Raw genomic sequence first — 57,671 nt, 5'->3', positions numbered from 1 at the left:
GGGAGTTTGTCGGTCCAGGAGGTCTGCGAGTTCGAGATGTTCGCCGAGGCCACGGTGCTTGCCGGCGTGGCAGGTCTGGGCCGTCGAGTGCAACGGCTGAACGTGATGACCGTGCCCGATATCGCCAGGTGGACCAAGGCGCATGAGTTGTTGTTGACCACCGGATACCCTCTGCCTGATTCGCCGGCCGAACTGATTGACCTGTTCACCGAGTTGAACTCGCGTGGGGTCGCGGCGGTCGGCGTGAAGTACGGTAACTACGGGCCAGGGCTCATGCCGGAGGTTCTTACCGCCGCGGATGATTTGGCCCTGCCCATTATCGATATTCCGGAGCATGTTGCCTTCGACGACGTGCTGAGCCTGGTGCTCTCCGACATCACGAACCGTCAAGCCGCCGCGCTCGCACATGCTCAGGAGATCCATGAAGCACTGCTGCGGATCGTGCTGGACGGTGGATGTCTGGACGACATCGTTCGGGAGCTGAGCGCGGTACTTGGCGGACCAGGCGTGCTCTGTGTCGATTTCGCCGGACAGGTACTCGCCAGCCAGCTGCGGGATGAGCACTGGGCGGTACTTGCCGAGCAGCGACTCGTCGACGCGGATGGCGCACTGGCGACCGGCCGGCTGAACGGACCAAGCGCCGAAAGCGTCGCGGGTCTGCAGGCGGTCGTCGCTGCGCCGGTGCTTGCCGGGACTCTGCGACACGGCTTCTTGTTGGCAGTGGCGGGAACCGAACCGCTGCCGCCTGAAGCCGAAGTGATGGTGCAGCAGTCCGCGATGGTCGCGGCACTGGACATTACGAAACGGCTGGCGGTCACCGCGGTAGAACGGCATTTCGAGTCGAGCGCGATTCACGACCTGCTCACGGGGGGCGAGCGGGATGTCGACGAGGTACTGGCACGCGCCGACGCTTTTGGTTGGGAGCTCGACGGACCGTTGTTCGTACTGGTCGCCCGACACGATCCGAACCATCCGGACGGTCGGGGGGAGCTGCGCCACGAACACGAGATCGACGCATGGGTCAGCGCGGTACGTGGGGTGGATCGATTGGCGGCCGCCGGTGGGCTGGGACGGGATCTGGTGGCGGTGTGTAGTGCGGCGGACGGTGTCGATGTGGTGGCACAGGCGGTCAGTAAGGCCGTGCAGTGGATGACGCGCAGCAGCTTCTCGGTCGGGGTCAGCGCGGAGGTGCCCGACCCACGCCGGCTACCGGTCGGTTACCAGCAAGCGCGTACGGCCTTGGACCTCGGACAGCAGATCAGTGGCCCTGGGGCGGTGGCGGCTTACCCGAAACTTGGCGTGTTCCGGTTGTTGCACGCCGTCGGCGACCCCGCGGAACTGCGCACCTTCGTGGACGAGGCACTTGGCGGGGTACTCGAGTGCGCGGAGCAGGAACGAACGAGTTTGCTTCGGACCCTCGAGGTGTTGCTCGAGCAGAACCTCAACGTTGCCGAATCGGCCCGCGTGCTGCACTTTCACTACAACTCGATGCGTTACCGGATACGGAAGCTGGAGCGGCTAGTCGGCTCGTTCAGCTCGGACAGCCAACTGCGGCTGCGGTTGGCGATCGCCTTGCAGATCCTACGGATGTGGGAGCAATCCGCGCCCAGCAACGCACGACAGTGATCGCTGAGCTGGCGTCCAGATGCGCTGTTGACGATGCCGGCGTGAATCTTTGGTCAACTAGTGCCACTGTCCCGGTCCGCAGAAGTTCCTAACGTGTTCGCTATCGCGCGTTCCGGGCGACGCCGCTCATCGGGAGCGTCCGTGCAATATCCGCTGGCCGTTAGCTGGTCGAATCGCACACGGTCGACGACTGCTCGGAGGAGAAATGGCCAAGAGCTCGAAAAAGGTAGCGCTGGGTAGCTTTGTCGGCACGACAATCGAATGGTACGACTTTTTCATCTACGGCATTGCCAGTGCGTTGATATTCAGCGAGCTGTTCTTCCCTTCGTATGACCCACTGGTTGGCACCCTGTTGTCCTTCGCGACCTTCGGTGTCGCATTCGTCGCGCGCCCCCTCGGCGGCATCGTCTTCGGACATTTCGGGGATCGGCTTGGCCGTAAGCCAATGTTGGTGATCACGCTGATCGTGATGGGCGTGTCGACGGGGGCGATCGGCCTGCTGCCGACGTACGCCACCATCGGCATCGCCGCGCCACTTCTGCTCGTGCTGTTGCGGTTGATTCAAGGACTGTCCGTCGGTGGCGAGTACGGCGGCGCGGTGCTGATGAGCGTCGAGCATGCGCCAAAGCACCGCAGGGGCTTGTACGGAAGTTGGGTACAGGCTGGTTCGCCGGCGGGCCAGGTTATCGCCAACACGGTGTTCATCATCATGTCCACGAGCGTGTCTCAGGAGGAGCTGTTCGCGTGGGCGTGGCGGGTTCCGTTCCTGTTCAGTTTCGTGCTGGTGATTGTCGGTATCACGATTCGACTCGCGCTGGACGAGAGCCCGGAGTTCAAGCGGGTGGAGCGGACCAAGGAGGTCACTTCGGCGCCGTTGCTGGTGATCTGGCGAAAGTATCGCAAGCAAGTGATGTTGATGATGGGCGCCTACATCTCGCATGGGGTTACGATCTACCTTGGCGCGGTCTACAGCTTGAACTACGGTACGGAGACGGTGGGCTTCAGCTATACCGAGATGCTCACGCTAGTGCTGATCTGCCAGGCCATCGTGCTCGTCCTGATTCCGATTTTCGCGCATATCTCGGACCGGGTTGGGCATAAGAAGGTGTTCATGATTGGGAACGTGGGGATGGGCGTGTGCGCCTTCCCCTGGTTCGCCCTGCTGAACACCGGGAACTTCGCCGCTGCCGCGCTGGGATTTGTCATCCTGTTCATTCCGTACAGCGCCACATACGGCACGATGGCAGCCTTCTTCTCCAGCGTGTATGAGACAAGGGTGGGCTACTCCGGCGTGTCCCTCGGGTACCAGTTCGGTGGGGTAGTCGGTAGCGCCCCAGCACCACTGATCGCCGCCGCGCTGTTGGCGAACACCGGTAGCAGTACGGCCATCGGCTGGTACATGGTGCTGATGAGCATCGTGTCCGTGCTCTCGACGATCTGGCTCAAGTCGGTCAGTTCCGCGGCGAGTGAACCAGTCGAGCGCAGTGCCGTCGCCAAGGATTAGCCCTGCCCGCCGTGGTGGGTTTCGGTGTCCCGTAGCCCGATAAGGACAAGCGCTACCAGCCCACCGGCTATCCCGGCCGCGGCGAACAACGCGGCTTGGAGCCCAGTGTTCAGTGAGGTACTGATCGACTCGAGGAACTCAGTCCTTACTGGACTCGGCAGGTCCCCCGCCAATTCGGCCGCAGCTCCGGGGCTCTCCTGTGCCGTAGCGGCCACCGCGGTATCGAGCTCGTCGGGTGTGGACAGACTATTGCGGTAAAGCACCGCGCTCAGCGTGCCGAGTACCGCGATGCCGCCAGCCGAGCCGAGCCCGCTACTGACATCCTGCAGCGCGCTCATCGTGCCGGTGCGGTGAATCGGTGCGCTGGTCAGCACCAGCTCGCTGACCAGCGACATCGCGGCTCCGGCGAGGGCGACCATGGACAGTCCGGTAATGAACACGACGAGCAGTGTCGTGGTATTGCTCAGGTTCAACGCGAACCCCGCGGCAAGGTAACCAGATCCGGCGATTCCGAGGGACAGTGCGGCGCCCCGTGCCAGACCGAAGAAGCGTTTGAGAACCGGGGCGAGCAGTTTGGTCGGAATAGTCAGCACGGCCGGAATAAGTAGCAGCAGGCCGGTCTCGAGCGAGGAGAGCCCAAGCCCGGCTTGAAGATACGGTGCGATGAGCACGTCTGGGCCGGTGAGTGCGATCATGACAAGGAAAAGGGCGACGAGTGCCACGCGCACCTGGCGTGGTGTGAACACCGCCAGGTCCAGAACGGGGCTCGCCAGTCGACGTTGACGTCGGAGGAACAACCAACCAGCCGCCAGCCCCGCGATCGCGACGAGCACATGCTGGACGTGCAGCTCGCCTTCCGCGCTCTGCTGGAGTCCGTAGACCACGCCCATGATCGCCAGCACCGAGAGCGCGATGCTCGCGGGATCAAGGCTGACTTTCTGGTCGTCACGGAACTCCGGCAGCGTCCAGCGCGCAATCGCCAGAAGATAGATGGCGAACGGAACATTGATGAGGAAGACGACCCCCCACCAGAAATGTTCGAGCAGGAAGCCGCCCATCGGCGGGCCGAATACCATCCCTGAGGAAAAGGCCATCATCACGATCGCGAAGGCGGTGGAGAACTGGCGCGAGTCCGGGAACATCGACCGAAGTAGCGCTAGGGCGGAAGGAGTAACGGTCGCGGTCGCGATACCAAGCATGGCACGGGCCACGATCAGGGTTGTCGTGGTCGGTGCGAACGCGGCCAACAGCGATGCCAAGCCATAGCCGGCAATACCGATGATGAGCAGGCGGCGGCGGCCAAGTAGATCGCCGAGTCGCCCCATGGTGATCACCAAACTCGCCGCGAGAAACTCGCCGACATGCACGATCCAGAGCGCCTGGGCGGCACTGGGCTCGAGATCCGCGGCGATCGCTGGCTGCGCGATGAACAACACGGTGACGTCGGTGGACATCATGAACAGCGCCAGCGCCATCGCGCTGAGCCCGAGCCATTCCTTCCATGTCGCTCTGGTCTCCGCGAGGGTCATCTGCTGGCGACGCCATAAGCGCGCCGGTACGTCGTAGCATCGTCCGCGACTCGCAGCAGCGCGGCGGCAAGATCCGGGCGTCGCGTGCTACCTGGCACATTGGCATCGGGTACCAGCTGGAAGCTGCCCACCTCGCCGGCGTCTTGTAGGTACCCAGGTCGGACGACCGTCCAATCGCACCAGTCACCGGCGGTGCTGAGGTAATGCTCCATGCGTTCCAAGTCCGGGTAGATATTCCGGCCCCAGAAGCGAACCAACCGCATGAGTACTTGTCTGGTGAACACCGACATCCCGTACCCCGAACGCAATACCGGCTGGGCGGAGATCGCCACGAGCCGATTCGGGCCACGTTCCCGCATGGCGGCCAGTAGGTGCACCACTCCCAGCATGCAGGTGGACACCGGATCCTTGGCGGAGGTCTTGCCAAGCGCGGAGATGATCACATCAGCATCATCCGGAAGGTCTACTGTGGCTTCATTGGCCACATCCGCGCGGACGACCGTCACGTCCTTCGGCGCTCGGTACTGGGTTGGGTCGCGAACCAGTGCGGTTACCCGATGACCGGCGGTTAGCGCCTGCTGGACGACAAGGTGTCCCGTTGCGCCAGATGCGCCGACCACGACTACGTGCATTGCACTCCCACACCTCACTCCCACTAGTACGGTTTGACTACCAGGACCGTAGAGCGGCTTGGCCAGGTAGTCAAGCTGTACTAGGATCGCCGACGAGCGTGACGCGGGCCCGTTGATCTCGTCCGAAAGGAGAAGAGTGGCTACGACGAAGCTGCTGGTGCTGGGCTCGGTACGGGACCTGGGGCAGGCGCATGGCTATCAGGTGCGGCGCGATCTGGAAGACAAGGGAGTCCACGTCTGGGCAAAGATCCAACAGGGCTCGATCTACCACGCGCTCCGCAAACTGGCCGGGGACGGGCTGTTGCAAGTTGCCGCTGAGGGTATACACAGTTCCGTTGGCCCCGCCCGTACCGAGTACGTCATCACGCCCGCCGGAGAGGCCGCGTACTTCGCCCTGATCGCCGACGCACTGAGCTCGCTCACCGGCGATATTGGCTACACCATCGCCGGAATCGGCTGTATGAGCGACCTGCCCCGGGCTCGCGTGCTCGAGCTGCTCAGGCGACGGGTCGAGGCCTATACTGCCTGGCGCGCGGAAGTGGTTGGGGTTTACGAAGCCAGCGACGGGGACTGGATGCATCACGTCGAGGCGATCCGGCTGTGGGCGCATACCGCGGACAGCGCGATCACATGGACGGAGGATTTGATCGGGCGGTTGGAAAACGGCGAGTACACCTTTGTGGACGACTGAAGCACCAGGCTGAGTCGGGATAGGCCGATGTCGGGTTTGCTACTATGGACAGAGCGTCGCGTGCTGGTGGCGGACCGCGTCAAGCATGGAGACGTCGAACCTGGGTACTTCATGACAGTTCACAATCAGCCCGACGACGTCGAGGCGTTTCGTCGTTTCCAACACGAAGTTATTGACGAGTTTCGCGGCAACGGTGGCGTTGTTGGGGGCGCATTCGACGGCTCCGATCTGCTCCTGCTTACCAGCCTCGGCGCGCGGACCGGCCGAGCTCATACCACCCCGCTTGGCTATCTCGATATTGATGAACGACGTGTCGTGATCGCTTCAGCCGGCGGTTCCAGCCGAAATCCGGACTGGTTCCACAACATCACCGCCAACCCGACCGTCACCATCGAGGCTGGTTCGGAAACCTATCGGGCGGTGGCTTCCGCGGTACCCGCGGATGACCGAGACGCGGTCTGGGCACAAGTCACGGCGCGAGAACCTGGCTATGCTGAGTACCAGCGGAACACCACGCGGCACATACCGATCGTTGTGCTGCAACGCATCCCAGCGGCCACTGAATTGGACAGGGCCCGCGGTTTGGGTGAGTTCATCGTCGAGGTACATCGCTGGCTCAGCGCCGAGCTGATCGGCCTGCTGGAGCAGCTGGATCACATCATCGCGAGCGAGGACACAAGCACGCCGATCATCCCGCCAGAACGGGACATCCACACGCAACTGCGCGCGCATTGTTTGACGTTCTGCGAAGCCCTGGAGCTGCATCATGACGGCGAGGACGCGGGAGCATTCCCCCTGCTTGCGGACAGCTACCCGGGACTGGCGCCGACGTTGAAGCGGCTGAGCGACGAGCATATCGTCGTGGCGCGAGCAGGTCGGGAGATCCGGGAACTCGTTGAGGCTTACCGGCCACGGCACGGCGATCCGGGTGAGCTCCGTCGCCGGATCGCTGAGCTGGCAGCGACACTGGAAGCTCATTTCGCTTACGAGGAGCGCACGATCGCCGAGGCACTTGATTCGATCGCGCCCGCGCCGACAGTCGAATAGCGGTTTAGCGGATGTCGCCGGGGAAGAGCGCCATCAAGCATGCTTGTCGAGTACGGCGCGAACTCGCGTCACTCTGTCCGGTAGCGCGGCGGCGGGAACCTCGATAAACCGATAACCGAATGCGCGGTAGGTCTGCTCGTGTAGGCGTTCGAACTCAACGCATTCGGCGTAGCTGATCCGGCGCGCTTCGGTCTGCTCGCAGTAGCCGAGGTTGCGGACGAAGAAGACATCCCGAGCGTAGAGCCGTTCCCTGGCCATCCGCGCGATGTCGGCGGAAAGGGCGGGTGGTACCGGATGACCAAGCCATGTCGCCAGGGCATGGGTACAGATCGGTGACCGGTCATGAACCTGAACCCCAGTGGCGCGAGCCGCCGCTCGTAACCGTTGCTGGGCGGTGACCACCTTTTCGATGAAGTCGTTGTGGGTCCACGGCTCGGCGTGTCCACGCGACTGCTCGGCCCTGATGACGGCAGTGGCCGCTTCGGTGACGGTGGTGTAGCCGACCGCGGTCAGCCGCCGCAGGATAGCCGTTTTACCGGCACCAGGAGTACCGGTCAGGATGAAGCGTTTGAGATGCGGCAAGGTTGGGTCCATTCATATGCATTCGGCGGACTTTGCTCGGAAGGATCACGTACGCGCGCTCACTGGCGCCCTCGAAACGGGCGCTGTCGATTGGCGAGGCGAGTGTCATGCTCATCGGCGGCCGGTTGGGATGCACCGGAACCAGAATGCCGCCGGTACACCAACGGTAGCACGCACGTAAGTTCGGCTGCGATGTGTCGTGACGCCGGGTTCGTTAGTCCGCCGGGTTTGTCAGTCCTCAGCCGCTTCACCGGAAGGGTCGGCCTTGGCCGCGGCAAGCCAGTCCAGTTCGGCGGTGCCGCGATCTGCCGAGGGGTCAGCGAACTTGCGGAGCTCAGCCTTCTGGATCTTGTTGATCGTCGAGCGCGGCAGTTCCCGGACAACGTACACTTCGCGGGGTACCTTGAAGTCAGCCAAGCGTGCGGAGCACGCCGTGTTGACCTGCTGGACCAGATCGGGTCGCGAGTCAGTGCTACGAATGAACGCAACGGGAACCTCGTCCAGCTTGTCGTCAGGTCGGCCAACCACGGCCACCTCCGCGACATCCGGGACGGCCAGTATCACGCGCTCGATCTCCGAGGTAGCAACGTTCTCCGCGCCAACCTTCAACATGTCCTTTGCCCGATCGGTGAACGATACATAGCCGTCCGCGTGCGGGGTAACGATATCGCCGGTACGGAACCAACCCCATTCATCGAAGCTCTTGGCGGTCTCCTCGGGCTTGTTCAGGTACTCGGCGAACAAGGACAGGCCCCTGGTGCCCTTGATCAGTAGATGGCCAGGTTCCTCGGGATCCACATTGGTCACACCGTCGTCGCGGACCACCGCGATTCCGTATTCCGGAGCGGGACGCCCCATGGACAACGGGCGGTTCGGCAAGTACGGATCGCCGACGATACCGTGGCTGATCGTTTCGGTCATACCCCACCAGCCGATTGTCTTGATCCCGTACCGCGCGTCCGACGGTGGATCACACCACATACCGCCAAACAGTCGATAGGTATGCCGGCTGGGTGGGTCACACGACCCCAGGAATCGCATGGACAGACCGATCAGCGACAGCCAGGTACAACCGTGCCGTTCGGACACGGCCCAGAATCGGCTACTTGACCACTTTGGCACCAGCACGATCCGCGCGCCGACCCACACCGAGGCCAGGGTCGAGTACGCGAGCGCGTTGGCATGAAAGAGCGGCATGTACACCAGATGACAGTCATCCGGATGCAGGTCGGTATGCGCCGCGTTCACCCGAGCGCCCCACAACGCATTGGCATGCGTCCAGACCACGCCTTTGGGGCGCGACGTGGTACCCGAGGTGTACTGCACGCTCATTGCGGCGTTCGGATCCGGCGGTACCGGGTCAAGGAGGTCTGGGTCGGCCATGAGTGACGTGAAGTCGGAGTCCTCGGCACCAAGCGAACCAGCATGCTGGTTGACGGTCACCTGCCACTGTAGTCCCGGCACGTTCGCGGACACCATGGCCGCGAACCGAGCCTCAGTGATCGCACCGACTGGCTGACTGTCTTCGGCGAAATAGGCCAGCTCATCCGCGGCCGAGCGGGTATTGGTAGTGACCGCGACCGCGCCGACCGCGGCACAGCCGAACCAGGAAAACAGAAACTCCGGACAGTTCTCCAAGTGAATCAACACTCGTTGTCCCGACCGAACTCCGCGACGCTGCAGCCCCGCCGCGACCGCCGCGGCAGCACGGGTGAACTCGGCATAGGTCCATGTTCGGTAAGCACCGTCGTATGGCTGCCAGATCAGGAAGGCTCTGTCGCCGTGTGTCGCCGCCCGCAGGGTCAACAGCTGCCACACGTTCGTACCGCTGAACGGATGCGTCGCGGGATTACGGAGGAAGTCATTGCGAACCACGGGATCGGGCACGGCTAGTTCCTCCTGACACGTGACTGTCTGGCATGAGCAGTATGCGGTCGTGTCGAAGGATCCGAAAGTGGGTCGCGCCCTGTCGATAACGACGCGCCGTACCGCTGGCTACCCGAGCGCTCGCTATCGTTTCTCTTGGGACAAGGGGCGGCCCGGCTTGTCGAAGTCCGGGACTGCTGACACGGTAGCCAAATATGACTATGTCGCTGTCCCGGATCATTTCCCGTCTGGCCGCGGACCAGGCTGAGCAGCCTGCGGTCATCTGCGGCGCAGCAGCCATCACGTACCGTGAGCTGGACAGACGTACTAATCAACTGGCGCGTTCATTCGCGCAACGCGGTGTGACGCACGGGGATATGGTCACGATCGCGTTGCCGAACTCGATCGAGTTCTACCTGGCACTCGTCGCGACGTGGAAGCTGGGTGCCACTCCGCAACCGGTCTCCTGGCAACTTCCCGAGCACGAGCGCGCGTCCATCGTTGAGCTTGCCGAACCCAAGCTGGTGGTGGGTGCTGACGTGGCGGGTTGGCCGTCCGCCGAAGTCGCGCTTGCCGGCGACGCATCGACGGGTCTCGATGATTCCGCGCTGCCAGACGCTATCTCGCCCGCGTGGAAGGCAATGACCTCCGGTGGTAGTACCGGTACGCCCAAGTTGATCGTCGCGGAGCAGCCGGGCGTGTTCCCACCGGAGCCTGGTGCCGCCTTTGGCATGAGACCCGGTGATCAGCAGCTCGTCGCTGGTCCGCTTTATCACAATGGCCCGCTGCTGTTCTCGACTCTTGGGCTGTGCATGGGGCATACGCTGATCGTGCTGGAGAAGTTCCGGGCCGATGCCGCGCTCGAGATGATCGCGCGGCATCGCGTGTCCTGGTTGATGCTGGTCCCCACGATGATGTCGCGGATACTGCGGGCGGTGCGACGAAACGGCGGCCGAGACGATCTGTCCGCGCTGCGGGCCGTCTGGCATATGGCCGCGCCCTGCCCGAACTGGCTGAAGCAAGCATGGATTGACCTTGTCGGGCCCGATGTGCTGTATGAGCTGTATGCCACGACCGAAGGCGTAGCCGCGACCGCCATTACCGGTCGGGAGTGGCTGGACCACAAGGGCTCAGTGGGCAAGCCGGTGCTGGGTGAGATCGTGATCCTTGACTCCGCCGGTGAGCCGGTGCCGCCCGGTACGGTCGGCGAGATCTTCATGCGATCAGCAGAGCCGAGTTACCGTTACATCGGCGCACGAACCCGTCGCGTCGACGGCTGGGAATCCGTTGGCGACCTCGGCTGGTTGGACACCGACGGGTTCTTGTACATTTCGGACCGCCGCACGGACATGATCGTCTCCGGTGGTGCAAACATCTACCCCGCCGAGGTCGAAGGCGCGATCGAGGCGCATCCGCTGGTCGGATCGTGCGTCGTCGTTGGGATTCCCGATGATGACCTCGGTCAGCGGGTGCATGCCGTGATCCAGACGTACGGTGAGCTTTCCGAATCCGAGCTGCTTGGACAGCTGGCCGGCAAGCTCGTCCGGTACAAGATCCCGCGATCGGTCGAGTTTGTCAGTAAGCCGCTACGGGATGACGCGGGCAAGGTTCGGCGAAGCGAGGTCAGGGCCACCGCGATCGCGCGAATGTACATCACGGAGCACGGTCCGACCGACGGTCGTGGGGGCTAGGTCGGGAACCTAACGGCAGGATCGCGCGAGTCAGATACCGACCTTCACCGCGAGACGTTCGCGATGGAACGAGGGATCACCGAACAGCAGTTGGCTCGATTTGGCTCGTTTGAAGTAGCGATGAGCAGGGTGCTCCCAGGTAACACCAATACCACCGTGCACCTGGATATTCACCTTGGCCGCGGCGAGATATGCATCCGAACAGCAGGTGTGCACCAGGTTGGCCATGGCGGGTAGGTCCGGAGTTCGTCCCGCGGCGCAGCGTGCCGCATGATAGGCAGCCGACCTCGCCAGCTCCACGCGTACCAGGGTATCGGCGCAGCTGTGCTTGATTGCCTGAAATGAGCCAATGGGCCGGCCGAACTGGATCCGACTCTTCGAGTACTCCACGGCCATGTCCAGACATCGCTGTGCGCCACCAACCTGCTCGGCGGCGAGCGCGATGGCGGCGAGTTCCAGCACTCGGGTGACTGTCCGCCATCCTTCGGTATCGCTACCGAGGGGCGTGGCCGGTGTGTCGATAAAGGACATATCCGCAAGTTTTCGGGTCTGGTCCAGTGCGCCCATGGCTCGTATGGTCATCCCGTCCGCCGGTGCGTTGATCGAGAAGAGTCCGATACCACGGGCGGTTCGCGCGACGACGATGACCAGGTCGGCGATGAGTCCGTCCAAGACGAAGGACTTGTTTCCGTTGATCCGCCAGTGATCGCTGGCAGGTACCGCCGTGCTGGTGATGACCGGCCGCTCCCATCGGGTTCCGGGTTCGAGCACCGCGAGACTCGCGCGTACGTTCCCGCCCGCGATACCGGGAAGCAGCTGTGCGGCGGCTTGCTGATCGCCTGATTCGAGGATGGCATTGACCGCTAGCACAACGGTGCCGAAATAGGGGGTACCGGCGAGGCACCGCCCCATCTCCTCGAGGACGATGCCCAGCTCTACGGAGGTATATCCAGAGCCGCCGTATTCCTCTGGGATCGTCAGACCCAGTAGGCCCAGTTGGCTCGCCATCGCACGCCACGTGGCTTCGTCGAAACCCCGCTCGTCGAGCATGAGTTCCCGCGTGCGTTCATCGGGGAACCGGGTAGTCATAAATTCTCGTGCCACAGCTTGGAACTGGAGATGCTCGGCGGAGCGGTGGTTGACCATGGGCTGCTTCTCCTGCGAAGGAAGGTTCACGGTTGGTTCCACACGGTTTGGTCTGAAGAAACGGATCACATATCGCGGGTCCGCTACCCATGGTGTCCGATGGGAAGCGGCGATCCAGCCGCACGCGTTAAGTAGCGGGTGTCTCCCACACCGTGTCGTATCGCCGAATGGCGCATCGGCCGAGTAATGTATAGGTTCGTTAACGTTTTGGTTGTCGTGTCGATGGAGCGATGCAGTGTCCGCAGACGATTGGGTTGGCCTGGCTAGCGTCGAAAATGGCACCTCGATTGATGCGTTGCTCGCCAACGGCCGCAAGCACGGAGTTCGCAGGCGTCTGATCCTGATTCAAGCTGGTCGGCTGTTCGTCGAGCAGGGTTACGCCGCCACGAGTATGGATGACATCGGCAAGGCCTCGGGTGTCAGCGGGCCGGCGGTGTACCGCCACTTTCCGAACAAGCAAGCCGTACTCGTCGAGCTCATCGGGCTCGCCTTCGTGCAGCGCCGGGAGGGTCTGCGGGACGTGCTTGGCGATGGCTCGGAGCCCCCGCGGGTGAGCCTGCGATTGGTGGTCGATTGGTACGTCGAGATCGCGCTCCGAAGTCGGGATCTGCTCTTCGTGATCGAGCGGGAGCTGCCCTCCTTGCCGACGGCCGACCGGCGGCGTTTCAACCGGGAGGAGCGGCTCTTTCGTGAGGAGTGGGTGCACCTTGTGCGAGAGGTATATCCCGAGCTTTCCGACCTGTCGGCGCGCATTCGCGTCGCCGCCGCGATGGGTGCGGTGCGGGCGGTGATCGGTGCCCATACGGGGGCCGACGAGGACGCGCTACGCGGCCAGTTGCCTGCCCTTGCCTTGGCGACGCTTCTCGCGCCGAGTGCCTGAGCGGGTTCCGGTGGCGGCTGGTCGCGGCGGATTGACCAAAAATGTTAATAGACCTATGCTTTTTGGATGAACACGAACGGTGTCGTGGGCAGACGTCAAGGGAGACGGTATGAGCCCAGCGGCAACTTTGCTCCGTACTGAACGGGCGATCGTCGATCAGGTATCCGAACCCCGCCGGCTCATCGGCAGGGACAAGGAGCTGACCGGCCTGGTAAACGCCATCGACGAGGGATGTACTCGCGCCGGCGGGATCATTCTGCTCAGCGGTGAAGCAGGGATTGGTAAGTCCGCGTTGCTCGCCACTGGCGTCCGCGAGATCCGGAATCGACGGTGGCAGGTGTACACGTTGGGGTGCGACGAGATTGCTCGCCGCACACCGGTTGGCGCGCTTTGTCTGGCGCTGCGCCGCGCGAAGTTTCCCTCGGCGAAGCTGGCTGCGTTGGCAGGAGACGTCGCCGCCGCTGGCGAGGCGCCGGGCGGCAGGCAGGACGGCGAACTGTTCGTGCCAGTACTGCGCTTCTTTGATGCGCTCCGCGAGCGTGTTCCCTGTGTTCTGGTCGCGGACGACCTCGAGTTACTTGACTTCGAAACGATCTCCCTGGTGGAGGCGATGACGAGGCGACGCGCGGCTCATCCGGTGGTACTGGTCGGCGGTCTGCGTGTACCGCGAGCCAACAACGCCGGAAGGCTAGGGCGGTTGCTCCGCCGGCTCGACGATGCTGGTTACCTGCGTTCGATCATGCTTGACGAGTTGGCCGACGACGCGATGGCCGAGTTGACCGAACTGACCTGCCAGGCGTCGTCACGGAGATCCGTTCAGGAGGCGGTGCGCCGGGATTGCGGCGGTAATCCGTACTATGCGTTGCAGGTGATCGAGGCGCTCGGGGAGCGGCCCGAATCGGATACCGCTGAGCCATCGACCCCGGAGTCCGTCGATGGAATTTCGCTGAGTGGCCGTCGCCGGGCCGCGATCCTCAGCCTCCTGCCTGAACTCGATGGGGTGGTTCGGTCAGTCGCGCAAGCACTGGCCCTACTCGGTCCGGCGCCGTTGGCTCGAGTGGACTTGGTGGTCCGGATGACCGGCGCGGACGCGGCCGACGTGGACACCGCGTTCGATACCCTGGTACGCGGTCGTCTCGTCGAGGTCACCGACGAGGCCTATACCTTCCGGCACCCAATCCTGCGACATGCGCTCGTCCAGGAGCTCGGCCCAGCACGCCGCCGGCGTTGGCACCAGATCGCGGCCGCATGGATCCAGACCCTGCCGGCCTCGGCTGCCCGGAATCTCGAGCTGGCCCGCCACATTCGGCACACCGCCGAGTTCGGGGACGACCAGGCTATCGAGCTGTTGGCCAGGGTTGCCGCGCGCGCGTGCCAACAACGGCTGCCTTCTTCGGCGTGCTGGCTTGACGCGGCTATCAGGCTCACTCCGCGAACCCATCAGCGTTATCCGGAACTCATGGCCGCCCTGGTACGCGCCTTGTATCTGTCCGGAAGGATGCGGGACGCGGTGGAGCGCGGCGCCCCGGCGCTCGAGGATCTGCCGCGTGGTCCGGACCGGGACCGGTTGGCGACAACCGTGATCGAGGCGCTGGCGGCCGGTTCGACGACATCTCGGGCCGCGTCGATCCTGGATGCCGAATGCGGTCCGGGGGCGAACCTGATCCACGATGCGCAGGCTGGCACCGTTTACGCGCTCTCCGGGCGAGCTCAGGATGCCAGGAAGGTCACGAAGAGTGTCGTCGATCGAGTGGCCGCGGCGAGCCCGGATGATCAGGTGAAGGTCCTCGGTCATCTTGCCCACCTCTACTGTGTCACCGCTGATATTCCCGCGCTACAGCGAGTGCTGACCGAACTCAAGTCAGCGGCGGAGCGGTCCGAAGGAAGCAGTCAGCTGGCCGCGGTCGCCGTGATCAGCTATGTCTCGGCTTCCCTCGGGGATACGAAAGCCTGTAGCGAGTCGTTACGGCAGGCCGATCAGTTGATCGTCAACGGTGGCGATCGGCACTACCGGAACAAGCTGACGGTTGCCAGGGTCGGTAATGCCGTGAATCTCGGGGAATGGTCGGCGGCCGTTGAGTTGATCGAAGCGTCCTCGGATGAGTTGGCGACGTCGGAGTCACTGGCCTTCCTCGCGACCTTGACCGATGTGGCCGTGGAGTTACACGCTCATCGCGGCAACTGGAGGCAGGTCAGGCAGGCTGCCGTTCGGCCACGGCCGGATGCGGTGGCCTTCGACGTGACGCTCGCCTCGGCGATGACCGTGGCGGACCAGCTCACGGGCGACTATGCGAAGGCGCGTGCCCGGCTGCGTCCCTATCTGTCCCGGACGTCGACTCCGGCGAGACTGCGCGTTGGCTTGCTGTGCCGACTGTGCGAGGTGGAAGTCGAATCGCGCCAGTTCGGTGCGGCTAGGGACACGCTGCGGGAGCTCGATTGCTATGCCTCGGCCGGGGTGGACAGGGGTACCTCGATTGTCGGCAAACTTTGCTGGGGGCAGCTGTCCGGCGACGGCGAGGTCCTGCGGCAAGCCTATGACGAGGCTGATCAGTACGGGTTCGTTTTCCTCAAGGGGCGCGCCCAGCTGTACCTCGGCATGATCGGCGTCGATACCGAGGCGAACCTGCGGCAGGCGTTGGAAGTCTTTCACGCCCTTGCCGCGGTCCCGTGGCGCCGACGAGTAGCGGCGGAAATGCGCGTACGCGGACTGAAGGTTCCACGGCATCGGAAGCGTGGCACGGAGCCGTTGAATCCGACTGAGGCCCAGATTGCCCGGCTGGTGCAGATCGGGCGGTCCAACCTCTCGATCGCCAAGGCGATGTCGCTCAGCGTCAAAACCGTCGAAGCGAATCTGAGCAGGGTCTACGCTCGTACTGGATTCGCGAACCGGATGGAACTCGTTCGCGCGCTTGATGCCGGCCTGCTCGACAACGGTTGAGTACTCGCGGGCCGCGTGGCCCGACGTGTCCCACGGCATCTCGGCTACTCGCGGCTTTGCCGGGTAATCGGCGGGCCGACTCCAGTATCGGCGGCTGGCCGACCGGCAGGAGACTTGTACCAAACAATCGTAAGGAGGACATCGTGGAGCGCACTGTCGACGCCAATGGTTTGCGTATCTGGTGTGAAACCTTCGGAAAGCCGGCTGACCCGGCGGTATTGCTGATCATGGGCCTTGGTGCGCAAGGAGTCGCGTGGCCCGAGCCGCTATGCCAGCGTATCGCCGACAATGGGCGCTACGTCATCCGCTATGACCAGCGGGATGTGGGACTGTCCTCGTCCGTCGACTTCGAGACGAATCCGTATACGTTCACCGACCTCGCCGCCGACGCGGTCGGGTTGCTCACCGGCCTCGAGATCGCGGCGGCACATGTTGTCGGTGCTTCGATGGGTGGCATGGTCGCGCAGGAGATCGCGCTCGAGTATTCGGCCCGGATGCTGTCCATGACCTGCATCATGTCCACCGCCGAACCCATAGACCCGAGCACCGGTACGTTCCGGGGCGCGGTACCTGATCCTCGGATCGTCGCGTGGCAGACCGAGTACGGAGCGAACCCGCCCCAGTCAGCACAGGCGAGGGTCGATTCGGTAGTAGAGCTGGCCAGGATCAACGCGGGCACCCTGGAACCGTTCGACGAGGCAGCCCAACGAATGATCATCGAGTTGGAAGACAAGCGCGGCGACCGTGCCGCGGCCGCCGCGAACCACACGAAGGCGGCACTGGCATCGCGTGACCGGGCAGGTCTGGTCAGCTCGATCGGAGTCCCCACGCTGGTGATCCACGGAACCGAGGACGTCATGGCGCCACCCGACCATGGCGCCGCGCTCGCCTCAGCCATCGCCGGCTCGACTTTCCTGACGATCGAAGGAATGGGTCACGAGTTGCCGGCTACGGCCTTCCACCGGATCGTTACGGCGATCATCGACCACACCGGCGGTTAGTACCGACAACAAGTGCCGTCGGCCGGGCGGCCGGTGGCTGGAGGATGGCATCCATGGACATCGCCGGAAACGTCGCACTGGTCACGGGAGCGGGCTCGGGACTGGGCGCGGCCACCGCGCAACGATTGGCCGATCGCGGTGCGCTCGTTGTTGGACTCGACCGGCACGCGGACTCGCTGGCGCGCTTCGTCGAGCAGTGCCCTGGAGCGATTCCGGTGCATGCGGACGTCACGGATTCCGCCGCAATCGCCCATGCGGTAGCCACGGCGATCGAGGCCGGCGCGCTACGAGTCGCCGTGAACTGTGCCGCGACCGGCTTGCCCGCGAGCCGTACGGTCCGGCGTGACGGCGCTATGCATCCATTGCAGCCCTGGCGCGATGTCATTGACACGAACCTGGTGGCCGCCTACGACGTGACCCGGCAGGTGGCTCGCGCGATGGCCCAACAAGACGCGACGGCTTCGAGCGGACGTGGCGTGATTGTGCACCTGTCGTCCATTGCTGGACTGGATGGCAGCCAGGGTGTCAGCGCATACGCTTCGGCGAAACTGGCGCTCACCGCGATGGTGCAGTCGACCGCTCGTGATCTTGGCATCTGGGGGATCCGAGTGATGGCGGTGGCTCCTGGTGCTTTCGACACCGCGATGGTCTCCGGGCTGCCCGAGGAGATAATGGCGCGTCGGCTGCGCGATATGGTGTATCCCAAGCGTTTGGGGCGTCCGGACGAGCTGGCATCCTTCGTGCAACACATTGTCGAAAACGACTATCTCAACGCCGAATGCGTCCGACTCGATGCCGGACTGCGGATCATCGAGTAGCCAGCCGGAATCACCGCGGCCGGTCAGTGGGATCGCGGGCAGCGCCGCTCGGCGTTGGGTTCACCGTGGGATGGCGCGCCATGGACGGTCGCGGTCGACGCGTATTTCGGCGGGGAGGCCGAGCACCCGCTCCGCGAGGATATTCCGCATGATCTCGGATGTACCGCCTTCGATGGTGTTCGCCAGTGAACGCAGGAACTTCCACCGCGGATCGGCGCGGTGTTCGGTCGATGTCGAGGCGTCCGCATCGTAGTCATCGAAGAGCATCGCGGTCGGTCCGAGCAGGTCCATGCAGAAGTCATAGATTCGCTGGTTCAGCTGAGTCACGGCCAACTTGCCCACCGATCGTTCCGGACCAGGCGCGGCAACGGATCCTTCGGCGCTGAAACGTTCATTAGCCAGTCGCACGCATTCGGTTTCGATCCACAACTGGGCGAGCCGATCGCGCAGTACTGGTGTCTGGTAGGGCGACGAGTTCCACATTGCCACGGCTTCCCGGAGGCAGGCTTCCGAGGACAATCCCTGACCGATCGCCGCCCGTTCGTTCATCAAGGTCGTGAGTACAACGTTCCAGCCGTCGCCGGCCGCACCCAAGCGTTCGTCGTCGGGTATCCGGACATCGGTCAGGAACACCTCGTTGAACTCGGCGTCGCCGGTGAGCTGGCGCAGCGGTCGGACCTCGACACCCGACGCCGCCATATCGAGTACGAAGTAGGTGAGACCCTTGTGCTTGACCGCCTCCGGGTCACTGCGCGTCACGAGCAAGCCGAAGCGGGCCAGATGCGCGACGCTCGTCCACACCTTCTGCCCGTTGATGATCCACGCCTCCGCGTCGGGCACGGCCATCGTCGAGAGCCCGGCGACGTCAGATCCAGCTCCTGGCTCGCTGAACAGTTGACACCAGATTTCCTCGCAGGTGAACAGTGGGCGCAGGTAACGGCGGAGCTGGGCCGCCGAGCCGTGTTCGGCAAGGACGGGGGCCGCCATGCCCAGTCCGATCAGTGCGGTAAGTGGGGCCTCCGGTGCTCCGGCCGCCGTCAGCTCCCTGTCGACAAGGTCCTGGTAGTGCTTCGCTATCCCAAGGCCACCGTGGCCTTCGGGATGATCGACCCATGCCAGGCCGTAATCGAACTGCGCGCCGCGGAAGGTTCGTGCGTCGACCTCCGCGGGCGGGTACTCCGCGATGAGTGACGCCATCCGGTCCCGCAATACCACGGGCAGCGCATTGGCATCATGCTGTGCACGATTCTTCTTGCCGTCACCGCGTGGTTCGGAATTCGTGTTGCTCGAGTGACTTTCAAGATCGGAACGTCCGTTCTCGATGCGCGACATTTCTGCACGATGCCGGGTATGCAGTGCACTCGACAAGGACGTCCGCTATCTCTAGGGCACGCTCTACTGTCTGCCTACCTGGGATGTCAACAAACTGGGCGTCATGTACGAAGTGCCGTTGGAACGTGGCAAGATCCGCGAATTCGCCCGAGCCACTATGGCACGGGACGAGACCTACGATGCGCGTGACGCGGCCGTGCCGCCTACGTTTCTCACCACCGCCATGAACCTGTGGGAACCACAAGGGGAACTGGACTATGGGTCCTTCACATTGGACCTGGCTCGCGTGTTGCATGGCGAAGAAGAGTTCGTGTTTCCGGACGGACCACCAACAGCGGGGCAGGACCTCACGGTCACCGCACGGCTGGGCGATGTGTACGAGAAACCGGGTAGACGCGGTGGAACGCTGACCTTCGTCAAGCTGATACACGAGTTTCGTGATCCCGAAGGGCGAACGGTGGCCGAGCAGCGGACCACTTTGATTCAAACGAGCCAACCGCCGGAGGGGAGTTGACATGGCGAAGGCATTATCGGCAGTGCACGAGATCAAAGTGGGGGACCAAGCTGAACCGCGTACCTTCGGCCCGATCACCCGTACCGATATCGTTCGCTACGCGGGAGCTTCCGGCGATTTCAACCCGATCCACCACGACGAAGGATTTGCGCGTTCCGCCGGCTTTCCCACGGTGTTCTCCATCGGCATGCTGCAAGCTGGCCTACTGGCGAGCTACGCGACTGACTGGCTGGGCGCGCGTAATGTACGCCGGTATCGGGTCCGCTTCCTGGAGCAGGTCTGGCCGGATGATGAGCTCACCTGCTCCGGCAAGGTGACCTCGATAGCGCACGACGCCGCTGGCGGTCATGTCGAGGTTGAGCTGAGTTGCGCGCGGCAAACCGGTGCGGTCGCCGTGGCGGCTACCGCGAGTTTTCTGCTGAGTTCGTGATTCGCATGCCGTCGCAGGAATCACCGCGATCCGATATGTGGAGCTGTAATGACTGACATCAAATTCGACGGTCAGATCGCGATCGTCACCGGTGCGGGCCGCGGTCTCGGCCGGACCTACGCGCTGGAACTGGCCCGCCGGGGCGCCCACGTCGTGGTCAACGACCTGGGTGGAAACCCGGATGGTAGTGGCGGAGCCGCCTCGGCGGCGGACGCGGTTGTCGAGGAGATCGAATCGGCTGGCGGCACGGCCGTGGCCAGTTACGATTCGGTCGCGGACGCGGCTGGCGGAGCCGCGATAGTCCAACGTGCGCTTGACGCGTTCGGCTCCGTCGACATCGTGATCAACAATGCCGGGATACTACGGGACCGGTCGTTCGCCAAGATGACGGCCGAGGACGTGGAAACAGTGCTCGGAGTTCACCTGCACGGCGCGTTTCACGTCACGGGCCCGGCATTCCGGGTCATGAAGGAAAAGGGGTACGGGCGGCTGATCTTCACCACGTCCTCCGCTGGACTGTTCGGCAATTTTGGCCAGGCGAACTACGGAGCGGCCAAGCTGGGTCTGGTTGGACTGTCCAATGTGTTGGCGATCGAGGGTAAGAAGTACGGTATTCACTCGAACGTCATTGCCCCGATGGCCGCATTGAGACTTACCGAAGGACTGATGGGTCCGCTCGGCGAGTTTGCCCAGGCCGAGCTGGTCACGCCGCTTGTCGTCTACCTGGTCAGCAAGGAATGTCCGGTCACCCATGAGGTGTACTCGGCGGGCGGTGGCCGCTACGCGCGTGCTTTCGTCGCGGTTGGCCCTGGTTGGTTTGTGGGCAAGGATGCGGTGCCGACGGCGGAGGAGATCGCGAAGAGCTTCGACCAGATTCGGGCCGAGGATGGCTACAGTACGCCGCTCAGCGCGACCGAGGAATCCGAGCTACTTGCCAAGTACCTCGACTGAAAAGGATAGCCCAGTGGCCGGAATCACCTGCTATGGAACCTATATTCCGCGGTGGCGGTTGGCGCGGTCAGCGATCGGGGAGGCCCTGGGGGTTCCGACTCGAGGTGGTACGCGGGCCGTAGCTTCCTATGATGAGGACACCACTTCGCTAGGCGTGGAGGCGGCTCGACACGCGTTGGTTGGCGTGGCCGCGCCGGATACCTTGGTGTTCGCTACGTCCGCACCGGCATATCAGGACAAGACGAACGCGACCGCGATCCACGCCGCGCTGAGCCTGCCTACCTCCGTTGCCGCCTACGATATGGTCGGATCATCTCGATCAGCGGTCGGTGCCCTCGCGGGGGCGCTCGATGGCTGCCGGGATGACAGATCGACCCTCGTGGTGCTTTCGGACGTTCGCACCGGTCTTGCCGGAGGTGCGGACGAGAGCGACGGTGGTGACGGTGCCGCCGCGCTCGGCTGCGGCGCCTCGGGCGTCCTCGCCGATTTTGTCGCCAAGGCATCTGCTACGTCCGAGTTGCTGGATCGTTGGCGGGAGCCAGGCGGACAAACATCCCGCGTCTGGGAGGAACGATTCGGGGAATCCGTGTACGTTCCACTCGCGGTTGAGGCCGCGAGCGAAGCGTGCAAACAGGCCGATGTGGACATCGGCGAGATAGCCCATATCGTTGTTGTCGGGCCACATGCGCGGTCGAATCGGGCCGCTGCCAAGGCACTGGGCGTGCACCCAAAGATCATTATCGACGACCTCGGGTCCAGCATTGGCAATACCGGATGCGCCCACCTTGGTGTGCTGCTTGCTGATGCGTTGGACAGAGCCGAGCCCCACGACCACATTCTGGTTGTCAGTATCGGGGATGGCGCCGACGCGATGCTGTTCACCGCGACCGATTTGCTCCCCGACTACCGGAAGGACCGCCCGGCGGTGCGGCTGGCGGCACGCCCATCGGGCAAGCTACCCGTCGACTACGCGAACTTCCTCACCTGGCGCGGCATGTTGCGCCGCGAACCGCCGCGTCGCCCGGATCCGCCGCGCCCAGCGGCACCACCCGCACACCGCAACGAGCGATGGAAGTTCGGTTTCCAGGGAAGCGGGTGCGTCGCATGCGGTACCCGACACCTGCCGCCGACTCGGGTATGCCAGTCGTGCGCGGCGGCTGACGAGATGGAGCCGGTACCGTTCGCCGACGTTCAGGCAACGATCACGACCTTCACCGTGGATCGGCTGGCGTACTCGATGAACCCGCCTGCGGTCGTGGTTGTCATCGACTTTGACGGCGGTGGCCGCTTCCAATGCGAGCTGACCGATGTGGACGTGACCGAGGTGCGGATTGGTGACCGGGTTGAGATGACCTTCCGCCGGCTGTTCACCGCGGACGGGGTGCACAACTACTTCTGGAAGGCCCGCCCGGTGGCGGCTAGGACCGAGGGAGCGGACTGATGGGGTCGAACGGGATCCGGGACAGGGTCGCCATCGTCGGGATGGGCTGCACGCCCTTCACCGAGCACTGGCGTAAGTCGACTGATGACCTGGTACTCGAGGCAAGCACAGCGGCGGCCACGTCGGCCGGTCTCGGCTATGCCGAGCTGGACGCGTTCTGGCTGGGCACGCTCGACTCCGGGGTTTCCGGTCTGACGTTGTCGAAGCCACTGAAACTGGACTACAAGCCGGTCTCACGGCTGGAGAACATGTGTGCGACCGGCTCGGATGCGTTTCGCAACGCGTGCTACGCGGTCGCCTCCGGCGCTTTCGACACGGCGATGGCGATCGGCGTCGAGAAGCTGAAGGACTCGGGAATATCCGGGCTTGCCACCGGGGGTGGCGGGGGAGACGGAACGGCCGCGGAGTTGTCCGCGCCGGCGATGTTCTCCTTGCTCTCGCCCGCGTATGCGCACAAGTACGGCGTTGCCGAACCCGAACTCAAGGAGGTGCTGACCAGGATCGCGTGGAAGAACCACAAGAACGGTGCGTTGAACCCGCTGGCACAGTTTCGTAAGGAGGTGCCGAAGGAAACCATCGCGAACTCGCCGAGGGTGGCTGGCGCATTAGGCGTATTCGACTGCTCTGGGGTAGCCGACGGTGCCGCGGCGGCGATCATCGTGCGTGCCGAGGACGCGTACGAATACACCGACCAACCGCTTTTCGTGAAGGCACTGTCGTTGACTGCTGGTCCAGCGACCGGAGCGAGCGACCCGGGCTACGACTACACGAGCTTTCCCGAAGTGGTGCACTGCGCGACGGACGCTTACCAGCAAGCCGGCATCCGCGATCCGCGAGAGCAGTTGGGACTGGCCGAGGTACACGACTGCTTTACGCCAACCGAACTCGTGCTGATGGAAGACCTCGGATTCGCCGAACGTGGCCTCGCCTGGAAGGACGTGCTGGCGGGGGCATTCGATCTGGATGGGGTGCTACCGGTGAACCCGGATGGCGGGCTGAAGAGCTTCGGCCATCCGATCGGGGCGAGCGGGTTGCGGATGTTGTTCGAATGCTGGCTACAGTTGCGTGGGCAAGCCGATCAGCGGCAGATCGACAATGGACGAGACCTTGCGTTGACGCATAACCTCGGCGGCCAGCCGGGTGCCTGTGTGAGTTTCATCAGCGTCGTGGGTACCACTCGCGACTAGTGTTCGTTCGGCTTGGTCTGGGTGGCTTTCTTGTCGCTGAACTGATGAGTCAGGAAGGCCGGGTCGATCAGCGAGCCGTACTGGGCCATGTTGTGGCTGTGGCAAAGCTGGTGATAGGCGAAGGCGGTCTGCATCGCGCTGACCCGCCCCTGGCTGTCCTGTGCGACGTTCACGGCTTCCTTGGCCAACCGAAGTGCGAGTAACGGTTGGCCGGCTATCCGCCGGGCTAACCGCATGGTGAAGTCGGTGAGTTCGGCCCTGCCGACCACATGGTTGACCATCCCCAGCCGATGGGCGTCCTCGGCATCGATCGGGTCGGTGGTGAACAGGAGCTCCTTGGCCGCGCGTACGCCAAGCTCCCAAGGGTGCCCGAAATATTCCGCACCACACACTCCCATCGCGACGGTGTTGTCGATGAACTGCGCGTCGTCGGATGCGATGATGATGTCGCACGGCCAGACGAGCATGAGCCCGCCGGAGATGACTTTTCCCTGCACCTCGGCGAGCATGGGTTTGGGAATGTTTCGCCATCGTTCCGAGAATCCCTGGAATACTTCCTTTTCTCTCGCGAGTAATGCCTCGGCCCCGGGGCGGCGAAAGCCGGACCAGGTGCCAACCGGTCGCTGCTGGTCAAGCGTGCGGATCGCATCGTAATCGCGCAGGTCGTGGCCCGAGGAGAAATGTGGCCCATGGGCGGCGAGCACGATCACGTGTACCGCGTCATCGTGTGCCGCGCGATCATAAGCCTGGTTGAGCGCGTAAAGCAGTTCGGTGTTCTGCGCGTTGCGGGTATCCGGGCGGTTCAGAATGATGCGGGCGATCCTGGGCGTACTGTCGTCGTACTCGATCACTGGGGAATTCGTCATATCTTCGACCCTGTCTCGCTGCTGGCCGGCTGAACAGCCGGGCGTGCCCTATTGGTAGTGCTCACCCCACTATTCGCAGCGGCCCGCCCGGGAAAGGATGGGCCGTACGGCACGCGTTGACGGGAGGAGGAGCGGTGTCAGCTGATCCCTCGGCGCCCCCCGGTCTGTCCGAGTTGCACGGTGACGCAGCGGCCGAACCACAGTCGATTGGCCGGATCATCGCGGCCCTTGCGGCGCAAGCGCCGGACCGCCCCAGTCTTAGCTGTGCTGGCGTATCCATTACTCGTCACCAACTGGAACACCAAAGTAATCGATTGGCCAGGGCATACGCTGAACTCGGGGTCGGCGTCGGCGATTTCGTCAGCATCGCGTTGCCAAACTCGATCGAGTTCTATCTCGCCGCGGTCGCGACCTGGAAGCTCGGCGCCGTGCCACAACCGCTGTCCTACCGGTTGCCGATCCCGGAACGACAGGCGATCGTCGAGCTGGCGGAGCCCCGGCTGATCGTCGGTGTCGACCAGACGGTGCATCCCGACCGGACCTGCGTACCCAAGGGGTTCTCGCCGGACGCGGGGCTATCGAGTGAACCGCTGCCCGACGCCGTATCGCCGGCATGGAAAGCGCCGACGTCGGGCGGCAGCACCGGCCGCCCGAAACTGATCGTGGCTGGCCAGCCCGGTACCTTTCCGCCGGTCCCGGGGGCCGCTTTTGGCATCACTTCAGGCGGCGTGCAACTGGTGACCGGACCGCTTTACCATAGTTCGCCGTTCGGGATGTCCAGCCTCGGCTTGTTCAGTGGTCAGCACCTGGTGGTGTTGCCGAAGTTCGATCCGGTCGCGGCTTTGGACGCGATCACCACATACCAGGTTACCTGGCTGAACCTCGTGCCGACCATGATGGTGCGGATGCTCCGCGCGATCGAGGCCGAGCCGGAGCGGTTCGACCTTGCCACGCTGGACGTCGTCTGGCACATGGCCGCGCCCTGCCCGGCGTGGGTGAAGGAGGCCTGGATCGACTTGCTGGGACCGGACAAGGTGCTCGAGATGTATGGCGGTAGCGAGAACCAGGCCCTGACGGTGATCACCGGGACCGAATGGCTCGCGCACCGTGGTTCGGTGGGCAAGGCGGTTCTCGGTGAGATAGCTGTGTTCGATGTGGACGGCAAGCCCGCCCCCGCCGGGGAGCTGGGGGAGATCTTCATGCGCTCCGCCGAACCGATGTATCGCTACGTGGGCGCCGAAGTTCGGCGGGTGAACGGCTGGGAATCGATCGGCGATCTGGGGTGGATGGACGACGACGGTTATCTCTACTTGAGTGACCGTCGAACGGATCTGATCATATCCGGCGGCGCCAATATCTACCCCGCGGAGATCGAGGCGGTACTCAGCGCGCACCCCAAAGTGGATAGTTGCGCGGTCGTTGGCCTCCCCGATGACGACCTGGGACAGCGAGTGCATGCGCTCGTCGAGGTCAGTTCGGAAGCCGCGGAGGACGAGATACTCGGCTATGTAGCGGAACGACTTGTCCGATACAAGGTTCCGCGAATGGTCGAGTTCGTTGATACACCGCTGCGGGATGACGCGGGGAAGCTGCGCCGGAGCGCGCTTCGTGACGCGGCGGTGGAACGGATGCGAAGGAAGGCGATGAACAGTCGGCACGAGTTCATGTCCGACCAATGGCTGATGGTGTTGCGCACCTTGTTCGAGGAACGGGCTGGCGACACCACCGAGGTGCTTGGTACCGGGTCGATCACCTTGGCCGAACATTTCACGGATGCGCCAACGCCGTCCGGCGAAGACGGCTGGTATGTGACCGTTCGCAACGGCGCCGTGGTGGAGTTTCGTCGTGGTGAGTCACCGGTCGAAGCGGACTTCACGCAACGAGGAAGGTTCGCGGACGCCGCGCGGCTAGCCGAGACACCCTCGGCTGAGTCGGCGGATGCGGTCGCGCTGGAGCGCGAGGTACGGCCGGGAGTTGATCTGCACGCACTCGCGGCGGTGGGCGAGATCTTCGCGGACGTACACGACGAGATGGCGCGCCGCACCACACACCACGCGTCGCGGAATGACAGCCAGGAGGATAAGTGAGCAAGTTGGCGGGGAAGGTCGCCGTCCTCACCGGTGGCGCGTCGGGAATTGGCCGTGCGACCGTGGAATGTCTCGCCGCCGCAGGTGCCTCGGTTGTGTTCTGCGATATTCCACCGGCCGAGGCCACGAGGCTCCGGGACAGCCTGGGCAAGGCGGGCATCCTGCACTACGCCAGCCAGCCTTCGAAAGACGACGGGGACGGAGCCGCACTGGCTGAGAAGCTGGGGGACGACGTAGTGTTCGTGCCCGCCGACATCACCGATGACGCCGCCCTCGAGTCGGTATTCACGACGGCTGTCGAACGCTTCGACCGGGTGGACATCCTGGTCAACAACGCGGGCGTATGCGGTGACGAAGGTTCGATCACCTCGGTCGACCCAAGTTTGTTCGATCGAACGATCGCGGTGAACCTGCGTTCGGCGTGGCTGGCCATGCGGCATGTGGTGCCGTTGATGGTAACGGTTGGCGGAGGCTCGATCATCAACATCGCGTCCGTGTTCGCACTTCGTGGGATGGCCGGATACGGCGCGTATGCCGCGTCCAAGGCTGGGTTGGTCCAGCTGGGATCTGTCGCCGCAATGGAGTTGGCCAGCGAACATATTCGCGTTAACGCGATCTGTCCGGGCAGTGTGCTCACCCCGATGCACTACGCCAATGACGCGATCGGCAGACGCGATCCAGCCGACGCGGCCAAGATGTTGCGTCACGCGGCGCCGATTCCGCGAGCGGGGCAGCCGGACGACATCGCGTACCTGGCGGCGTTTCTTGCCAGCGATGACTCGAGTTTCATCACCGGACAGACAATCTCCGTCGACGGTGGCGCGACAGCCGAGTTCGACAGTAGGCCACGAATGCTCAGCGCGCTCGACCTCGGTGGAATGGGCGGCCCGCAATGAGTACGCCAGTTATGGGAGAAGTGGCAGCACACTACGCGGCCGTGCGGGAGACCTTCGAAGGTCACCTCGATGAGCTTGGCGCCGGCGGAGCGGCGTTCTGCGCCTATGTGCGCGGCGAGAAGGTCGTTGATCTGTACGCCGGCCGGGCGGCTCCAGCGCGATCATGGCGGCAGGAAACGCCGAGCATGCTGTTCTCCGCGGCCAAAGGCATTGCCGGATTGTGCGCTCTGGTGCTCTACGATCGCGGCGAACTTGAGCTGGACGCGGCCGTCGCACGATACTGGCCGGAGTTCGCGGCGGCGGGGAAAGCCGGCATCACCGTTCGTCAGGTGCTGACGAATTCCGCCGGGTTGCCCGCGATCCCGGATTACGAGGACCTTTTCGATCTGTCCGGCCCCGACCTCGGGGAGAACTTTGCCGCGCATGAGGAGATTCATCGCAGGATGGCACTGTCCGAGATCCAGTACCCGGTTGGCAGTCCCGCATACCATGTACTGACCTTTGGCTATCTGGTTGGTGCTCTGGTACGCCGCATCACCGGTCGGGATCTGGCGACCTTCTTCGAGGAGCAGGTACGCGGTCCGCTTGGGTTGGAGCTCTGGTTCGGCCCGGCAGCGCGGGACGTGTTCGACCGCGCTGCGCAGTTGCACCCACTGATGCCGGTTCCGCGTGAACTTACCGAGCTGATCGAGTCACTGGAACGTCGAGGTGTCATTCTCCCTTCGTCAAGCGACCCGGAATCCATCTGTGGTCGTGCGTTCCTGGCCCAGCGCGGGATTGGCGTGTTCGATGTGCTCGACCGCCTCGGGGCCGACCCCCAGTTCGTCTCGGCTGGCGTGGGGTCCGGCGACGCGCTAGGTACCGCGCGCGGGATCGCCAGAATGTACGCGGTGTTGAGCCAGGGCGGCGAGCTGGATGGTGTCCGGCTCGTGACGCCGAGGTCGATTGACGCCTTCGCGAAGGTGCGCTTCCGCGATCCGGATCCGGTACTGGGTCGTCCGGCCGCGTGGACGATTGGTTTCGAAGGCAATACCCAACTACCGCTGCTCGGCAATATCTACGGACCGAGTGAGGCGGCGTTCGGTAAGGATGGCGCGGGTGGTCAGAAAGGTTTCGCCGACCCTGACAGGCGCGTTGCGGTTGGCTTCGTGCGCAGCCATCTCGCCGATTTCTCGCCGCTGACCGTGCGCCTCGTCGAAGCGCTCTACCGCTGCGTGTAGCTGGCGCCGAGTCCGATCGCAATCTGATTGGCCTGTCAGTTGGGTTTCCGGTCGACCTCTCGACAGAACGGGACGGCGTTGTGTTTATGGATGCCACATAGCCGATCTAGGCATTGCGATGGGTTGCTGCGACGCACCGGACTGCCGCCGATGCGATTGCGAGTATCGCAAGTCGCTGTTATGGTCGCCTGCGGTTGGACGAGCCGGTACAAGGCGTCCAACCGCAGGCCGCCGCCAACCCGAAAGGGCTCATCCGATGAACAGGGAAGTGATCATCACCGCGGCACTGACCGGTGCCGCTGACACGGTAGGCAAGAGCGAGTTCGTTCCGGTTACTCCGGAGCAGATCGCGATCTCGGCGGTGGACGCGGCCAACGCCGGTGCCGCCGTCGTGCATATCCACGTGCGCGACATCGAGTCTGGTCAGGGCTCGCGTGAGGTCTCGCTGTACCGCGAGGTCGTCCGGCAGGTTCGGGAGTCCGGTGTAGACGTCGTGATCAACCTGACGGCCGGTATGGGCGGCGACCTGGTGATCGATCAGGAAGATCCGCTCAAGCCGGTGGATGGCACTGACCTGGTCAACGGGCTAGACCGGCTGCCCCATGTCGAGGAACTGCTACCCGATATCTGCACGATGGACTGCGGCTCGCTGAACTTCGGCGAGGGGAGTCAGCTCTACATCTCGACGCCGGACATGCTCCGGGCCGGTGCGAAGCGAATTCAGGAACTCGGCGTCAAGCCGGAGTTGGAAATCTTCGACACAGGGCAGTTGTGGTTCGCGACCAAGCTGATCGAGGAGGGGCTGATCGACGCTCCGCCGCTTTTCCAGCTGTGCATGGGGATTCCATATGGCGCACCCGCCGATCCTGGCGTGCTACAGGCAATGGTGAACATGCTCCCGGACGGTGCCAACTGGGCGAGCTTTGCCATTGGTCGGGATCAGTTTCCCTGGGTGGCACAATCCGCGTTGCTTGGCGGGCAAGTACGCGTTGGGCTCGAGGACAACCTCTACCTTGCCAAGGGCGTCAAGGCAACCAATGCTCAACTGGTCGAGCGAGCGGTCACCATTATCGAGGCGATGGGCGGCACGATCGCGACGCCGGATCAGGCACGCGCGAAGCTCGGTCTGCGGCCGAAGCCCTGAACGTCGAACCGAATCTCCTGGAAGGGTCCCGAGTTGAACGAACAGACCGTGTCCCCGGCCGCGGTACGGCAGGTCGCGTGCATTGGTGCGGGAGTTATCGGCGGTGGCTGGATCGCGCATTTCCTTGCCCGCGGTTACCAGGTGGCTGCCTGGGATCCAGCGCCCGACGCCGAGCAGAAACTGCGGCGGCTGGTTGATGCCGCCTGGCCGGCGCTGCGGGAGCTCGGACTGGCCGACAACGCGTCAGTGGACAACCTCACCGTACGGCCGACACTCGAGGCCGCGGTGGCAGATGCGGAGTTCGTTCAGGAAAGCGCACCGGAGGATCTTGAGCTCAAGCAGGATTTGCTGGCCCGTATCGACGCCGCGACACCGCCTGGCGTGGTGATCTCCTCGTCGACCTCGGGCTTCGGGATGACCGAGATGCAGGCACGGTGCGCGACGCCGCACCGCTTGGTGGTCGGACACCCGTTCAACCCGCCATATCTCATCCCGTTGGTTGAGGTCGTTGGCGGAAAGCAGACCGATCATTCGGTTGTGCGCTGGACTTCGGAGTTCTTTGAAGCTGCCGGCAAATCAGTGATCACAATGGATCGCGAGGTGCCGGGATTCATCGCGAACCGGCTCCAGGAAGCGATCTGGCGCGAAGCGCTGCATATGGTTGCCAATGGCGAGGCGACTCCGGCGCAGATCGATGCTTCGATCACCGAAGGACCCGGGCTACGCTGGCCACTACTCGGTCCATGTTTGACCTTCCATCTGGCAGGTGGCGAAGGTGGCATGGCGCATATGCTTGACCACTTTGGTCCTTCGCTCAAATCGCCGTGGACCCGGTTGCAGGCCCCGGAGCTCACCGACGATTTGCGGGATCGCATGGTGCAGGGGTGCGCCGATGCCGCCGAAGGCCGAAGTGTGGCCGAACTGGTCGCCGAACGCGACCGCGCGGTGATCGCCGTGATGCGTGCGATCGAGAACGTTCGGCAGGGAAAGGTATGAAACTGGCCCGGTTTCACCAGCAGGTCCGGCCAGAGTGGATTGACTACAACGGCCATCTGAGCGAGGCGTACTACGTACTTGTCTTCGGCTTCGCGACCGATGCGGTCATGGATCAGGTCGGCCTCGATGCCAAGTACCGGACGAGTTCCGGCTGCTCGCTGTACACGGTTGAAGCACATATCCGGTATCTCCATGAGGTGGATGCTTCCGCGCAACTGACGGTGATCAGCCGGATCGTCGGAGTCGGCAGGCGAAAGCTCCGGCTGTGTCACGAGATGGCCGTTGCTGACGTCGTTGTCGCGACCGAGGAAATCCTGGCAGTGCACGTCGACGGGCAGCTCGGCGCGAGCGCGCCGTTCCCGACGGAGATCGCCCGGTCACTCGATGCACTCGTCGAGCCGGCTCCGGAGTTCGCCGGGCGGTCCATCGCCTGATCACGACGGGCGACTCAGTGTCCACAGAGGCAGGTCCGCTGAGCGGATTCAGCGCATGGTTAGCTATGGCCTGATCAAGTTGGATCCGCGCGGGATAGGCGTGGTACCTGGTCTGGCCGGGGATGCGGCCAGGTAGGACGGAGTCGCTATGACATCGAATGCCGTACGCGGCAGGGCCAGAGCACCATTACCGGTGAAGAAGGTGATAGCCGGCACGCTACTGGTCGTGGCCCTGCTTGCCGCGGTGGTGCTCAATCTCGTTACCGACGATCTGGCGCTGTGGGGCTTGCTCCCCATCGTGGTCTACGCCATTCTCGTGCTGCTCGAGGTCAACGTCGTACTGGCGACCGGTGCCGCGGTGGTAGTGGGCATCCTGCTTACCGGTGCCGGGCCGCTGGAGATCGGCACGATGCTGTCGGAGTCGCTCGGCTCCTTCATCGCCGTGATCGGCTTGATCATCATGCTCGGCGCTGGTCTTGGCCGTATCGCTTCGGATACCGGCGCGGCGCAGACTCTGGTTCGCGGGCTACTGAACGGCATCGGGCTGAGCAGTCCCGTACGGATCCAGATCGGCATCATGCTCGCCTCCTCAGTGCTGGTCGGCGCGCTCGGCACGCTCGCTGGCGCGAACGCGATCCTGGCGCCGATCGTGATCCCGGTTGCCGCCGCGGTGAGCCGATCTCGGCCATCGGTGGCGGCGATGCTGCACGCTGGTGGTGCGGCTGGACTAGTGATCGGCCCGTTCACGCCGCCCGTAGTGACGATTACGGGCGCCGCGGGAATCAGCTATGCGGAGTACCTGGTGGTCGCCGGGTTGCCGATGGCCATTGTTACCTGGGGTACCGGCTTCTTCATGGCGCGCTTCATCCAGCGTCGTACTGAAGAAGACCAGTACTCCGAGGAGGACCTTGCCGGGCTGGACGCGGGATCGTCGGCGACAGCGCGCGAGAAGCGTGCGGCGGTCGCGTTCATCGGCACGCTGGTCGCGATGGCGGTACTTGGTGTGGTTCTCGAGGCTGGTTTCGAGTACGCGATTCTGGTGATGGTCGTGACCGCGATCGTTACGGCACTGGCTGGTGGGATGAAGCCAGTTGATGCGCTCACCTCGTTCTACACCGGCGCGGCTCAACTGCTCTGGCTCTTCTTCCTGTTCTGGTTGTTCAATCCACTGCTGGTGATGATGGAGGAGTCGGGTGCCTACGAGGCGTTGCTCGATGCGCTGCGCCCGGCGCTGGCCGACGCCGGTCCGTGGCCATTCCTGATGCTGACACTCGTCATTGGCTGGGTCGGCGTCGCTGGTGCCGCGGTGGCTCAGGTTACCTTGATCGACCAGCTGTTGTGGCCGTTGGCCGCGACCGTCGGGGTACCGGCCACGGCGTGGAGCGCGGCGCTACTCGGTGGCAGCCAGATCGACTGGTTCGGGCCGTTCCCGAACGCGGACATGATTGGCCAGATGGGCCTGGCCCGTTCGGCGAACCTGCGCATGATGTTGGTGAACGGTTGGACGATCATGGGTGCCAACTTGCTGTTGTTCGCAGTACTCTTCGCGGTGTTGTAGCAATGTGGACTGAAGGGAAGGCCGCGCGTTTAACCCGAGAGCTGAACGCCCACGCGTCCACTGGGGACGGTCAATGGCACTTCTCCGTATGGGAGCACGGCAGTCCAGTGGTATCGCTGAACGGGGCCGTGCCGGTGACGGCGGCGAGCACCATCAAGGTGCCGCTACTGGTGGTCGCATTGCAGGATGTCGCCGCAGGTCGGCGCTCGCTGAACGACGAGGTGGCGATACCGGTGGAACGGGTAGGCGGCGCGGGGGTGCTGCGGCTGCTGCCGTCGGTAACCCGGCTCAGCCTTGCCGAGGCGCTGACCTTGATGATCGTGGTGAGCGATAACGTTGCCACCAACGCGGTGATCGATTTGTTCGGCGTGGCGGACACGGACCAGCGGATCACCACCTTGGGCCTGCGCGGTACCCGGTTGCGTCGTCGGTTGATGGACCAGGATGCGGCCATGGCTGGACTGGAGAACGTGACGACGGCCGACGACCAGGCTGCACTGCTTGATCGGCTCGCCGGCGCTGAGCTGCTGCCGGATAGGCTGCGCGAGTTCGCATTGGACGCGCTCGGCGAACAGCAGGTGAACGACCGGATGCCGGTGCGGCTCGCCGAAGACGTGCGATGCCTGCACAAAACCGGCGAGTTGCACGGCGTTCGGCATGATGTCGGCCTGTTGGTGTTCGACGATCGGATGGTTTCACTCGCCGCCCTTGGCACTGGGCTGACCAGCCCTGGCGACCGACGGCTCAGCGGCGCTGGGAACGCCAGTGCTGTTATCGGAGCAGCGGCGGAAACCGTCGTGGCTATTGCTCGGCGCTGAGTGGACGGCTCGCCGCGATTCGTCCACTCAGATCTGTTGGCGAACTACCTGCCCTTAGCCCGTAGGATGCGGGAGCATGATCCAACCTTTGGCCAATGCGCCTGGCAAACGCGTTCGCGCCACACGTGGTCTGCTCGGCTTCGCCCTCACGTCGCTGTTGCTCGCGGTGGGTTGTTCGACGGAGAACGGCGAAGCGCCGGGTAGCGCTGACCCGACTACCCAGGGAGACGGGCACGGTGTTTCCGTATTGGAGCGGCTAACCGGGGACAAGTTCTGTGAGCTGCTTGCGAACGCGGACATTGAGCAGCAGCTCGAGGTCAAGGTGATGGGCAGTGAGGGTAACGAGCGCGGCAGGGCGCCCGCGCGCCAGTCGCCGTACTTCCTGACAAGGGAGTGCGACTACGAGACTGACCAGTTCGACCTTTCCACCGAGATCAGTTCGCAATGGCAGGACGACGAGACCGACGAGCAGGTGCTCGACGAGGCGTTCGGTGACCTGGAGGAAGGCTCGGCCGCGGCCGACTATCAGCGAATTCCCGGGTTGGGTGATGCTGCCGGGTACGCGGCGGATCCGGACCTGTCCGATGCTGGAGTCGCGCGTAACGACCTCGTCGTGGTGTTTCGGGTCGGGGAGGAACGGTTCTCGTTGACCGTTGGCGCCCTCGGGAAGCCGGGGCAGCCGCAGCTACAGGCATTGGCCGAGATGTTACTCAGCGCAACCAAGACGGCCTTGGGCTAGGCCGGTCGTGGGGCAGATCGTTGGACGAATTTACCTAAAACGTACTCACGTATCGCCCACGCAGGTTAGATTTACGCAAAGGGGGGCCGAGGGGCAGGCCAAGTTAAGCAAGAGGGGTGCACGATGGGTTACGAAGTCGATGAGGCTCAGGTAGCGGACTTCGGCCTCTATTTGGGAGCGGAGGCCGGCCAGTCGCTGCCGGAGATCGAGAAGTTGGCGCGTGAGGAGGGGATGAGCGCCGACGGGTTCAAGGGCGTGCTTTCAAAGCTCGGTGAGATCGTCACCGGCGACGCGTCGACGATCGTCGGCGAGGGCTTCAGCCTCATGCAGGTCAAGATGTGCGACCTCGGCGATGCGGTGATCGATGCCGCCAAGTCATATGGCTACAGCGAAGACGAGTCCAAGTCACTGTTTGAGCGAAACGGACTCGGTGGCGACAACGGCGAGGACATCACCTTCGGCAAGGGCTACGGGGACGACGGCTACGACCGACATACCGAGGGCGGTTCGTCGAAGTACAACGTCACCGAGCTGGATATCAAGGCGATTGACCGCCCGGACTCCACCTTCGCCGATGACGTTGATGCCGGCGCCGTGCTCGATGTCGTCAACTGGATCTGGTCAGAGTTCGGTGTCGACGGCGGCAAGTCCTTCACTGATTCGATTCTGGAACCCTTGGCGGGAAACCCGAACAGCATCAAGGCAAATGGTCAGGCCTGGGTCAGTGTCGGTGGCAACTTCGGCCTGCTCGCCTCGAATATCGTGGACAACGCCGCGAAGCTAGCCGCGGACGGCTGGGAACACGGCGATGCCGCGGACGCGTTCCGCGAGTTCCTTTCCCAGTACTGGCAGGACGGCGCGGTATGGGCCGGCGAGAAACTTGGCGAGTTTATCTCCAAGGGGTTCGAGAAGGTCGCCGAGGTATCCATCTCCATCGCGCAGCTGGCGGTGGACGCGATCAACAAGATTCTGAAGCTTGCCGGCAAGATCGCGGCCAGGTTCATTCCGTGGGTTGGTTGGGCCTGGACGGCTATCGAGTACGCGGCGAAGGCGGCGAGCTACATTCCAGGGGTCGATCTCGACATCGATGCCCTGCACGACAACATCATGGAGATCATCGACCTGGCGCAGAAGGTCTTCAGCCTGTACGAATCGCTCGAGCAGGTTGTCGAAACGATGCAGGACTACTTCAACACCGCGCAGGATCTTGTCGATACGGTCAAGCAGATCCCGGAGATTGGCAATCTGCAAGACGCGGCGAGCACGTACGAATCGATCAAGGACAATGCCGGCAAGCTCAAGGAGCAAACGGGCGCTCTCGAGCAGAACATCGAAGACGCCAGTGGCAAGCTCAGCGAGCTCGACGGAATCGCTGAAGACGCGGGGAACTGACGGCCGGTAGAGCGACGGAAAGGATTTGCATGATGGGCTACCCGTCCGGGGACCCGTATCGTACCCCGCAGATGGAGCGGGCGGAACGTGAGCTTGACGGCCGCATCGACTTCGCGCTGAGCAAGGCTCGCGAGGTACAGGCGAAAACCGAAGAGGTCGAGCAGAAGCTCGCGCAGGACACCACGCCGCTGACGAACGCGGAAGTCGATCGCTTCAAGGCCTATATCGAGGGCCATGTGAAGACCCCGGAATGGCAGGCGGTGCTCGAACGAATCGCTCGGGGCGAACTCACCTGGCGGCAGATCGTGGAAGGCGTCGCCGAAGGGGAACTGGACAGGGACGTGTCCGCGGCCATGGCGTCACTGACGAGGGTGCCGCCGGCGAATACGGCTGAGCTGACGGCAATCGGCGTACTGCCCGATATGGACAAGGCCGCCAAGGCCATGCGGGATGCGGAAGCGCCCGAGCAGGGCGGCTCGACCGAATCGGCGCCTCGGGCGAGGGCGAGCGAGCCGGCCGATGACGACGACTGGTTCGAGGGCGGCTCGATTATGCGCTGACCGAGGGATCCGGTGCCGCGACCCGCCCCGCGCGACGGGGCGGGTTTTCGACCGCGGTGACCCGGCGATCCAGGGAGATCACGCCAGTCTCCTGGCGCGCAGCACGAGATCCTCGTGGTGTGGGTTGTCCACAGGAAGATCAACTCGTGGTCGGGATTCGTTGACCTCGATTGACCAATGATCGTCAAGGTGTGCGGCGATCTCCGGTGGTTGGTAGAACTCGCCCGGGTCCGGGCCCTGCCAGTCCGCGGGTGGTGGCCCCGTGATGAGGTGGCTGACCACCAGCAGAATCCCGCCGTTGGCCACGGCGTCCAGCAGACCACGTAACGTGGCATGTTCCGGTTCACGCTGAATCGGAAAGTACTGGGCGGAAACCAGGTCGAAGCTGGCGCGCGGCGGCGGTGACACCCTTGGATCGGCATACTGCCAGTCGATCCGGGACTCCGTGCCAGCTGCGGCCCTGGCGCGCTCCAGCGCGACAGTTGAGATGTCGATCGCCGTGACCTGCCACCCGTTGTTCGCGAGCCAGATTGCGTCCGCGCCTTCGCCGCAGCCGATATCGAGCGCTCTACCGGGCTGCATACCGGCAACTTCAACCCGGAGCCCGCCATTGACTCGGCCGCTCCAGCGCTGACCGCGTTCACGGTACTGGTCATCCCAGAATTCCTGGTCCACCGTTCCTCCTGTGTGGTCGGTGATCCCACGATGCGTCAGTTTCTGGGAGGGTGCCAACAAACTTTGCCGCAACGGCAATATCCCTGAATGGTTCCGAGAAGCGGTGACTAGGCCCGCTGGCGTCTTGGCGGGTTTCAGGTGAATCGCCGAGGTGTACGGCATGTCCTCCCGCGCCACGGACGACGAAACCGACGAACCGCAAGCGCTACTAGCGCAAGCAAAACCCCTGCTTGACTCGGGTAACCGGTCAAGCAGTGGCTCTTCTCAGTTGCGCTGGTGTACCTGAATCGAGGATTCGGGTGACCGGTGCACGATCTTCTCGGGCTGCGTGTGATCGTCTCCACCGGGTGCGGACCCGCCGACGATCAATAGGTGCAGACTCCGACCGTCTGTGCCGTTTACAACGGTGTTGGTCTGGCCGTCGTGCTGCTGCCACTCGATCGACGCAACCCCGGCGTGACCGCTATCGACAAGCTGTTCGTGTAGCCATTCCTTGAAGCGCGGTACGCGCATGTCACAGCACCCCCGCTGGTAGTTGGTATCGCTCGTGTGAGACGCCGCCGCCGGTCACCAGCGGGACCATGATCGTTGCGGACGCCCCGGAAGCGAACCGCACAACTAGCCGGGTGTGGTTGTCCGGCCGCCCGGGGGTCGGTACGCGTTCAACGCTGTCAATCTCGGGATGTCCCGAGTCAACGATAAGCTTGACGATCAGCTCATCGAGTTCAGTCACCTGCATGCTACGTCACCTTGGTTGGATCGTTCCGCCCGGACACGCCTTCTGTTCGCCCGGTGGCCGATGGATCGGCGTGTTTGTTCCCGGTTCCCCGCTGACGATTTGACCACACTGAGGACACCTACCGTCGTTGGCCATGGTTCTTCCTCCATCATCCTAGGTTGTTGCGGTGACAAACTTGGGACGCGGCGAGAGTGCCCGGATTCGGGGCGGCCAGACACCCCCGCCGCGAGTTCAGCGGCGCATCGCGTGGTTTTCCCGGAAGATCCGGGCGCAACGCGAACAGAGTTCGGGACGCTGGTCCCAAACATCATCGGGCAACCGGATATCGTCGGGCGTGATCTCGAACGTGATGCCGCAGAACGTCTCGGCGGTGTCGCCGCGAGCAGGGACGGTTGCCCGGAACATGTGGCGCAGATCCTCGCGGATAGTCCAGAAAATCATCGATCAGCTGCCACCGCAGAGCTTCAGGAGCCGCCACGCCACGCGGCGGCCTTCGTCGTTCGTGAACACCGGTTCGTCGCCGGTTGCCTCTAATAACGCCTGAGCCAGCGAGCGTGCGTCCTCCGTGGTTAACCGGACGCCGCAGCGCGGATCACCGAACGGGATCAGGTCGATGGACGTGCCACTCATCTGGCACACCAGGGTGCACGATTCGCCCGGTTTGGTCCCTCGGGCCTGGATTACGTGCCGGAAGCTCATGCGTCAGCCCTCCCAGTAGAATGCGCCCAACGGGCTTGTATCCACCCGATCCCGTGGTGCGGTTCTGATGTTTCCAGCTGGCACCAAAGCCGTGCAATGCCCCAAACGGGCGACCCTTTAACCGCACGATCACTGGTCTATGCTTTGGTGCATGGCAGGCACCACACCCAAGGCTCGCGCCGTAGGCGCGGCGCTGCGGAAGGCGCGTGAGGCTAAAGGGATCACCGTTCGGCGGCTCGGCGAAGAACTGGAAACCTCGCACACAACGGTTTCGCGTTGGGAGACTGGGCAGCGGTCCCCGAAGCCGGAAGAAGTCGCCGCTTACCTCGTGGTCGTCGGGGCATCCGCCGAACAGCGCGATGAGATCATTGAACTCGCGCGCGACCCGGACGGGGCGCACTGGCTGTCGGTCGGGATGCCGGAGCAGCAGAGGCAGCTAACCACGCTGTTAGAGGTGGAGCGCACCGCGTCGCGGCTGACCGTTGTTTCGATGACCCTGGTTCCGGGGCTGTTGCAAACCGGCGAGTACGCGCGAGCGATCATGCTAGGCGCGGATGTGCCAGCCAACGAGGTAGACACACGTGTCGCTGTCCGGCTCGGGCGACGAGACGCTATTACCCGCGCGGAGCCTGCCGAGCTAAACGCGTTCGTGTGGGAGCCGGTGCTGCGTCAGAGGATCGGCGGTAAGACCGTCGCTAGGAACCAGGTTCGTGCGTTGCAGACACACAGTGAGCTGGATAACGTGCACCTCCGGGTTATCCCGATGGAGTGCGACTGGCACCCTGGGCTGGATGGGACGTTTTCTATCGCGGAATTCGCTGACCGGGGTCCGATGGTGCACCTAGAGAACCGCGTTTCGGGGTTGTTCCTACACGAGCCCCAAGACGTGGAGGTTTACCGTACTGCGGTGGCCAAGGTTGCCGACAACGCGATGAGTGAAAGCGAATCGTCAGCGTTGATCGCTGAGATGATTAACCGAACGGAGTGACAACACCATGACCGTACCGCAGTCCGGCGGCCAGTGGCGGAAGAGCAGTTACAGCGCCAACACCGAAAACTGTGTCGAGATTCGGACGCGCCGCGACGCCGATATCCGGGACAGCAAGAACCCGGACGCGGGGCGCATCACCGTGCCGCGCTCGGCGTTGACGGCGTTTGTCGACGCTCTGAAGTAACACCGAACGACGACTAAGCCCCCGCCTACGGGCGGGGGCTTTTCTCGTTTTGGGGCAGCATCGACACCTAGGCTACGGTGCGTCAATATCTGAGATGGCGCCAACAAACTTTGCCGCAAGACAAGCTGCTCGCTGAGCTGCCTCGAAGAACAGTGACTGGCCTTCTAGTGCCTTCGCGCTTTCAGGTGAAAATGGAAACAGCCGGGGTTGGTTTGGAGACACGCGTTCGTTCGCTGTCGGCACCTGTGTGGACTGTCGGTTTAGGATGACTCGCCCCTATCGGCAGAGTATCGGGAAGTGGCACGTGTCCAACAACAACGACGCCATGCCGGCACCGCGGGCACACCCGCGATTGATGCGTCCAGACGATGAGCGCCGATCCGAGGTAGCGCCGATCGAGCTGTTCTTCGATCTGGTCTACGTATTCGCGATCATTCAGGTCTCGCATACGCTCCTTGCCCACCTCACCTGGTTGGGCTTCGCGGAAGTGGCACTGTTGTTCGGTGCCGTCTGGTGGGCGTGGAACTACTCCGCGTGGGCAATGAACTGGTTGGACCCGCGAAGTGGGGCGGTGCGGGTACTGAACGGTCTGCTGATGCTCGCCGCGCTCGGTATGGCCCTGGGGCTACCGCAGGCGTTTCGTGACGACGGGTTACTGTTCGCGGCCTGCTATGTAGCGGCGCAGGTCGGTCGCGCGGCCTTTATGGCCGTGGCCATGCGCGGCCATGTGCTGGCCAAGAACTACACGAACTTGCTGGCATGGAGCGCGTCCTCCGGTGTGCTGTGGCTTGTTGGTGCCTTCCTCGACACTGGGCCGCGACTGGCGGTCTGGTTCGTCGCGCTGGTCATCGATCTTGCCGGCCCGAGGTTCGACTACCGGTTTCCCGGTCTCGGCACGGCGCCGATGGCCACCTGGCCTACCGATCCGGAACATCTCGCGGAGCGCAACCGCGGCGTCTTCATCATCGCGCTCGGTGAGTCAATCCTGATCATGGGCTTCACGCTCGCCGAGCTTGACCCGATTCCGCTGCGCGCCGTGGTAGCGACCGTTTTCGGGTTCATTGGGTTGTTCGTGATGTGGTGGGCATATTTCGCGCTCGCCGGTGCGGATACGTTGGCGAGCCGTGGCGACTCCAGCACCAGCGCGTTGCGTTCGGCGTTTGCCTACGCGCATTTGTTGATGGTCGCCGGGGCGATTGTCGTAGCAGTGTCGATCGAACTGCGCATCACACACGCCGATACGGACGCGACCGTGGTGCTGACCACCGTTGGTGGACCCCTGATCTACCTTGCCGGCAATATCCTGTTCCTGCGGTCCCGAACTGGCTCGGTCGCCCGCGCGAGGTACGTAGCCGCCGCCGGGCTGGTGATCGTTGGGACGCTCGGACTGGTGCTTGGTGCGGCGGTGCCGCCACTGGTGATCGGTCTGGCAACCGTCGTGGTGATGGCTACACTCGCGGTCGTCACGCAGCTCACGGCCAATCGGTCGGCAAGGGCCAGTGGTTGAGCCAAGTTGCCGAGCGCGGCACTTCTCACGGACTGTGCCCGATGGCTTCGAAGACGCCGTCGACCGCGAGCATGATCCGCTCGGTCGCTTGGTCCGGATCCGGCTGTCCGGCATCGAGCCACGCCATGATCCCCTCGATCACCACGGTCACCGCGAGGTTGGCGCCCCAGGACGCCCACACCTGGCCGGCGGTAGCCAGATTCGCCTGCTGCTCGAGTGCCGCGACCATGTTTGCGCGTAGCTCGTCGATCTCGTCCCGATGCTCGGTCTCGCGCGCGGCGTGGTGAAACAGCAGCCGGAACGCGTCGGGATCACCAGCTGCCCAGCGCAGCATCCCCGGAATGCTGTGCTCGCCGATTCCGTCGTCGCCCGTCGCCGCGGAATACAACTGGTTGGCGGCACGCTCGAGTACCGCCTGATAGAGGTCTGCTTTGGAATCAAAGTGGCGGTACAGGATCATCCGGGTGATCCCCGCTGCTCTGGCCACGTCGTCCAGGCTCGTCGGGGCGAACCCGCCCAGCTGTGCGAACGCGCCGGTAGCCGTGGCGAGAATCTGTTCCCTACGTGCTTCGCGGTGCAACCGGGAACGCCCTTCATTGGCTGCGGCTTGGCCAGTGTGATCCGAAGTCATCTGTTCGCAACTGCTCGCGGTTCTCGGCTCGCCGTGGTGGCTCTGACCGCCGTATATTACCGTTCAGCTGAGGCTGACGCGGGTACGCTCCGCCGCCACCCGCAGCAGCTGGCGGATCTCGTGGTCAGCGAGCTGGTCCGGGTCGGTCAACGTGATATGCCGCGCCTTCTTGCCGGTGCCCTGCAGTAGGTGCTCGGGTGCGATCGAGATCAGCTCGACGCCGTTGCTGAACATCAGATTGACGTGGCCGCGGTGTGCGATCACTCCGGCGAACAGACCCTTATAGGTCCCGGGAGCAAAGGTGAACCCAATCAGCTTGGCCGCGGCGTCCACGTCGAGTTGCGCGTCAGGTACCACCGCGCGCAGCATGGCTACCGCATCGTGCACCAGGCGCCGCACCGTGGGGCTCGCCGTTCCGGCGACCGCGTCAATGGCCGCTTCGTCGTTGGCTGCGCCCATGCTCGGTACCTCGTCCGGTCAGCTGTTCGGGTGCCGCGAGCTTAGCCGGTTGCGGAGTGAGGGCGCGACCTTTCACGCGACGCGTGCCGAGCGAGGGTTTCTTCGGTCAGCCGCTCGATGATCGGCACTGCCTCGTTCGGATTGGGCAAGCTCTTGGTCGCGCTGCGCATCTTCGTCGCGTTCCGCGCGAAGGACGGTTCATCGAGGACGCGGGTGAGCGCCGCGCTCAGCTTGTCTCCGGTCAGTTCGTCCGCGGGAATGGCAAGCCCGGCGCCCTGTTCCACGGTTAGCTCGGTCAGATCCGGGTCACCCCAGGCCTTCGGCGAGATCACGATCTGCGGAACCGCGTTCCACATCGCCATCATCATGGTCGTCCCGCCGGAGTGGTGTACGACCGCGGAGCAGGTTGGCAGCAGTACGTTGAACGGCACATAGTCCACCAACCGCACGTTGTCCGGGACCTCGATATCCGCCGGCAACTGTTCGGCGGTGAATGTCGCGACCACGTCGATGTCCAGTTCGGCAACGCCGTCGAACAGTGCTTGGATCGAAATGCCGTAGTTGTCCGTTTGGCCCACGTCACGTCGTGACCGGCCGGTCGTGAGGCAGATCCGTGGCCTGGCCGGTGGCTCGAGTACCCAGTCGGGAACCTCGGTCGGGTTGGCGTATGCGGGTTGGCGGACGGCGACCGTGGGAATATCGAAGCTGCTCTGTCCGAGCAGCGGAACCGGGTTGACGGTGAAGTCGCCCAGCAGGACCGAGTCGTCGTACTCCTTGCCGTACCTGGCGAGTACCGATTCCGCTAGTACTCCGATACTGTCGCGGGCTTCCTCGTGTTCCGCGCGCGCCAAGAAGGCCTTCCGCATTCGTGCCATATGGTCGAAACCCCAGAGCATTCGTGCGTTGGCTGCCCCGGAGACCCTGGCCAGGACCGAGGCGAACGCGGCGACCGAGTCCCACATCACGAGGTCTGGCTGCCAGGCGATCGTCTTGTCGATCAGATCATCGAGGGTGGGGCGTAGCTCTTCGGCACCGTAGAACATCACCAGCGGGGACAGGATGAGGTTGCGTAGGTCCACGTCGTGAAACGAGCCGTCACTGTCCATTCCGTTGATCTTCGCCATCCACGGCATAGCGGAATCCACATTGTGCATTCCGGTTTCGGCCATGGCCAGATTGACGGGATTGCCGTATGGCACCGCGGTCAACCCGGACCGGCCTACGGTGTCGACGGCGTCTGGTGGTACAAGCACACGTACGTCATGTCCGGCGTTCTGCATCGCCCAGCCGAGTGGAACGAGCAGGGCGATATGGGCTGGGACCATCATCGGCACGATCTGCACACGCATGGCGGCACTCATTTCTTGACGGCGACGAACAGCCCGCGCCCACCGGGTGCGCCCTCGTGGTACTCGACGTCGAGCCCGGCGTCAACGAAGGCGGCCAGGTAGTCCTCGCGAGTGCACAGGGTCAATTGCTCCGGCTCCCAGTAGTGCCGGATGCCGTCCGCGTCGGCGATGACGAACAGCACTGTCATCTTGGTGTGATCGCCTTCCCGTACCGAATGCGAGGTCCGGCTGATAACTCGTCCATCGTCGTCTCGCCACGTGTCACCGTTGACATAACCGTCGAGGAACTTGTCCGTGAACCACCACGGTTCGACGATCAGTACCCCGCCCGGGTTCAGATGCTCGGCCATATTGGCGATCGCGGTGCGAATCCTGGCGAGGTCCCCGGCGTAGGCAATCGAGCAGAACATGCAGATCAGCGCGTCAAAGCTGCGCTGAAGGGTGAAGTCGCACATATCGCCGTGGTGCAGCTGGATTGTCGGGTCCAGTTGTTTCCTTGCTATGGCCAGCATTGGCTCGGCAAGGTCGAGACCTTCGACATGCTCGAAGGTCTCGTTGAGTGGTCCCAGGTGCGCCCCGGTTCCGCAGCCCACATCCAACACGCTCCGAGTGTCCGGCTTGATCTTCCGGATCCATTCGGTTACCAGCTTCGACTCGTCCGATCGATCCTTTCCCCGCGCGCGGTAGAGCGTGTCATAGACGCCGGCGTGCACTTCGGAGAACATCCCGAGCCCCTTCCTGTTGGTGCCGCTCATCCAGCCTTGCGGTACAGGGCCTGGTAGTAGTGCGGGTATGCCGGGTGATGCGTGTGGTCGACCGGTTCCCACCCGGTGGAAGGACGGTATGCCTCGAGTAGCTTCGGCACCTGCGCGCTGATCTGCTCCAGGTCACTGATGTCGATAACGTCTCGCAGTAGCCCGGTGCTCAGTGCGAGATCGACCAGTTCGGCGCCCTGGCTGTGGTTGTCCAGTGTTGGGTCGAGGTACTTCGCTACCGGCTGTACACAGTAGAACCACGCCCCGGTGGTGTCGATCGCGGAAAGGTAGCTGTACACCGTCTCCTCGGTCATCTCCGCGAACGAATCGATGTTTACGCACAGGTCGAACTCGGCGGTGGCGAACAGTGCTTCGACCTCGTCCAGCGTCACGAACCGTACGCGGTCAAGCTGATCGTGTGTCAGTACCTTGCTCAGGTACGAACGGGAGAGTGCGAGCGTGTTGTCCAGGTCCACAATGGTGTAAGAGGCGATGTCATGATTGGACATCATGGCGTGGCAGGAGCGGCCGAAGCCCGCACCGATCTCCAGCACCCGGGCGCCGTCCAGTGGTACATGTGGGGAAAGGAAGTCGAGTTCGTGCACGGCGAGCAAGTAGTCGATGCACATGAGCTCGCCGCGACAGCGGATCGCGATCGGGTCGCCGAGTTCGCGGTGCTTGATCCGGCCGAGTCGAGCCATATTGTCCTCGGAAAGCGACATGCCCATGTGATAGATCAGTGACTTCAGATAGCGCACGCCGTTCGCCGCAGGGTCCCACAAGGCGAGTTTGAAGTTGACCGAGCCGGACTTGAACCCGGCGAGATCCAGGGAAGACTCCGGAGTCACCCTGGTCGCGCTATAGCGGGCCCACAGCCCGCTCTCGCCGAACTTCTGCCTGCTCATCGTTGTTTCTCCAGTAGCTCGAGGACCTGATCTGGGGTCGGCATCGCCGCGATCTCGGCGGCTACCGAAGTCACGGCCGAACGAACGGTCGAATCCTCGAGTAGCGATACGACGTTCGTGTAGATGGCTTCGGCACTGATCTCCTCCTGCGGCAGGATGTACCCGGTGCCAGATTCCTCGACCGCGATCGACGTACCTGGCTCGACCCCGTCCGCATCGGGTAGGACAAGCTGGGGTAGTCCCGCCGCCATGGCGTTGAGCATTGCCCCGGGACCGCCATGGTGAACCAACAGTTCGGTATGCGGGACGACGAGGCTTTGTGGCACCCATTCGGCCAGATACACATTGTTCGGCAGGTCGGGAATGTCCGCGGATACCGCTCCGGTCGCCATCAGGACGTCGACTGGCAGCTTGGCCAGGCCTTGTGCGATATCGCGGAGTGTTTGCGCCTCGACGTGCTCAAAGACCGAGCTGAACGTCACGTAGATGATCGGGCGCTCTCGGCGTGCGACCAGCGGCGGCAACTCGTCATCCGGAAAACTCCAGCCGACTGGCTGCATCGGCTGGATCTCGTAGTTGGCCTTGAAGTTGGTGGACTGCACCGAGGGCGGGCAGATATCGATATGTGGAGCGATACCGGACACACCCAGGTCTTGAGCCAAATTGGCGATGCGCTCGGATACCTCTTCGATCATCGGTGTGGCGGCTACTCGCCCCCAGGTACACGAGTGCACGGGCACTCCGAGATACTGTGCGGCCAGTAGCGAGCCATGGTTACCGATCTCTGAGATGACCAGATCCGCACGGAAGCGTTCGATCACCGACTTGCTGGTAGCGAACATAACCCGGGGAACTATCTCGCCGAACACGGTAGCGGCGATTTCTGGCATCTGGTCAGCTTCGGGAAGTTCCGGTCGCAGCTTGGCCGCCTTCGCCCGGTCGAACGCCTCCTTGGGCGAGATGCCGATCTTGGCTGTCGGCAGCCCCGCCCGGTGCACTGCCGGAAACATGCCCTCTCCGGTCGCGAAAAGTATGTCGTGACCAGCGCGACGTGCTGCGTCGGCAAGGGGAAGGAGAGGGAACAGCCGGCCGAAGGATTCGACCGAAGCGAAGAGGATTCGCACGGCAGCCAACTTAGTGATCGGTTTACCGGGATTTCCCTAGTCTTGAACCGGGCTTTTCCTGGTTGTGCTGCTGATATGTTCCGGCTCAGACACAGCCGACCGAGGATGCCGCAGATGAGACAGGCAGATGTTCGCTTACTCGCCGGGGCCCTAACCCGCTCGGCCTCCATTGGGGACGGTCCGTTGGGTGGTCTCGGCGAGTTGCGCGCGGATCGGCGTGACTCGGCGGCAACGATGTACACCCATGTCGAGCGGGTTCCGCTGTCATCGCTGACCAGTTGGCAGGAGTGCCCGGATACCGGGATACTGCGCCACCACAGCGGAAAGTTCTTCACCGTGGAAGGCGTTCAGGTGGACGTGCCGTCCGCGGCGATCCCACACTGGGATCAACCGATCATCAACCAGCCGGAAATCGGCATCCTGGGCATCCTCGTCAAGGAGTTCGATGGCGTGCTGCACCTGCTGATGCAGCTCAAGGCCGAGCCGGGGAACTGCAACGGCATCCAGGTTTCGCCTACGGTACAGGCGACCCGCAGCAACTACACCAGGGTCCATGGCGGATCGGCGATCCCTTATCTCGATTACTTCCGGGAGCGAGAGCGGCATCGCGTGCTTGTCGATGTGCGCCAGTCCGAACAGGGTAGCTGGTTCCTCAGTAAGCGGAATCGCAACATGGTGATTGAGGTCGCTGAGGATGTCGAGGTGCTGGACGGATTTCACTGGTTGACCCTCGGCCAGCTGCACGAGCTACTCGGTGAGGACGACGCGGTCAATATGGACGCACGATCCGTGCTGGCCTGCCTGCCCTTTGACACCGATCCGGTCGGGCCGAGCCAGCATGCCACGGATGAACTTCTCGGCTGGCTCACCGAAACCCGTGCCGCGGTGGAGATCAGCCTGAAGCGGCTGCCGCTGCGTGAGTTGTCTGGTTGGCACTACGACGGAACGATGATCTCGCATCAGGAGTCTCGACATTTCGACGTGGTCGGAGTGCTCGTCGAGGCACATGGCAGAGAGGTCGCGACCTGGGATCAGCCAATGATCGCCGCGCGCGGCACTGGCCTGACCGCCTTCCTGGCCACCCGAATCGACGATGTGCCGCACGTTCTGGTGCACGCCAGGGTGGAGCCGGGAATGTTCGACGTTGCCGAGATCGCACCGACCGTGCAATGCGCGCCGGAGACCTACATCCATTTGCCCCGCTCGACCTGGCCGCCCTTCCTTGCCGAGATTCTCATCGCTGATCCGAGCCGCATCCGGTTTGATGTCACCCAGTCCGAAGAGGGCGGGCGATTCCTCAAGACCCGTAGTCGCAATCTCATCGTGGAGGTCGACGAACCGGTCGAGCATCCAGGCTATCGCTGGGTGACTCCCGGACAGCTTGCCGATCTGTTGCGGCACAGCCACTACGTGAATATTCAAACCAGAAGCCTGCTTGCCTGCCTGCGCTCGATGCATTCCTTCCAGCCGGCAGCGGAGCTGGTCAGATGAGCACGGTCACCGTGCTGGGGGCCGGCGGTTTCCTTGGCTCGGCCGTAACCCGTATGTTGCTGGATCAACAGATCAGGCTCAAACTCATCGCGCGACGGCCCCTGGAACTACCGGCAGATGCGGCCGCCGATGTGTCGGTGCATGTTCTGGATGCGACCGATCCAGATGCCCTGGCACCGGTGTTGCTCGGTTCGGACGTGATCCTGTTCATGATCCGGCCAAGTTGGGACTGGCGGCGGGCCGATGCGACCGAACTGGGTGAGGCGGTCAACGTCGGTCCGATGCGGACGATCATCCAGACCTTCGCGGGTCGGGCCGAGACCCCGCTCTGTGTCTACGCGGGTTCGACAGGACAGACCGGAACGCCGCCGGAACATCCCATGGATGGTACGGAAATCGATATGCCGAACTCCGACTATGAGCGGCAGAAGTACCAGGCCGAGCGGTTGATGTTCACCGCGCACCGCGAGGGCATCCTGCGCGCGGTCAGCCTACGGCTGTGCATGGTGTTTGGGCAGCAGGCTGGTGGCGGGACGGACCCAGGCATCGTTCGGCTGATGGGTAGGCGAGCGCTTGCGGGCAATGAGCTAACCGTCTGGGGCGATGGCACGGTGACCAGGGATCTGCTCTATGTCCGGGACTGCGCGGAGGCATTTCGCGCGGTATTGGACGCGCCAGAGGGACTGCTCGGCCGGCATTGGGTGGTTGGTTCAGGGGAAGCGTGGTCGTTGACCCGTCTGTTCGGGAAAGTAGCCGAGTCGGTTGGCCGGCATACCGACAAGCCGCCGGTTCCGGTGGTATCAGTGCCACCGCCGGAACACGCGGTTTCCGCTGACGCGCACAGTGTTTTCGTCAATCCCGAGGCGTTTCAGCGGGTTACTGGCTGGCGGGCGCGCACCTCGGTGGAAGCGGGTGTCGACGAGACCGTCGCGGTTCTGGCGAGCGAGTTCATGGACGAGGCCACGGCCACTGAACCTGCCGGCGCGGCGGAAGACCGGTGAACGCGGACAAGGGTCATGGGAATGGAGCAGCGAGTATGACTGTGCGGGTGTGGAACTACCTGCCGGAGTACGCCGAGGAGCGTGCCGACATTCTGGACGCGGTGGAGACCGTGTTCGGCTCGGGCCAGCTGGTGCTCGGCGAGAGCGTGCGCTCGTTCGAAGCCGAGTTCGCTGATTACCACGGCCTTGCCCATGGCATCGGCGTGGACAACGGCACCAACGCGATCGAGTTGGCGCTACGCGGACTGGGCATTCAGCCGGGCGACGAGGTCATTACCGTATCGAACACCGCGGCTCCGACGGTGGTCGCGATCGACGCGATGGGCGCCACCCCGGTGTTCGTGGACATCCGTGAGTCGGACTACCTGATGGACACCGACCAGGTCGCCGCCGCGATCACCGAGCGAACTCGTGCGATTCTGCCGGTGCACCTTTACGGCCAGTGCGTGGATATGGCGCCGTTAATGGAGCTGGCCGCCACACACGAGCTGCGGATTCTGGAGGACTGCGCACAGGCGCATGGTGCCCGCCGCAACGGTGTAGTCGCCGGAAGTACCGGTCATGCCGCCGCGTACTCGTTCTATCCGACGAAGGTGCTTGGTGCCTATGGCGACGGCGGCGCGGTCCTTACCGACGACAAGGAAACCGCCGATGCCGTGCGCCGGCTGCGGTTCTACGGGATGGAAGACCGCTACTTTGTCGTGCAGACTCCGGGGCACAACAGCAGGCTGGACGAGGTACAGGCCGAGATCCTGCGCCGCAAGCTGCGTAGACTGGATACTTACATCGCGGACCGGCAAGCCATCGCAGCTCGGTACGCCAGCGCGCTGGGAGACACCGATCTGGTGCTGCCCTCGGTGACGCCAGGCAACGACCACGTGTATTACGTCTACGTGGTGCGCCACCCACGCCGGGACGACATCCTGGCACGGCTCAAGAGCTACGACATCAACCTCAACATCAGCTACCCGTGGCCGGTGCATGCCCAGACCGGTTTCGCCAAGCTGGGCTACCAGCCGGGCTCCCTTCCCGTCACCGAGGCACTCGCGGAGGAGATCTTCTCGCTACCGATGTATCCCTCGCTTTCCGCGGATGTGCAGGACAAGGTGATCCATGCGGTGCGTGAGGTGCTGTCCACGCTGTGACCCTGGCTTCGCGCTGGCGACGTGTCGGGGTCGGTGCCATAGGTGGTATCCACTCGCCTTAGAACGTGGCGTCGATCGCTCGGCATTCGGCGTAGTCAGGTAGCCGGCCGGCGGCCTTGGCCGCGGCTACCGACTCGGCCGCGGTGTCGCGTTCGGACAGCTGTGGTTCGATCTCGGCGGGTAGTTCGATACCGAGCTCGGGGTCGAGGATGGACACCGCGAGTTCGTTTTCCGGGACATACTCGACAGTGAGCATGTAGGAGACGACGGTGTCGTCCCGCAACGCGGCGAAGGCGTGCCCGAGGCCAACCGGCAGGTATATCGACCGGCACGTCTCCCTGTCCAGCACCACGCTGTCCCAGTTGCCAAACGTGGGCGAACCGACCCGGAGGTCGACAATGTAGTCGACGACGCGGCCGGCGGGACAATGGACGAACTTTCCATTGCCGGGCGGCGTGCGGGTGTAATGCACGCCGCGGACGACGCCACGCCGCGACTGACTCAGGCTCATCTGCCGCACGGGAAACATCGAATGGCCCACGGCCTCGGTGAGCGCGGAGTCCAGTAGCGGAGACACGAAGAAACCCCGCGCATCGCGGTGGATATCCGGAGTGAACACGTACGCGCCCTGGATATTGAGTTCGCGTGCCTGCATCGACTACTCCTTCGGCTCTACGGCGACACGGTCGATCAGCGCGATGGCCTGATCACTTGTCAGTCGAGGATCGCATAGCGAGGTGTAGTTATCCGCCAGTTCTCGTTCCGAACCAACGGATCCGCCGACGCATTCGGTCACCGCTTCGGCCGCGGTTTCCAGGTGCAGCCCGCCGGGGTGCGAGCCGTGCGCGCTAAGCAGCACGTTGAAGGCGCTTGCCTCGGCGACCATGGCGTCCAGATACCGGGTTTTACGTCCACTTGCGGTACGAATGGTGTTGCCGTGCATGGGGTCGGATAACCACACGACTGGGTGGCCGGCGGACCGTACCGCCCGCACGAGCGGCGGAAGTGCGGCCGCGATCGTGGTGGCGCCCATCCGAGGAATCAGCGTCAGTCGGCCAGGTACCCGCTCCGGGTCAAGTGCCGCGCAGAGGGCGATGAGCGCGGCTGGAGTCATTCGGGTACTCACCTTGACCGCGACCGGGTTGACGATCGTGCTCAGCAGTGCCACATGCGCGCCGGCCAGGTCGGCGGTACGCGCGCCGAGCCATGGCAGGTGAGTGGAGGCCAGGTAGCGGTCGCCGGTTGCCTCATCGGTGCGGACCAAAGGTCCTTCGTAGTCGAGGACGAGCGCGTCATGACTGGACCAGGGGCCAGGGTTTATGGACTCGGCCACCGGCTCACCGGTTTCGCGTAGCCGGCGCATCGCTCGTTGTGCCTCGCTGGCGAACTGGTACCCCCACAGCAGTCGACGCGGGTCGGGACGACGGCCCGCCGGGGAGGGGATCTCGGAGTTGACCAGGTGGCCGTGAAAAGCCAGCAGGTCCTCTCCGTCCACGGATTCGGTAGGTGCGGACCGTGGTTTACCGAACTGCCCGCCGAGCCGGCCGATTCGCAGCACCGGAATACCGGCTCGGTCAGCGAAATGCGTCGCGAGCGATTCGAGTGCGGCGAGCTTGCCCGCGACGTGCTCGGCGGTGCTCTCGTAGAAACTCTCCGCGCAGTCGCCTGCCTGCAGCGCTACCGCGCGCCCTGCGGCGACTTCGGCCAATCCGGCGCGCAGTGCGCGAAGCTCTTCGGGGAATACCAGTGCCGGTGCTTCGGCGAGTTTTGTCCGAACCCTGCCGTGTGCGGGGTGGCTACGCCAGTCTGGTTGCTGTTCCGCTGGCAGCCGAGCCCATTCCTCGATGGTTGGCGGTGCCGCGGTCACTGGGGGCTCCCGCTCGTCGCGAGCTGCTGGGGCGCGATGCCCTCGAGTTCGACGAGCAGGTCGGATCGGCAGATATCGGCGTTGAGGTAAACCACATCGGCGGATTCGGGCAGGGTGGCGCGGCAGATCTCCCGTACCACGGGCAGATCCGCGCGGTGCCGGACGTATACCTTCACCGCGGTGAGATCGGCGAGGCCTTGACCGGCGTTGAGGTCATGCGCGAAGAGGTTTCCAGGGCCGATGACATAGCCGACGTTGTCCAGCGCCAAGCGAGTCTGGGCGGCTACGTCGCCGGGGTGCATACTGCGGTGCCCGAGGATGCTCGCGGTCCCGGATACGTAGAGGAAGGTCGAACCGTCCGCAGCGGTGAGGTGCGTGGCGCGGGCGAAGTTCGGCGATTTGGGACCGTATCGCGCTGGGTAGTGGTAAGCCGGTACCTGCCGAGGGTTTTCCAGGTTGACGTGGGCTCCGCGGCGCCTTGCCAGTAAGTAGCAGACGATCCCGCCGCCGTGTGCACCGATAACCGTGGCCGCCGGCATATCGTGAGTGATGCCGGATCGCTCGAGTACTCGGGCCCGACCAAGGCAGAAGTCCCGGTAGGTCTCGAGCCCTGCCGCGTTGGGCTCGTTCAGGCCGCTGATGTAGTGCCAGATCCGAAATGGCCGGTAGCCGAGTGACTCGGTGAGCTCGAGGACTTCGGTATAGCTCGCCTCGGTCGCTTCGGCGTACTGGGGCAGCTCGGGGATGTGGAAGGCGCCGAAGAAGAATTCGCCGTCGCTTGCCCAAGAAATCGTGCCGAATTGACCGGTAGTTACCGGCCGTGCGGTAGTCCACACTTCAGCGAAACCATCGCCAACTGTTTCCGCCAGGTTTACCGAAACACGTGGGCAGGCCTTGTCAATGGTGATTTCACTAGACTTGTCGGTGAAATTCACTACGCCGAGAAGATGGCGGCCGATCGGCGCCGAGGTGTCGGCGCCGATGCTCTGCAAGGCCACGGTTGGTGCGTTGACCACCGGTAACGTGCTCGTCATAACTCACCCATAGCAAGCTGCTGTTCGTGGTTTACCACCCAACGATTAGTGCATGAGTGAGCGCCGGTGAATCGTTTAGGGGTGTGTATAGGGGTATTACTGGGGTCGCCGCGAAATAATGCAGGACAACCCCTAGTGTCTCGAAACCTACCCTCTCGGTATATCCGATCTGGCCTGCCGAGGGAAGTGGTGAAGTGCTGCGCACCGATCTGATCCGCCCGTTGCCCGAGCTCATCCGTGCGCAGGCGGCGCGTGCTGGCGACAGGACCGCGTACCTGGACTCGCGGCGTTCGGTGAGTTTCGCGGAGTTGGAGCGGCGCACTGGGTGCCTTGCTGGCCAGCTGGCCGCGTTGGGCGTCAACCGGGGTGATCGGGTGGCGATCCACCTCGGCAACCGCGTCGAGATGATCGAGGGATACCACGCCGTCGCCCGAGCAAGTGCCGTGTGCGTGCCGGTGAACCCACGGATCAGCGACGCCGAACTCGCGCATGTGCTTGCCGAAAGCAAGGCGGGCGTGGTGCTCACCGATGAAAGCCGGCTGCCGCAGGTGCTGCGTGTGGCTGCCGGCTGCACGGTGGTCGCAACCGGCGCTAACCGCCCGGCCGGAGTGCTCTCCTTCGAGGAGCTGGCGGAAACGTCCGCGCCCGAGTCGCCGCGTGATGATCTAGGCCTGGATGAGCCCGCGTACCTGTTGTTCACCTCGGGCACTACCGGACGCCCCAAAGGAGTGCTGTCCACCACCCGCAGCTCGATGTGGACGATTGCCAGCTGCTATTCCTCAATCGTCGGGATTTCCGAGAACGACAGGGTGTTGTGGCCGCTACCGCTCTCGCACAGCATGGGCCACAACCTCGGCGCAATCGGTCTCACCGCACTCGGTGCTACCGCGTACATCATGGATGCTTTCGCGGCCGGTGAAGTTGTCGAACTGTTGACCGAGCAGCCGTTCACGCTGATGGTGGCCGTGCCGACGATGTACCACCAGCTACTGGTTGCCGCCAGGGAGCGGGGCGGGGTGGATACCTCGCTGCGATTGGCGCTGACCGCCGGCTCGCCGACTGGCGACGGGCTGTGGAAGTCGTTCCGCGAGACCTTCGGCGTCGAGCTGCTGGAACACTATGGCTCTACGGAGACCAACGGTCCGATCGTGACCAACTGGCCAGCGGGCGACCGGGTGGCTGGCTCCTGTGGTGTTCCGCTTCCTGGCCTGTCGCTGCGCCTTGTTGACCCGTCGACCGGAGTCGACGTGCCCCCGGGCGCCGAAGGCGAGATCTGGGTGAATGCGCCAAGTGTGATGCTCGGCTACTACGACCCGGAGGTCGGCGCGGTGGCGCCGCAGGACGGTTGGCATCACACCGGAGATCTGGCTCGCCGGGACGAATCCGGCTACGTGACGATCACCGGGCGACTGAAAGAGCTCATCATCCGTGGCGGGGAGAATATTCATCCCGGCGAGGTCGAAGAGGTGCTCCGCCACGTACCGGGGGTCGCGGACGTGGCCGTGGCGGCCAAGGCGCATGAGGTGCTCGGGCAGGTGCCAATAGCACTGGTGGTGCCGGAGCCCGAGGGCGTGGATCCGCAGCGGTTGTTCGCGATATGCCGAGAACGGTTGTCGTACTACAAGGTTCCCGAGGAAGTGCATGCGATCGCGCGGGTGCCGCGCACCCCGTCAGGCAAGATCCCGCGCCGCGAACTGGACGGGCTCTCCCGCCGGCTGCTCGCGGTCGGCGCCGGATACGTCGACGGCCTCTACGCGATGTCTCAGGCTCCGCTGCTGGCAGCCGAGCGGAGTGTGCCACTGCGGTGGACCGCTTTCGATACCGCGCCTGGCAGCGACGGCGTAGCCGCCTGCGCGACCGACGGATTGGCCGATCGGGTGCGGGACTGGCTCGCCGACGAACGATTCGGTGGAACCGTGCTGGCGGTTGTCACCAGCGACGCCGTTGACACGGGTTTCCTCGCCGATCCGGAATGGGCCCGGTTGCGCGCGTTGCAGGCGAGCTTCCCGAACCGGCTGGTGCTGGTGGACACCGATCGACCGGTCGTGCCGAGGGACGAGCTCGACGGTTACGTCGAGTCGGGCGAGGCCTGCGTGCTAGTCCGGGATGGGGTGGCGCAGGTACCGCAACTGGCCAGGCTTTCCATGGGGGCCGTCCGGGAGCTGCGGGCCGATGATGTGGTGCTGCTGACCGGCGCGGGTGGGCCGGTGGGTGCGGCCATCGCGAACCATCTGGTTGCTGGGCACGGCGTTCGCAGGTTGCTCATGGTCGGCACCGAGGTAGGCGATGAGGCGCTGGTCTCGCGGTTGACCGAGCTGGGCGCGGAGGTGCGCACCGTCGCTGGTCAGCTAACCGACCGGTGGACAGCGGCTGCCGTCGCCGCGGAGACAACCGGGCCCGTCGCGCTTGTGGTGCACTGTTCGTCAGAGGAAGGCGTTGCCGCGTTGTGCGGGTTGGCGGGGCCAACCCAGCTAGCGGTGGTGACCGGCGTTGGCGAGGTGCTTGGTGCCGCCGGCCCGGACCGTGCCGTGGCGGCCGCGGCCGACGCGCGGCTGGTCCGCCGGCAGGGTGGGGTGTATCTGGCAAGTGCACCGTGGCGCGCGGATGCGTTGCCCGTAGCCGAGGGCCTCGCGCTGTTCGACGCCGCGCTGACCGTCGCCGGGGCTGCGGGCGAAGGTCGGTTCGTTGTGGCGCCCGGCCCGGTCGGCGCCGAACCACTACTGACAGTCCGCCGCGAATCGGCCGGGGAGAACGTGGCTTGGACGGCGGGAAACGATTCGGTTCGCGACGAGCTGGCCGCGCGGCTCGTCGCGGTCTCTCCCACACGGCAAGATGAGCTGTTGCTTGACCTGGTACGCACCGAAGTGGCCGCGGTGCTCGGTGCGGCAGTCGAGTCGGTCCCGGCACTCGCCTCCGCAGGGGCCGCGGCGGAGCGTGGCAATGTCACTAGCGCCGAGGACGTAGTGGCCGATCGCGCGTTCAAGGAACTCGGGCTCACCTCGCTCACGGCGGTGCTGCTGCGGAACAAGCTTGCCGAAGCAACCGGGCTGGATCTGCCTGCCACGGTCGCATTCGACCACCCAACGGCGAACGCGGTAGTTGACCTGCTGCGTGCCGAGCTGGGAATCGAAACCACCAAGGTCGAGGCCGCGGCCGTACCGCGCCAGAGCCTGCCGCCTCAGCACGATGACCCAGTGGTGATCGTTGGCATGAGCTGTCGATACCCGGGCGCCGTGGAGACGCCTGACCAGCTGTGGCGGCTGGTGAGCGAGGGCGGCGAGGTCCGCTCGGCGTTCCCTCGGGACCGCGGTTGGGACCTGAATTCGCTGTTCGCCGAACCAGATGCTCATGACAGCGGTACGACCTATACCCGCTGGGGCGGTTTCCTTGACGGGGTAGCCGACTTTGATGCCCGGTTCTTCGGTATCGCGCCGGGCGAAGCCTTGGTGATGGATCCGCAACAGCGGCTGCTGCTGGAAGCATCCTGGGAAGCATTGGAATCCGGCGGTATCGACCCGACGCTGCTACGGGGTAGTCGAACCGGCGTGTTCGCCGGCGTCATGTTCCACGACTACTCGACCGGCTATGACCAGGTGCCGCAGGAGCTCGAGGGTTATCTGGGTACGGGCGCGGCTGGCAGTGTCGCAACCGGACGGATTTCCTACCTGCTCGGCCTCGAGGGCCCGGCCATCACCGTCGACACTGCTTGCTCCTCCTCCTTGGTTTCGTTGCATCTTGCGGCTCAGGCATTGCGTTCAGGGGAATGCGATCTCGCGTTGGCGGGCGGGGTCGCGGTGATGTCGACACCGCAGGTGTTCATCGAGTTCGCTCGGCAGCGTGGTCTGGCGCCGGACGGCCGCTGTAAGGCGTTCGCCGATGCGGCGGACGGAACGGGTTGGTCCGAGGGCGTCGGTGTACTGGCATTGGCGCGCCGCTCGGACGCTGAACGGTTGGGCTATCCGGTACTCGCTGTCCTGCGCGGTTCGGCGATCAATCAGGACGGTTCCTCCAACGGGCTCACCGCGCCGAATGGCCCCGCGCAGCAGCGAGTCATCCGGGATGCGTTGGGGACGGCCGGGTTGTCGGCGAGCGATGTCGATGTGGTTGAAGGACATGGCACTGGCACCACGCTCGGCGATCCGATTGAGGCACAGGCAGTGCTCGCGACCTACGGCCAGCAACGAAGCACTCCAGTACTTCTGGGATCGCTGAAATCCAACCTAGGCCATACCCAGGCAGCAGCCGGGGTTGGTGGCGTCATCAAGATGATAATGGCCATGCGGCACGGGCAGGTTCCGGCCACCTTGCACGTCGACAGGCCATCCTCGCATGTGGACTGGACGGCCGGCGCGGTCGAAGTGGTTACTGATCATCGGGACTGGCCGGTCGCCGATCGACCGCGGCGTGCCGCGGTGTCCTCGTTTGGTATCAGCGGGACGAACGCGCATGTGATTCTCGAGCAGGGTGAGCCTGTGCTGGTTCCGCCGGTGACTCGCGAGGTGCCGGGGTTGGTGCCGTGGGTGGTGTCGGCGAAGTCGGCTGAAGCTCTGGACCGCCAGTTGGCGCGTCTTTCGGCTGTGGATGCGCCGGCTGTTGATG

The 57,671-nt window shown here is 63.9% G+C and carries 52 protein-coding genes (1 of these 52 running past the window's edge); 32 read left to right on the top strand and 20 right to left on the bottom strand.

Annotation, left to right across the window (positions count from 1 at the left end; all coding sequences use genetic code 11):
- Positions 1 to 1,626, top strand: partial view of a PucR family transcriptional regulator gene (locus EV191_RS12665; protein ID WP_132877215.1) — the 3' portion only. 45 nt of this gene lie to the left of the window's left edge; 1,626 of the gene's 1,671 nt are visible here — the last part of the coding sequence; its start codon lies beyond the left edge, outside the window; its stop codon occupies positions 1,624 to 1,626.
- 205 nt (positions 1,627 to 1,831) lie between these two features.
- Positions 1,832 to 3,130 carry an MFS transporter gene (locus tag EV191_RS12660; protein WP_132877214.1) on the top strand — a complete coding sequence of 433 codons (1,299 nt, stop codon included), beginning with the start codon at positions 1,832 to 1,834 and terminating at the stop codon, positions 3,128 to 3,130.
- On the opposite strand, the gene EV191_RS12655 is transcribed toward EV191_RS12660, so the two are convergent.
- Both EV191_RS12655 and EV191_RS12650 read right to left on the bottom strand, forming a co-directional pair.
- Positions 3,127 to 4,659 carry an MFS transporter gene (locus tag EV191_RS12655; RefSeq protein WP_132877213.1) on the bottom strand — a complete coding sequence of 511 codons (1,533 nt, stop codon included), beginning with the start codon at positions 4,657 to 4,659 and terminating at the stop codon, positions 3,127 to 3,129. The genes EV191_RS12660 and EV191_RS12655 overlap by 4 nt on opposite strands.
- Positions 4,656 to 5,291 (bottom strand): NAD(P)-dependent oxidoreductase, encoded by a 636-nt coding sequence (locus EV191_RS12650; protein WP_132877212.1) that lies wholly within the window; start codon positions 5,289 to 5,291, stop codon positions 4,656 to 4,658. Before EV191_RS12650 ends, EV191_RS12655 begins: the two co-directional genes overlap by 4 nt.
- 136 nt (positions 5,292 to 5,427) lie before the next feature.
- Here EV191_RS12650 and EV191_RS12645 point away from each other — a divergent pair, with 136 nt between their 5' ends.
- Complete coding sequence (locus tag EV191_RS12645; protein WP_165912939.1) at positions 5,428 to 5,982, top strand: PadR family transcriptional regulator; 555 nt, start codon at positions 5,428 to 5,430, stop codon at positions 5,980 to 5,982.
- Positions 5,983 to 6,093: 111 nt separating this feature from the next.
- Positions 6,094 to 7,029: a nitroreductase/quinone reductase family protein gene (locus tag EV191_RS12640; protein ID WP_132877210.1), complete on the top strand. Its 936-nt coding sequence runs from the start codon at positions 6,094 to 6,096 to the stop codon at positions 7,027 to 7,029.
- Between the two features lie 33 nt (positions 7,030 to 7,062).
- Here the strand turns inward: EV191_RS12640 and EV191_RS12635 are convergent, their stop codons facing one another.
- Positions 7,063 to 7,623, bottom strand: coding sequence for an AAA family ATPase (locus EV191_RS12635; protein WP_132877209.1), 561 nt, complete (start codon positions 7,621 to 7,623; stop codon positions 7,063 to 7,065).
- Positions 7,624 to 7,842: 219 nt separating this feature from the next.
- On the bottom strand, positions 7,843 to 9,498 hold the full coding sequence (locus EV191_RS12630; RefSeq protein ID WP_207894519.1) for an AMP-binding protein: 1,656 nt from the start codon (positions 9,496 to 9,498) through the stop codon (positions 7,843 to 7,845).
- 194 nt (positions 9,499 to 9,692) lie between these two features.
- On the opposite strand from EV191_RS12630, the gene EV191_RS12625 reads away from it, so the two are divergent.
- Entirely contained in the window at positions 9,693 to 11,168 is a 1,476-nt protein-coding gene (locus EV191_RS12625; RefSeq protein ID WP_132877208.1) for an AMP-binding protein, read from the top strand.
- Positions 11,169 to 11,198: 30 nt separating this feature from the next.
- Here the strand turns inward: EV191_RS12625 and EV191_RS12620 are convergent, their stop codons facing one another.
- Entirely contained in the window at positions 11,199 to 12,314 is a 1,116-nt protein-coding gene (locus EV191_RS12620; protein WP_132877377.1) for an acyl-CoA dehydrogenase family protein, read from the bottom strand.
- Positions 12,315 to 12,549: 235 nt separating this feature from the next.
- Between EV191_RS12620 and EV191_RS12615 the strand changes: the two genes are divergently transcribed.
- The 4 genes from EV191_RS12615 (at position 12,550) to EV191_RS12600 (ending at position 17,951) form a co-directional block, all read left to right on the top strand.
- Positions 12,550 to 13,194 carry a TetR/AcrR family transcriptional regulator gene (locus EV191_RS12615; protein ID WP_165912938.1) on the top strand — a complete coding sequence of 215 codons (645 nt, stop codon included), beginning with the start codon at positions 12,550 to 12,552 and terminating at the stop codon, positions 13,192 to 13,194.
- 109 nt (positions 13,195 to 13,303) lie between these two features.
- Complete coding sequence (locus tag EV191_RS12610) at positions 13,304 to 16,132, top strand: ATP-binding protein (protein ID WP_132877206.1); 2,829 nt, start codon at positions 13,304 to 13,306, stop codon at positions 16,130 to 16,132.
- Between the two features lie 143 nt (positions 16,133 to 16,275).
- Positions 16,276 to 17,133, top strand: coding sequence for an alpha/beta fold hydrolase (locus EV191_RS12605; RefSeq protein WP_132877205.1), 858 nt, complete (start codon positions 16,276 to 16,278; stop codon positions 17,131 to 17,133).
- A gap of 53 nt (positions 17,134 to 17,186) precedes the next feature.
- Positions 17,187 to 17,951, top strand: a complete 765-nt coding sequence (locus tag EV191_RS12600) for an SDR family NAD(P)-dependent oxidoreductase (RefSeq protein WP_165912937.1) — start codon at positions 17,187 to 17,189, stop codon at positions 17,949 to 17,951.
- 60 nt (positions 17,952 to 18,011) lie between these two features.
- Here the strand turns inward: EV191_RS12600 and EV191_RS12595 are convergent, their stop codons facing one another.
- Positions 18,012 to 19,283, bottom strand: coding sequence for an acyl-CoA dehydrogenase family protein (locus EV191_RS12595; RefSeq protein WP_207894518.1), 1,272 nt, complete (start codon positions 19,281 to 19,283; stop codon positions 18,012 to 18,014).
- A 103-nt stretch (positions 19,284 to 19,386) separates the two neighbouring features.
- Here EV191_RS12595 and EV191_RS12590 point away from each other — a divergent pair, with 103 nt between their 5' ends.
- The 5 genes from EV191_RS12590 (at position 19,387) to EV191_RS12570 (ending at position 23,806) form a co-directional block, all read left to right on the top strand.
- A complete protein-coding gene (locus tag EV191_RS12590; RefSeq protein ID WP_132877203.1) occupies positions 19,387 to 19,797 on the top strand; it encodes an FAS1-like dehydratase domain-containing protein in 411 nt (136 codons plus the stop codon).
- A 1-nt stretch (position 19,798) separates the two neighbouring features.
- Positions 19,799 to 20,227 carry a MaoC/PaaZ C-terminal domain-containing protein gene (locus EV191_RS12585; protein WP_132877202.1) on the top strand — a complete coding sequence of 143 codons (429 nt, stop codon included), beginning with the start codon at positions 19,799 to 19,801 and terminating at the stop codon, positions 20,225 to 20,227.
- Positions 20,228 to 20,275: 48 nt separating this feature from the next.
- A complete protein-coding gene (locus EV191_RS12580; protein ID WP_132877201.1) occupies positions 20,276 to 21,178 on the top strand; it encodes an SDR family NAD(P)-dependent oxidoreductase in 903 nt (300 codons plus the stop codon).
- 154 nt (positions 21,179 to 21,332) lie between these two features.
- The gene (locus EV191_RS12575; protein WP_207894517.1) at positions 21,333 to 22,619 is read left to right on the top strand and encodes an OB-fold domain-containing protein; all 1,287 of its coding nucleotides are present in this window, start codon (positions 21,333 to 21,335) and stop codon (positions 22,617 to 22,619) included.
- Positions 22,619 to 23,806 carry an acetyl-CoA acetyltransferase gene (locus EV191_RS12570; RefSeq protein ID WP_132877199.1) on the top strand — a complete coding sequence of 396 codons (1,188 nt, stop codon included), beginning with the start codon at positions 22,619 to 22,621 and terminating at the stop codon, positions 23,804 to 23,806. The genes EV191_RS12575 and EV191_RS12570 overlap by 1 nt, the downstream gene beginning before the upstream one ends.
- On the opposite strand, the gene EV191_RS12565 is transcribed toward EV191_RS12570, so the two are convergent.
- Complete coding sequence (locus tag EV191_RS12565) at positions 23,803 to 24,672, bottom strand: enoyl-CoA hydratase (protein WP_132877198.1); 870 nt, start codon at positions 24,670 to 24,672, stop codon at positions 23,803 to 23,805. The genes EV191_RS12570 and EV191_RS12565 overlap by 4 nt on opposite strands.
- A gap of 134 nt (positions 24,673 to 24,806) precedes the next feature.
- Between EV191_RS12565 and EV191_RS12560 the strand changes: the two genes are divergently transcribed.
- From EV191_RS12560 to EV191_RS12510, 11 genes are all read left to right on the top strand, one after another.
- Positions 24,807 to 26,759 (top strand): AMP-binding protein, encoded by a 1,953-nt coding sequence (locus EV191_RS12560; RefSeq protein ID WP_243658924.1) that lies wholly within the window; start codon positions 24,807 to 24,809, stop codon positions 26,757 to 26,759.
- Positions 26,756 to 27,655, top strand: coding sequence for an SDR family NAD(P)-dependent oxidoreductase (locus tag EV191_RS12555; protein WP_132877197.1), 900 nt, complete (start codon positions 26,756 to 26,758; stop codon positions 27,653 to 27,655). The genes EV191_RS12560 and EV191_RS12555 overlap by 4 nt, the downstream gene beginning before the upstream one ends.
- An 11-nt stretch (positions 27,656 to 27,666) precedes the next feature.
- A complete protein-coding gene (locus EV191_RS12550; RefSeq protein WP_165912936.1) occupies positions 27,667 to 28,875 on the top strand; it encodes a serine hydrolase domain-containing protein in 1,209 nt (402 codons plus the stop codon).
- Positions 28,876 to 29,131: 256 nt separating this feature from the next.
- Positions 29,132 to 30,019: a beta-keto acid cleavage family enzyme gene (locus tag EV191_RS12545; protein ID WP_132877195.1), complete on the top strand. Its 888-nt coding sequence runs from the start codon at positions 29,132 to 29,134 to the stop codon at positions 30,017 to 30,019.
- 33 nt (positions 30,020 to 30,052) lie between these two features.
- A complete protein-coding gene (locus tag EV191_RS12540; RefSeq protein WP_132877194.1) occupies positions 30,053 to 31,015 on the top strand; it encodes a 3-hydroxyacyl-CoA dehydrogenase NAD-binding domain-containing protein in 963 nt (320 codons plus the stop codon).
- The gene (locus EV191_RS12535; protein WP_132877193.1) at positions 31,012 to 31,449 is read left to right on the top strand and encodes a thioesterase family protein; all 438 of its coding nucleotides are present in this window, start codon (positions 31,012 to 31,014) and stop codon (positions 31,447 to 31,449) included. Before EV191_RS12540 ends, EV191_RS12535 begins: the two co-directional genes overlap by 4 nt.
- Before the next feature lie 148 nt (positions 31,450 to 31,597).
- Entirely contained in the window at positions 31,598 to 33,007 is a 1,410-nt protein-coding gene (locus tag EV191_RS12530; RefSeq protein WP_132877192.1) for a Na+/H+ antiporter NhaC family protein, read from the top strand.
- Positions 33,008 to 33,009: 2 nt separating this feature from the next.
- The gene (locus EV191_RS12525; protein WP_132877191.1) at positions 33,010 to 33,825 is read left to right on the top strand and encodes a serine hydrolase; all 816 of its coding nucleotides are present in this window, start codon (positions 33,010 to 33,012) and stop codon (positions 33,823 to 33,825) included.
- Between the two features lie 76 nt (positions 33,826 to 33,901).
- Positions 33,902 to 34,564: a hypothetical protein gene (locus EV191_RS12520; protein ID WP_132877190.1), complete on the top strand. Its 663-nt coding sequence runs from the start codon at positions 33,902 to 33,904 to the stop codon at positions 34,562 to 34,564.
- A 123-nt stretch (positions 34,565 to 34,687) separates the two neighbouring features.
- The gene (locus tag EV191_RS12515) at positions 34,688 to 35,956 is read left to right on the top strand and encodes a hypothetical protein (RefSeq protein ID WP_132877189.1); all 1,269 of its coding nucleotides are present in this window, start codon (positions 34,688 to 34,690) and stop codon (positions 35,954 to 35,956) included.
- A 29-nt stretch (positions 35,957 to 35,985) separates the two neighbouring features.
- Positions 35,986 to 36,516, top strand: a complete 531-nt coding sequence (locus EV191_RS12510; RefSeq protein WP_132877188.1) for a hypothetical protein — start codon at positions 35,986 to 35,988, stop codon at positions 36,514 to 36,516.
- Positions 36,517 to 36,594: 78 nt separating this feature from the next.
- Here EV191_RS12510 and EV191_RS12505 read toward each other — a convergent pair whose 3' ends face one another.
- The 4 genes from EV191_RS12505 to EV191_RS12490 form a co-directional block, all read right to left on the bottom strand.
- Positions 36,595 to 37,191, bottom strand: coding sequence for a class I SAM-dependent methyltransferase (locus EV191_RS12505; protein ID WP_132877187.1), 597 nt, complete (start codon positions 37,189 to 37,191; stop codon positions 36,595 to 36,597).
- A 514-nt stretch (positions 37,192 to 37,705) separates the two neighbouring features.
- Positions 37,706 to 37,930, bottom strand: coding sequence for a hypothetical protein (locus EV191_RS12500; RefSeq protein WP_132877186.1), 225 nt, complete (start codon positions 37,928 to 37,930; stop codon positions 37,706 to 37,708).
- Positions 37,931 to 38,161: 231 nt separating this feature from the next.
- Positions 38,162 to 38,371 carry a hypothetical protein gene (locus EV191_RS12495; protein ID WP_132877185.1) on the bottom strand — a complete coding sequence of 70 codons (210 nt, stop codon included), beginning with the start codon at positions 38,369 to 38,371 and terminating at the stop codon, positions 38,162 to 38,164.
- Positions 38,372 to 38,374: 3 nt separating this feature from the next.
- On the bottom strand, positions 38,375 to 38,560 hold the full coding sequence (locus EV191_RS12490; RefSeq protein ID WP_132877184.1) for a hypothetical protein: 186 nt from the start codon (positions 38,558 to 38,560) through the stop codon (positions 38,375 to 38,377).
- 220 nt (positions 38,561 to 38,780) lie between these two features.
- Between EV191_RS12490 and EV191_RS12485 the strand changes: the two genes are divergently transcribed.
- The 3 genes from EV191_RS12485 (at position 38,781) to EV191_RS12475 (ending at position 41,311) form a co-directional block, all read left to right on the top strand.
- The gene (locus EV191_RS12485) at positions 38,781 to 39,617 is read left to right on the top strand and encodes a helix-turn-helix domain-containing protein (protein WP_132877183.1); all 837 of its coding nucleotides are present in this window, start codon (positions 38,781 to 38,783) and stop codon (positions 39,615 to 39,617) included.
- 7 nt (positions 39,618 to 39,624) lie between these two features.
- Positions 39,625 to 39,804 (top strand): DUF397 domain-containing protein, encoded by a 180-nt coding sequence (locus EV191_RS12480; RefSeq protein ID WP_132877182.1) that lies wholly within the window; start codon positions 39,625 to 39,627, stop codon positions 39,802 to 39,804.
- A 304-nt stretch (positions 39,805 to 40,108) separates the two neighbouring features.
- Positions 40,109 to 41,311, top strand: coding sequence for a low temperature requirement protein A (locus EV191_RS12475; protein ID WP_243658923.1), 1,203 nt, complete (start codon positions 40,109 to 40,111; stop codon positions 41,309 to 41,311).
- A gap of 25 nt (positions 41,312 to 41,336) precedes the next feature.
- On the opposite strand, the gene EV191_RS12470 is transcribed toward EV191_RS12475, so the two are convergent.
- From EV191_RS12470 to EV191_RS12445, 6 genes are all read right to left on the bottom strand, one after another.
- A complete protein-coding gene (locus EV191_RS12470) occupies positions 41,337 to 41,942 on the bottom strand; it encodes a TetR/AcrR family transcriptional regulator (protein ID WP_132877181.1) in 606 nt (201 codons plus the stop codon).
- Positions 41,943 to 42,005: 63 nt separating this feature from the next.
- A complete protein-coding gene (locus EV191_RS12465) occupies positions 42,006 to 42,401 on the bottom strand; it encodes a hypothetical protein (protein WP_132877180.1) in 396 nt (131 codons plus the stop codon).
- Positions 42,402 to 42,442: 41 nt separating this feature from the next.
- Entirely contained in the window at positions 42,443 to 43,750 is a 1,308-nt protein-coding gene (locus EV191_RS12460) for a nucleotide disphospho-sugar-binding domain-containing protein (RefSeq protein ID WP_165912935.1), read from the bottom strand.
- 8 nt (positions 43,751 to 43,758) lie between these two features.
- Positions 43,759 to 44,505 (bottom strand): class I SAM-dependent DNA methyltransferase, encoded by a 747-nt coding sequence (locus tag EV191_RS12455; protein ID WP_243658922.1) that lies wholly within the window; start codon positions 44,503 to 44,505, stop codon positions 43,759 to 43,761.
- A complete protein-coding gene (locus EV191_RS12450) occupies positions 44,502 to 45,410 on the bottom strand; it encodes a putative sugar O-methyltransferase (protein WP_132877178.1) in 909 nt (302 codons plus the stop codon). The genes EV191_RS12455 and EV191_RS12450 overlap by 4 nt, the downstream gene beginning before the upstream one ends.
- Entirely contained in the window at positions 45,407 to 46,534 is a 1,128-nt protein-coding gene (locus tag EV191_RS12445; RefSeq protein WP_132877177.1) for a glycosyltransferase, read from the bottom strand. The genes EV191_RS12450 and EV191_RS12445 overlap by 4 nt, the downstream gene beginning before the upstream one ends.
- A 114-nt stretch (positions 46,535 to 46,648) precedes the next feature.
- On the opposite strand from EV191_RS12445, the gene EV191_RS12440 reads away from it, so the two are divergent.
- The 3 genes from EV191_RS12440 to EV191_RS12430 are packed head-to-tail and all read left to right on the top strand — an operon-like array spanning position 46,649 to position 50,171.
- On the top strand, positions 46,649 to 48,025 hold the full coding sequence (locus tag EV191_RS12440; protein ID WP_243658921.1) for an NDP-hexose 2,3-dehydratase family protein: 1,377 nt from the start codon (positions 46,649 to 46,651) through the stop codon (positions 48,023 to 48,025).
- Positions 48,022 to 49,026, top strand: a complete 1,005-nt coding sequence (locus EV191_RS12435; RefSeq protein WP_132877175.1) for an NAD-dependent epimerase/dehydratase family protein — start codon at positions 48,022 to 48,024, stop codon at positions 49,024 to 49,026. Before EV191_RS12440 ends, EV191_RS12435 begins: the two co-directional genes overlap by 4 nt.
- Before the next feature lie 35 nt (positions 49,027 to 49,061).
- Positions 49,062 to 50,171, top strand: a complete 1,110-nt coding sequence (locus EV191_RS12430) for a DegT/DnrJ/EryC1/StrS family aminotransferase (RefSeq protein ID WP_132877174.1) — start codon at positions 49,062 to 49,064, stop codon at positions 50,169 to 50,171.
- A 58-nt stretch (positions 50,172 to 50,229) separates the two neighbouring features.
- Here the strand turns inward: EV191_RS12430 and EV191_RS12425 are convergent, their stop codons facing one another.
- Genes EV191_RS12425 through EV191_RS12415 form a run of 3 tightly spaced genes read right to left on the bottom strand, consistent with a single transcriptional unit; the run spans position 50,230 to position 53,072 of the window.
- Complete coding sequence (locus EV191_RS12425; RefSeq protein WP_132877173.1) at positions 50,230 to 50,826, bottom strand: dTDP-4-dehydrorhamnose 3,5-epimerase family protein; 597 nt, start codon at positions 50,824 to 50,826, stop codon at positions 50,230 to 50,232.
- Between the two features lie 3 nt (positions 50,827 to 50,829).
- A complete protein-coding gene (locus EV191_RS12420; RefSeq protein ID WP_207894516.1) occupies positions 50,830 to 52,038 on the bottom strand; it encodes a 3-deoxy-7-phosphoheptulonate synthase in 1,209 nt (402 codons plus the stop codon).
- A complete protein-coding gene (locus EV191_RS12415; protein ID WP_132877171.1) occupies positions 52,035 to 53,072 on the bottom strand; it encodes an FkbO/Hyg5 family chorismatase in 1,038 nt (345 codons plus the stop codon). The genes EV191_RS12420 and EV191_RS12415 overlap by 4 nt, the downstream gene beginning before the upstream one ends.
- 194 nt (positions 53,073 to 53,266) lie before the next feature.
- On the opposite strand from EV191_RS12415, the gene EV191_RS12410 reads away from it, so the two are divergent.
- A partial coding sequence (locus EV191_RS12410) for a beta-ketoacyl synthase N-terminal-like domain-containing protein (protein WP_132877170.1) occupies positions 53,267 to 57,671 on the top strand: 4,405 nt, incomplete at its 3' end.

This window comes from Tamaricihabitans halophyticus, assembly GCF_004340875.1.
Lineage (GTDB): Bacteria > Actinomycetota > Actinomycetes > Mycobacteriales > Pseudonocardiaceae > Tamaricihabitans > Tamaricihabitans halophyticus.
The sequence above is the reverse complement of the archived record's forward strand: the minus strand, read 5'-3'. Positions and strand labels throughout refer to the sequence as shown.

Coding starts and splice junctions, on each gene's coding strand:
- EV191_RS12490 (WP_132877184.1), bottom strand. CDS start 38,560: ATGAGTGGCACGTCCATCGACCTGATCCCGTTCGGTGATCCGCGCTGC.
- EV191_RS12580 (WP_132877201.1), top strand. CDS start 20,276: ATGACTGACATCAAATTCGACGGTCAGATCGCGATCGTCACCGGTGCG.
- EV191_RS12430 (WP_132877174.1), top strand. CDS start 49,062: ATGACTGTGCGGGTGTGGAACTACCTGCCGGAGTACGCCGAGGAGCGT.
- EV191_RS12525 (WP_132877191.1), top strand. CDS start 33,010: ATGTGGACTGAAGGGAAGGCCGCGCGTTTAACCCGAGAGCTGAACGCC.
- EV191_RS12425 (WP_132877173.1), bottom strand. CDS start 50,826: ATGCAGGCACGCGAACTCAATATCCAGGGCGCGTACGTGTTCACTCCG.
- EV191_RS12515 (WP_132877189.1), top strand. CDS start 34,688: ATGGGTTACGAAGTCGATGAGGCTCAGGTAGCGGACTTCGGCCTCTAT.
- EV191_RS12595 (WP_207894518.1), bottom strand. CDS start 19,283: ATGTCGCGCATCGAGAACGGACGTTCCGATCTTGAAAGTCACTCGAGC.
- EV191_RS12565 (WP_132877198.1), bottom strand. CDS start 24,672: ATGACGAATTCCCCAGTGATCGAGTACGACGACAGTACGCCCAGGATC.
- EV191_RS12635 (WP_132877209.1), bottom strand. CDS start 7,623: ATGGACCCAACCTTGCCGCATCTCAAACGCTTCATCCTGACCGGTACT.
- EV191_RS12610 (WP_132877206.1), top strand. CDS start 13,304: ATGAGCCCAGCGGCAACTTTGCTCCGTACTGAACGGGCGATCGTCGAT.
- EV191_RS12450 (WP_132877178.1), bottom strand. CDS start 45,410: ATGAGCAGGCAGAAGTTCGGCGAGAGCGGGCTGTGGGCCCGCTATAGC.
- EV191_RS12660 (WP_132877214.1), top strand. CDS start 1,832: ATGGCCAAGAGCTCGAAAAAGGTAGCGCTGGGTAGCTTTGTCGGCACG.
- EV191_RS12545 (WP_132877195.1), top strand. CDS start 29,132: ATGAACAGGGAAGTGATCATCACCGCGGCACTGACCGGTGCCGCTGAC.
- EV191_RS12495 (WP_132877185.1), bottom strand. CDS start 38,371: ATGATTTTCTGGACTATCCGCGAGGATCTGCGCCACATGTTCCGGGCA.
- EV191_RS12480 (WP_132877182.1), top strand. CDS start 39,625: ATGACCGTACCGCAGTCCGGCGGCCAGTGGCGGAAGAGCAGTTACAGC.
- EV191_RS12460 (WP_165912935.1), bottom strand. CDS start 43,750: ATGCGTGTGCAGATCGTGCCGATGATGGTCCCAGCCCATATCGCCCTG.
- EV191_RS12650 (WP_132877212.1), bottom strand. CDS start 5,291: ATGCACGTAGTCGTGGTCGGCGCATCTGGCGCAACGGGACACCTTGTC.
- EV191_RS12535 (WP_132877193.1), top strand. CDS start 31,012: ATGAAACTGGCCCGGTTTCACCAGCAGGTCCGGCCAGAGTGGATTGAC.
- EV191_RS12415 (WP_132877171.1), bottom strand. CDS start 53,072: ATGACGAGCACGTTACCGGTGGTCAACGCACCAACCGTGGCCTTGCAG.
- EV191_RS12590 (WP_132877203.1), top strand. CDS start 19,387: ATGTACGAAGTGCCGTTGGAACGTGGCAAGATCCGCGAATTCGCCCGA.
- EV191_RS12640 (WP_132877210.1), top strand. CDS start 6,094: ATGACAGTTCACAATCAGCCCGACGACGTCGAGGCGTTTCGTCGTTTC.
- EV191_RS12655 (WP_132877213.1), bottom strand. CDS start 4,659: ATGACCCTCGCGGAGACCAGAGCGACATGGAAGGAATGGCTCGGGCTC.
- EV191_RS12570 (WP_132877199.1), top strand. CDS start 22,619: ATGGGGTCGAACGGGATCCGGGACAGGGTCGCCATCGTCGGGATGGGC.
- EV191_RS12500 (WP_132877186.1), bottom strand. CDS start 37,930: ATGCAGGTGACTGAACTCGATGAGCTGATCGTCAAGCTTATCGTTGAC.
- EV191_RS12550 (WP_165912936.1), top strand. CDS start 27,667: ATGGGAGAAGTGGCAGCACACTACGCGGCCGTGCGGGAGACCTTCGAA.
- EV191_RS12530 (WP_132877192.1), top strand. CDS start 31,598: ATGACATCGAATGCCGTACGCGGCAGGGCCAGAGCACCATTACCGGTG.
- EV191_RS12620 (WP_132877377.1), bottom strand. CDS start 12,314: ATGGTCAACCACCGCTCCGCCGAGCATCTCCAGTTCCAAGCTGTGGCA.
- EV191_RS12600 (WP_165912937.1), top strand. CDS start 17,187: ATGGACATCGCCGGAAACGTCGCACTGGTCACGGGAGCGGGCTCGGGA.
- EV191_RS12625 (WP_132877208.1), top strand. CDS start 9,693: ATGACTATGTCGCTGTCCCGGATCATTTCCCGTCTGGCCGCGGACCAG.
- EV191_RS12470 (WP_132877181.1), bottom strand. CDS start 41,942: ATGACTTCGGATCACACTGGCCAAGCCGCAGCCAATGAAGGGCGTTCC.
- EV191_RS12435 (WP_132877175.1), top strand. CDS start 48,022: ATGAGCACGGTCACCGTGCTGGGGGCCGGCGGTTTCCTTGGCTCGGCC.
- EV191_RS12520 (WP_132877190.1), top strand. CDS start 33,902: ATGATCCAACCTTTGGCCAATGCGCCTGGCAAACGCGTTCGCGCCACA.
- EV191_RS12510 (WP_132877188.1), top strand. CDS start 35,986: ATGATGGGCTACCCGTCCGGGGACCCGTATCGTACCCCGCAGATGGAG.
- EV191_RS12440 (WP_243658921.1), top strand. CDS start 46,649: ATGAGACAGGCAGATGTTCGCTTACTCGCCGGGGCCCTAACCCGCTCG.
- EV191_RS12465 (WP_132877180.1), bottom strand. CDS start 42,401: ATGGGCGCAGCCAACGACGAAGCGGCCATTGACGCGGTCGCCGGAACG.
- EV191_RS12485 (WP_132877183.1), top strand. CDS start 38,781: ATGGCAGGCACCACACCCAAGGCTCGCGCCGTAGGCGCGGCGCTGCGG.
- EV191_RS12455 (WP_243658922.1), bottom strand. CDS start 44,505: ATGAGCGGCACCAACAGGAAGGGGCTCGGGATGTTCTCCGAAGTGCAC.
- EV191_RS12585 (WP_132877202.1), top strand. CDS start 19,799: ATGGCGAAGGCATTATCGGCAGTGCACGAGATCAAAGTGGGGGACCAA.